Source organism: Porphyromonas sp. COT-239 OH1446 (assembly GCF_000768875.1).
GTDB lineage: Bacteria > Bacteroidota > Bacteroidia > Bacteroidales > Porphyromonadaceae > Porphyromonas.
The window spans coordinates 115,344-157,565 of the sequence record NZ_JRAO01000027.1; the positions used below are offsets into that span (position 1 = coordinate 115,344).

33 protein-coding genes, 1 rRNA gene and 1 pseudogene (1 of these 35 cut by a window edge) are annotated in these 42,222 nt (G+C 53.6%); 8 read left to right on the forward strand and 27 right to left on the reverse strand.

Annotated features, from left to right (window positions below; all coding sequences use genetic code 11):
- The 8 genes from HQ37_RS06150 to HQ37_RS06185 form a co-directional block, all read right to left on the reverse strand.
- On the reverse strand, positions 1-1,240 hold the 5' portion of the coding sequence (locus HQ37_RS06150; RefSeq protein WP_036881498.1) for a DUF4270 domain-containing protein. It extends 134 nt beyond the left edge of the window; 1,240 of the gene's 1,374 nt are visible here — the first part of the coding sequence; the start codon lies at positions 1,238-1,240; its stop codon lies beyond the left edge, outside the window.
- Entirely contained in the window at positions 1,237-2,040 is an 804-nt protein-coding gene (locus HQ37_RS06155; protein WP_036881499.1) for a glycogen/starch synthase, read from the reverse strand. The genes HQ37_RS06150 and HQ37_RS06155 overlap by 4 nt, the downstream gene beginning before the upstream one ends.
- 277 nt (positions 2,041-2,317) lie before the next feature.
- Positions 2,318-5,593 (reverse strand): S41 family peptidase, encoded by a 3,276-nt coding sequence (locus HQ37_RS06160; protein ID WP_052080814.1) that lies wholly within the window; start codon positions 5,591-5,593, stop codon positions 2,318-2,320.
- A gap of 340 nt (positions 5,594-5,933) precedes the next feature.
- Positions 5,934-8,815: ribosomal RNA gene (locus tag HQ37_RS06165) — 23S ribosomal RNA — on the reverse strand.
- 1,281 nt (positions 8,816-10,096) lie between these two features.
- On the reverse strand, positions 10,097-11,041 hold the full coding sequence (locus HQ37_RS06170) for a ribose-phosphate pyrophosphokinase (RefSeq protein WP_036881500.1): 945 nt from the start codon (positions 11,039-11,041) through the stop codon (positions 10,097-10,099).
- Positions 11,042-11,158: 117 nt separating this feature from the next.
- Positions 11,159-12,040: a beta-1,6-N-acetylglucosaminyltransferase gene (locus tag HQ37_RS06175; RefSeq protein ID WP_235264645.1), complete on the reverse strand. Its 882-nt coding sequence runs from the start codon at positions 12,038-12,040 to the stop codon at positions 11,159-11,161.
- A 124-nt stretch (positions 12,041-12,164) separates the two neighbouring features.
- A complete protein-coding gene (locus tag HQ37_RS06180; protein WP_036881502.1) occupies positions 12,165-13,415 on the reverse strand; it encodes an OmpA family protein in 1,251 nt (416 codons plus the stop codon).
- A gap of 164 nt (positions 13,416-13,579) precedes the next feature.
- A complete protein-coding gene (locus tag HQ37_RS06185) occupies positions 13,580-13,918 on the reverse strand; it encodes a zinc ribbon domain-containing protein YjdM (RefSeq protein WP_036881568.1) in 339 nt (112 codons plus the stop codon).
- Positions 13,919-14,061: 143 nt separating this feature from the next.
- Here HQ37_RS06185 and ychF point away from each other — a divergent pair, with 143 nt between their 5' ends.
- A complete protein-coding gene (gene ychF / locus HQ37_RS06190) occupies positions 14,062-15,165 on the forward strand; it encodes a redox-regulated ATPase YchF (protein ID WP_036881570.1) in 1,104 nt (367 codons plus the stop codon).
- 86 nt (positions 15,166-15,251) lie between these two features.
- Here ychF and HQ37_RS06195 read toward each other — a convergent pair whose 3' ends face one another.
- From HQ37_RS06195 to HQ37_RS06215, 5 genes are all read right to left on the reverse strand, one after another.
- On the reverse strand, positions 15,252-16,499 hold the full coding sequence (locus tag HQ37_RS06195) for a hemolysin family protein (RefSeq protein ID WP_036881504.1): 1,248 nt from the start codon (positions 16,497-16,499) through the stop codon (positions 15,252-15,254).
- Entirely contained in the window at positions 16,496-17,122 is a 627-nt protein-coding gene (lptC, locus tag HQ37_RS06200; RefSeq protein ID WP_052080815.1) for an LPS export ABC transporter periplasmic protein LptC, read from the reverse strand. Before lptC ends, HQ37_RS06195 begins: the two co-directional genes overlap by 4 nt.
- A 154-nt stretch (positions 17,123-17,276) precedes the next feature.
- A complete protein-coding gene (locus HQ37_RS06205; protein WP_036881506.1) occupies positions 17,277-18,629 on the reverse strand; it encodes a lipopolysaccharide assembly protein LapB in 1,353 nt (450 codons plus the stop codon).
- Between the two features lie 44 nt (positions 18,630-18,673).
- Complete coding sequence (locus tag HQ37_RS06210; protein WP_036881508.1) at positions 18,674-20,020, reverse strand: hypothetical protein; 1,347 nt, start codon at positions 20,018-20,020, stop codon at positions 18,674-18,676.
- Entirely contained in the window at positions 20,017-20,742 is a 726-nt protein-coding gene (locus HQ37_RS06215; protein ID WP_036881510.1) for a type III pantothenate kinase, read from the reverse strand. Before HQ37_RS06215 ends, HQ37_RS06210 begins: the two co-directional genes overlap by 4 nt.
- Positions 20,743-21,292: 550 nt before the next feature.
- On the opposite strand from HQ37_RS06215, the gene queC reads away from it, so the two are divergent.
- Positions 21,293-21,985: a 7-cyano-7-deazaguanine synthase QueC gene (queC, locus tag HQ37_RS06225; RefSeq protein ID WP_052080817.1), complete on the forward strand. Its 693-nt coding sequence runs from the start codon at positions 21,293-21,295 to the stop codon at positions 21,983-21,985.
- Positions 21,986-22,054: 69 nt separating this feature from the next.
- Positions 22,055-22,594: a dTDP-4-dehydrorhamnose 3,5-epimerase gene (gene rfbC / locus HQ37_RS06230; RefSeq protein ID WP_036881513.1), complete on the forward strand. Its 540-nt coding sequence runs from the start codon at positions 22,055-22,057 to the stop codon at positions 22,592-22,594.
- A gap of 13 nt (positions 22,595-22,607) precedes the next feature.
- Here rfbC and HQ37_RS06235 read toward each other — a convergent pair whose 3' ends face one another.
- The 7 genes and pseudogenes from HQ37_RS06235 to HQ37_RS08230 all read right to left on the reverse strand — a co-directional run.
- Positions 22,608-22,898 (reverse strand): DciA family protein, encoded by a 291-nt coding sequence (locus HQ37_RS06235; protein WP_036881516.1) that lies wholly within the window; start codon positions 22,896-22,898, stop codon positions 22,608-22,610.
- Positions 22,888-24,003: a DNA replication/repair protein RecF gene (locus HQ37_RS06240; protein ID WP_036881518.1), complete on the reverse strand. Its 1,116-nt coding sequence runs from the start codon at positions 24,001-24,003 to the stop codon at positions 22,888-22,890. The genes HQ37_RS06235 and HQ37_RS06240 overlap by 11 nt, the downstream gene beginning before the upstream one ends.
- A gap of 13 nt (positions 24,004-24,016) precedes the next feature.
- Positions 24,017-24,760 (reverse strand): 2-phosphosulfolactate phosphatase, encoded by a 744-nt coding sequence (locus tag HQ37_RS06245; RefSeq protein ID WP_036881519.1) that lies wholly within the window; start codon positions 24,758-24,760, stop codon positions 24,017-24,019.
- Positions 24,761-24,807: 47 nt separating this feature from the next.
- Positions 24,808-25,266, reverse strand: a complete 459-nt coding sequence (locus HQ37_RS06250; protein ID WP_036881520.1) for a hypothetical protein — start codon at positions 25,264-25,266, stop codon at positions 24,808-24,810.
- 28 nt (positions 25,267-25,294) lie between these two features.
- Positions 25,295-26,674 (reverse strand): exodeoxyribonuclease VII large subunit, encoded by a 1,380-nt coding sequence (xseA, locus tag HQ37_RS06255; protein ID WP_036881521.1) that lies wholly within the window; start codon positions 26,672-26,674, stop codon positions 25,295-25,297.
- 32 nt (positions 26,675-26,706) lie between these two features.
- Positions 26,707-27,216 carry an HIRAN domain-containing protein gene (locus HQ37_RS08110; protein ID WP_160215070.1) on the reverse strand — a complete coding sequence of 170 codons (510 nt, stop codon included), beginning with the start codon at positions 27,214-27,216 and terminating at the stop codon, positions 26,707-26,709.
- 163 nt (positions 27,217-27,379) lie between these two features.
- Positions 27,380-27,583: pseudogene (locus HQ37_RS08230) on the reverse strand (transposase); the annotation flags it as partial.
- 175 nt (positions 27,584-27,758) lie between these two features.
- On the opposite strand from HQ37_RS08230, the gene HQ37_RS06265 reads away from it, so the two are divergent.
- From HQ37_RS06265 to HQ37_RS06285, 5 genes are read left to right on the forward strand one after another with little or no spacing between them, the layout of a single operon-like run.
- Positions 27,759-29,006 carry an ectonucleotide pyrophosphatase/phosphodiesterase gene (locus HQ37_RS06265; RefSeq protein ID WP_036881522.1) on the forward strand — a complete coding sequence of 416 codons (1,248 nt, stop codon included), beginning with the start codon at positions 27,759-27,761 and terminating at the stop codon, positions 29,004-29,006.
- 15 nt (positions 29,007-29,021) lie between these two features.
- Entirely contained in the window at positions 29,022-29,576 is a 555-nt protein-coding gene (locus HQ37_RS06270) for a DUF4924 family protein (RefSeq protein WP_036881523.1), read from the forward strand.
- Position 29,577: 1 nt separating this feature from the next.
- Positions 29,578-30,492, forward strand: a complete 915-nt coding sequence (gene rfbD / locus HQ37_RS06275) for a dTDP-4-dehydrorhamnose reductase (protein WP_052080819.1) — start codon at positions 29,578-29,580, stop codon at positions 30,490-30,492.
- Position 30,493: 1 nt separating this feature from the next.
- Positions 30,494-32,080, forward strand: coding sequence for a peptide chain release factor 3 (locus tag HQ37_RS06280; RefSeq protein ID WP_036881524.1), 1,587 nt, complete (start codon positions 30,494-30,496; stop codon positions 32,078-32,080).
- A 57-nt stretch (positions 32,081-32,137) separates the two neighbouring features.
- Positions 32,138-33,547 carry a Gfo/Idh/MocA family protein gene (locus HQ37_RS06285; protein ID WP_036881525.1) on the forward strand — a complete coding sequence of 470 codons (1,410 nt, stop codon included), beginning with the start codon at positions 32,138-32,140 and terminating at the stop codon, positions 33,545-33,547.
- A gap of 316 nt (positions 33,548-33,863) precedes the next feature.
- On the opposite strand, the gene uvrB is transcribed toward HQ37_RS06285, so the two are convergent.
- The 7 genes from uvrB to trpS are packed head-to-tail and all read right to left on the reverse strand — an operon-like array spanning position 33,864 to position 41,145.
- On the reverse strand, positions 33,864-35,888 hold the full coding sequence (gene uvrB, locus HQ37_RS06290; RefSeq protein WP_036881526.1) for an excinuclease ABC subunit UvrB: 2,025 nt from the start codon (positions 35,886-35,888) through the stop codon (positions 33,864-33,866).
- Between the two features lie 13 nt (positions 35,889-35,901).
- Positions 35,902-36,819, reverse strand: a complete 918-nt coding sequence (locus HQ37_RS06295; RefSeq protein ID WP_052080820.1) for a mechanosensitive ion channel family protein — start codon at positions 36,817-36,819, stop codon at positions 35,902-35,904.
- 17 nt (positions 36,820-36,836) lie between these two features.
- On the reverse strand, positions 36,837-38,564 hold the full coding sequence (locus HQ37_RS06300) for a phosphoethanolamine transferase (protein ID WP_036881527.1): 1,728 nt from the start codon (positions 38,562-38,564) through the stop codon (positions 36,837-36,839).
- Positions 38,565-38,589: 25 nt separating this feature from the next.
- The gene (gene rlmH / locus HQ37_RS06305; RefSeq protein WP_036881529.1) at positions 38,590-39,063 is read right to left on the reverse strand and encodes a 23S rRNA (pseudouridine(1915)-N(3))-methyltransferase RlmH; all 474 of its coding nucleotides are present in this window, start codon (positions 39,061-39,063) and stop codon (positions 38,590-38,592) included.
- 28 nt (positions 39,064-39,091) lie between these two features.
- On the reverse strand, positions 39,092-39,541 hold the full coding sequence (locus HQ37_RS06310; protein ID WP_036881531.1) for a DUF3127 domain-containing protein: 450 nt from the start codon (positions 39,539-39,541) through the stop codon (positions 39,092-39,094).
- A 48-nt stretch (positions 39,542-39,589) separates the two neighbouring features.
- Positions 39,590-40,141, reverse strand: coding sequence for a phosphohydrolase (locus tag HQ37_RS06315; RefSeq protein ID WP_036881533.1), 552 nt, complete (start codon positions 40,139-40,141; stop codon positions 39,590-39,592).
- 11 nt (positions 40,142-40,152) lie between these two features.
- Positions 40,153-41,145 carry a tryptophan--tRNA ligase gene (gene trpS, locus HQ37_RS06320; RefSeq protein WP_036881535.1) on the reverse strand — a complete coding sequence of 331 codons (993 nt, stop codon included), beginning with the start codon at positions 41,143-41,145 and terminating at the stop codon, positions 40,153-40,155.
- Between the last annotated feature and the right edge of the window lie 1,077 nt (positions 41,146-42,222).

Consider the following 42,222-nt stretch of genomic DNA (forward strand, 5'->3'; position numbering starts at 1 on the left):
CCAGGTGCAGCACCAGTGGGCGAGCCACCGACCAGCTCTTGCTCTGAGCATCGTAGCGGGCATGTAGGCGCAGGTGCTCCATCAAGAGGCGAGAGATATTGGAGAAGCTATAGGCCGTGCTGCGGATGGAGTACCTAGACGAGAGGTAGGCCGTAGCTGCCTGCGAACGCTCGGTCTCGCCCGAGCGGAAGAAGGTGCTCACCGAGTCCTTCGGCATCAGCATCATATAGGCGGGCGGATTGAGGCGCATGTCCTCGGGGTTCTTCACGGGGAAAGAAATCGAGGCATCGGCCAAAAGCCACGAAGTGCCGATATTCAGCGGGCCACGCCCCTGGAAGACCTTCTCTAGCTCCGAGGTCGAGAGCTCAAGTTCGGTAACGACCCCAGCAGGCGACTTGATATAGGTATAGTCTGCATTGGGGGCAAGAAGCGTCTCCATCGAGCTACTGGTGAAGCCATTGGCCTGGGGCGTCTGACGGGTGTTGATGAACTGTACCATGGCCGTCGTATCCTTGCCTTTGTCCCTCTTGTAGGTGTAGTGGATGGCCATGGTCAGGCTACGGGCCTCAACGACGCATCCACTCCCTGTACTGCTCGTCAGCAGCAGCCCTCCGAGCACCCCCTCGTTGAAGGCCTCTTGACTCTCGAAAACCTGGGGCTTGCTCTTACTCAAATCATAAATACGCTGACCGATCTCTTTATTCACCTTGAGGCGAAGAAAAGAGACTGTGTCTTGCGCATAGACTGTATTCCTAGCCAGGGAGACAAAGTCCGAGGAGAGAAGCAACTCGGGCTTGCGGTACTTGTCGAGGGAGGGCTGAGAGAAGGGAAGACCCTTGAAACCTCGCTCCACCTCATAGATAGATACCTTGAGCGGAGCTGTACGGTCACCAACATAGTTATAGTAGCGCAGTAGGAGGTCGACCGAGTCTATCTTGCCCTCCTTGGGGATGTGGGGGAACTTAAAGCCTGGAGCAAAACGTAACTGAGCTATGAATTCGCCCTTAAAGTCGCCATATACAGGGTCAGAGATCTCCCCCAGCAACCCCGCTGTGCTAGTCGAATAGATGCTGTCGAGACGAACCGTCTTGGCCGTGAACTTGAGGTGGTGAAGGCGGCTCTCCACTCGGTCACTACCAGGCTGAACAATCTCACCAATACTCGAGAGCTCATCGTTGCAGCTGGTACTCACAAGGGCCAACACTAGGGCTAGTGCGAGCTGATAGATCTTTGACTTCATAGGATTTGATTATAGAACTGATCGTAGGCCGCAGCATAATCCTCCACTCCCTGATAGGGGAGGAAGGGCTTACCACTCTGCGTAATAAACTCCTGGATCTCAGGGGCAATCTCCTGGCTACCCTGTACCACACCATGAGCATGATGAATAGCTAGGCGCATCAATGCCCCCCAATGGGTCTGCCCCTCCATCATGGCCACAGAGGGCTGCTTGATGTTGTCGAACTTGAGCTTCTCGAAGAGAGTCTCGGGCATCTGTCCAGCCTCAGGCTCGTTGTAGACAGAGAAGACGATCTTACTCTTCTTCAGACAAGGGTCGTCCTGGTATACCTTCTTCAGGTAGAGCATTGCCAGGGCCGTGAACCAACCGTGGCAATGGATCACATCGGGTATCCAACGTAGCTTCTTGACAGTCTCGAGTGCACCACGTACGAAAAAGATCGAACGCTCGTCATTATCATTGAGCCCTTTGGCATCGGGCCCATAGAGCGACTTACGCTTGAAGAAATCATCATTGTCGATGAAGTATACCTGCATACGGGCCGAGGGAATGGAGGCTACCTTGATAATCAGAGGGTGATCATTGTTGTTGATGATCATATTGAGCCCAGAGAGACGGATAACCTCGTGCAGCTGATTTCTTCGTTCGTTAATAAGACCATAGCGAGGCATGAACATACGGACGTCGTTGCCCAGCTCTTGGATCGATTGGGGGAGCTTGCGAGATAGAGTCGCTATCTCGGTCTCAGGGAGATAGGGGAAAATCTCTTGGGAGATAAATAGAACTCGCTTTTGACTCATGCTAAACTGATTAGAGTGCAGGGGCTAGACCAAGGACTCGAGTCTCTAGCACCGAGGTGCATCGCCCTGCAGAGTAATAATATAAACGTCCCACAAAGGTACAAAAAACTCACCACCCTGCCTAGCAGCCCACCACCCTCAACGACGGGGGGAGAAGGTCTGACTCATTCGGCCTCCGTCACACAAACTACCTTAGCTTCATAACAAAAAGAATCCCCCCTCGTACCAAGGCTGTAGCATCGATACGAGGGGGAATAAAACCTTCTAAAGAAGCGACTTACTTCACGTCCTTGAGCAGCTCCTCGACAGCACGCTCAAGCTGAGAGTCCTTGCCCGAGAGAGCCTTCTTGAAGTCCAAAGAGACCTTAACATCGGGCTCAAGCTGGAGGTTCTCCAGGTATCCACCCTCAGCCGTGCGATACCCCACGGCAGGGATGCCGAAGTAGAGGCTGGGGTCTTGGAGGGTAACCCAGTTTACACTGGTCATCGTGCCAGGTACGGGCATCCCTACGACCTTGCCGATCTTCATCTTCTGATACACCCAGGGCGTACCATGAGCATTGCTATAGTCAGCCTCGCAGGTCAGCATGATCGAGGCATGATTCCATCGACGAGAGGGCATCTCGCAGTAGTCCTTGCCTCGGATCTCCTGCTGTAGGTACTTCTTACCCGAGAAGAAGACCTCGATGTCCTCATGCAGCCTTCCCCCGCCATTGTACCGGATGTCGATGACGATCCCCTTGCGGCCATAGTAGCGGCCCAGCACATCGGCATATACCGTGCGGAAGCTGGGGTCACCCATCGAGGGGATGTGCACATAGCCTAGCTGCCCGCCCGAGAGACGCTCTACCTCGTCGGCACGCTGACGCACCCAACGCTTATAGAGCAGGGCATTGAGAGCCCCCGAGGAGATAGGCTTGATCGTATAGCTCGTGCTCTTGCCCGTCTGGTGAGAGCGTAGACTCACGAGGATGGACTTCCCTGCCTTACCATTGAGCATCTCGAAGAAGTCCTTACCAGCTTTAATCTCTTCGCCATCAATGCTCTCGATGACGTCCCCAGCCTCGATCTTAATATAAGACTTGTCGAAGGGGCCCGAGGCCACTACTTCGTCCACCACCAAGCCATCCTTGCCCGAAAGACGATGGTAGAAGAGGCCTAGCTCTGCGGTAGCCTCCTGAGCTCTATCGCCTCTATAGCCCGAGCCCGTATGAGAAACATTGAGCTCACCCAGGAGCTCACTCAGCATCTCTGCAAAGTCGTAGCCGTTGTTGATATGGGGCAGGTAACGTCTGTAGGTCTTGGTCAGCTTAGGCCAATCTACCCCGTGCATATCAGCTCGGTAGAAGCGAAGGCTCTGCTCTCGCTCGACCTCTGCAAACATAGCTTCTCGCTCTAGGCCCTTATCGATGCGCACCTCTCCCGTGTGAGGTACAGGCTTGAGCGATCCGCTCGCAGGGTCTAGCTTCTGAGCCCCACCCGAGCCAAAGAGGAAGATCGTCTTCCCATCCTTATTCGCCTGAAACCAGCTACCACCAGCACCTTTGCGTACAAGCTGTACATTGCCCTTGCGCATATCCTTAGACCAAAGGTCAAAAGAGCCCTCAAAGGCGGCCAAATAATAGAGCTTCTTGCCATCGGCCGTTAGGATCGCATCCCCGAGGCTAGAGGAGTTAGGCGTCAGGCGTACAATGCGATCCTCGATGCCCTCCCATTCGATAACAATATCCTTGCTCTTGGCCTCTGGGCTGGCCTTCTTGTCGTCCTTCTTGCTCGACTTCTTCTTAGCCTCCTTCTGCTCCTTGGCCTTGGCTTCTGCCTCAGCCTTCTTGGTCTGCTCCTGGTAGATCTCATACTCCTCCTGGCTCATTCGATACTCCTCGTAGGCCTTACGGTTGAGGAAGGCGATCATTACGTCGTTCTGAGAGCCCCAAGAGGCATGGTTGCGCATACCATAGCGATCTGTGCTGAAAAGGATCGAGTTCCCATCTGCAGACCAACGAGGGTTGCTGCTGAAGTAGCCACTATTGGTCAAATTCATGATCTCTTGGCCTCCTGCAGCACTCACGATACCGATGTCGCTGTAGGGGGCATGTGCACGGGCTACATATGAGAGAACGAACCACTTGCCATCGGGCGACCAGCTGTAATCAATATCCCCACGCATGTCCTGCTGTGTACTGCCATCGGTAATCTCTCGAAGGCTTTTCGAGGCAATATTGTAGACCACTAGACGGCGACGCTCCAGGACAAAGGCAATCTCCTTGCCATCGGGCGAGAACTGAGGTAGAGCCTTCTCCCCCCTAAGCTTGGGCAAGAGCTTACGCTCGATGATACTCGTTGCATTGGGGAAGTTGGGGTCTTCGCTGCGGGCGATCTTAGCCTCGTAGAGATCCCAGTGTCCATCTCTGTAGCTGTCGTAGACGATCGTCCTATTGTCTCCACCGAAGCTCACAGCCCGCTCGGCAGCAGGGCTGTTGGTGATGCGCTTGGTCGTCGAATACTCGGCCGAGGTTACGAATACTTCGCCTCGAGAGACGAAAGCAATCTGCTTACCATTAGGCGAGAGCGAAGTAGACTGCATCCCTCCCATGATAGGGAGCTTAACCCGCTCTGTATCGTCGAGGTCGTGGGTGAGCGTGATGATCAGACGCTTGGGCTTCTCGCCAGGTATGAGAGTATGTAGCTCACCTGCCTGGGAAAAGCAGAGCAGCCCTTCACGAGAGCTCGTCAAGAAGCGCACGGGCTCACCCTTGAAGCTCGTCAGAGGCACGACCTTATCCTCTTCAGCGAGGATAGAGGTCTTGTAAACATTCATCGAGCCGCCACGGCGTTCGCTGAGGAAGTAGACCTCCTTGCCGTCGGGGCTATAGATGGGGTCTCTGTCTTCTCCATCGTGCTTGACAACGTAGCGGTAGGTTTTACTCTTGAGGTCATACTCAACGATATCTCGAGTAACCGAAGAGGTATGATGCTTGCGCCATTCGTTCTCGAAGCCCTTGAGATCCTGGAAGAGGATCTTATTGCCATCGGCGGAGAAGCGTACCTGCTCGGCAGCCGTAGGCAGTAGCTGCTGCACTTCGCCGCCAGAGACAGGGATCTGATACAGCTCGGTCAGAGAAGGCGTAGGGAAGAGGGCCGAAGAGGCTGGATCCTGGATATGCGCCTTGAAAACAATATACGCCCCGTCTGGAGTGAAGGTGTAGGGAATCTCAGAGGTCGAATGAGTCGTAACACGACGGGCAGAGCCCCCCATTGAGGGCATCACATAGATCTCGGAGCCGAAACCATTACGGGTACTGGTAAAGGCGATCTGCTTACCGTCGGGCGACCAAATCGGATGGCTGTCGTAGGCAGCATGGGTTGTCAGACGCACAGCCTCACCACCAGAGCTGGGGACACGATAGATGTCGCCCTTGTAGGTGAAAGCAATCTGCTTGCCATCGGGCGAGAGTGCTGGATAGCGAAGCCAAAGTGGACGCTCCACCGTCTGCCCCAGGGCTGGGATAGAGCCCAGAAGGGCGAGGCAAAGAGCTAGTTTCTTGATTTGCATAGCTATTGTTGTTTATAATGAAAGTTGTCTTGCTCTTGCGAAGATACGACATTCTGCGCCACCCTAGGCACTAGACTTGAAGGGGGATGGAGGAGGAGACAACTGAATTGAGGCTGGATTAGAGGCAAAGGCCCACAAAAAAAGCAGAGGGTGTCAGACCTTAAAGTCTAACACCCTCTCTCTACAAAAAAACGGCGGCTACCTACTCTCCCACTAGACGCAGTACCAATGGATAGAGGTGGATCCCCAACGTTATAACCACCGAAAAAATTCAGCAATCATTAACCAATAGTAAGAACAACGGAAACAATCCGTAAAACCAAACACGTATACAACAAAGAGCACAAAACTTTCGGGCTATTAGTACTACTCGGCTATGACATCACTGCCTTTACACCTGTAGCCTATCGAGGTCATAGTCTATAACCACCCTTATGAAGAAATCTAATCTTGAGGTGAGCTTCGTACTTAGATGCTTTCAGCACTTATCTCCTCCGAACGTAGCTACTCGGCAGTGCACCTGGCGGTACAACCGATAGACCAGCGGTCCGTCCAACACGGTCCTCTCGTACTAGTGTCAGCCCCTCGCAAATTTCTAACGCCCACAACAGATAGAGACCGAACTGTCTCACGACGTTCTGAACCCAGCTCGCGTGCCACTTTAATGGGCGAACAGCCCAACCCTTGGGACCTTCTCCAGCCCCAGGATGTGACGAGCCGACATCGAGGTGCCAAACCGCTCCGTCGATATGAGCTCTTGGGAGCGATCAGCCTGTTATCCCCGGAGTACCTTTTATCCTTTGAGCGATGGCCCTTCCATACGGAACCACCGGATCACTATGCTCTAGTTTCCTACCTGTGCGACTTGTTTGTCTCCCAGTCAAGCACCCTTGTGCCATTACACTCTACGACCGGTTACCAATCGGCCTGAGGGTACCTTTAGAAGCCTCCGTTACGCTTTTGGAGGCGACCACCCCAGTCAAACTACCCACCATGCAGTGTCCTCACTCTTGCGAGTTAGAACCCAAATAACAAAAGGGCCGTATTTCAACAGCGACTCCACGAATACTGGCGTACCCGCTTCTTAGTCTCCGGCCTATCCTACACATCTGTTATCCAAATTCAATGCAAAGCTATAGTAAAGGTTCACGGGGTCTTTTCGTCCCGTTGCGGGTAATCGGCATCTTCACCGATACTACAATTTCACCGAGCTCGCGGTTGAGACAGTGCCCAGATCGTTACACCATTCGTGCAGGTCGGAACTTACCCGACAAGGAATTTCGCTACCTTAGGACCGTTATAGTTACGGCCGCCGTTTACTGGGGCTTCAATTCAATGCTTCTCTTGCGATGACATCTCCTCTTAACCTTCCAGCACCGGGCAGGTGTCAGGCTGTATACTGCATATTGCTATTTCGCACAGCCATGTGTTTTTGTTAAACAGTCGCCTGGGCCTATTCTCTGCGGCTCCCATTACTGAGAGCGTCCTTTCTCCCGAAGTTACAGGACTATTTTGCCTAGTTCCTTAACCGCGAATCACTCGAGCGCCTTAGTATACTCAACCCAACCACCTGTGTCGGTTTAGAGTACGGGTAATTATACAATATGCTTAGCGGGTTTTCTAGGGAGTCTGATTACGTCCATATCTCCTCGTGCAAGCACTTAGAGTACTTTCAGGTTCGACTCTCAAGGCGGATTTGCCTACCTCGATCAACGTCTACACCCTTCAACCAGCTATTCCGTCAGCTGGCAGGACTGCCACTTCTCCGTCACCACATCGCTCGTATAATTAGTACCGGAATATTAACCGGTTCATCCATCGGGTACGCCGTTCGGCTATCCCTTAGGTCCCGACTAACCCTGATCCGATTAGCGTTGATCAGGAACCCTTAGTCTTTCGGCGAGGAGGTTTCGCACCTCCTTTATCGTTACTTATACCTACATTTGCTTTTCCAAAAACTCCAAAAAGGGTTGTCCCCTCACCTTCAACGTCGTTGGAATGCTCCCCTACCGATATATTAAATATCCCACAGCTTCGGTAAATAGCTTATGCCCGATTATTATCCACGCCAAAGCACTCGACTAGTGAGCTGTTACGCACTCTTTAAATGAATGGCTGCTTCCAAGCCAACATCCTAGCTGTCTTAGCACCTTGACTTCGTTTATTCAACTTAGCTATTATTTCGGGACCTTAGCCGATGGTCTGGATTATTCTCCTCTCGGACATGGACCTTAGCACCCATGCCCTCACTCCCGGGATATAACTTATACGCATTCGGAGTTTGTCTGGACTTGATAGCCGGTGAAAGCCTCGCATCCAATCAGTCGCTCTACCTCGTATAAGAAACTCCCGAGGCTGCACCTAAATGCATTTCGGGGAGTACGAGCTATCTCCAAGTTTGATTAGCCTTTCACCCCTACCCTCAGTTCATCCGGAAGCTTTTCAACGCTTAACGGTTCGGTCCTCCAGTTAGTTTTACCTAACCTTCAACCTGACCAAGGGTAGATCACTTGGTTTCGCGTCTACTCACCCTGACTGGCCGCCATTTAAGACTCGCTTTCGCTTCGGTTCCATGACTAATATCACTTAACCTCGCCAGAATGAGTAACTCGTAGGTTCATTATGCAAAAGGCACGCAGTCACACCATAATGATGCTCCTACCGCTTGTAGGCAGACGGGTTCAGGGTCTATTGCACTCCTCTGTTCGAGGTTCTTTTCACCTTTCCCTCACGGTACTGGTTCACTATCGGTCTCTCGGGAGTATTTAGCCTTAGCGGATGGGCCCGCCAGATTCACACAGGATTACTCGTGTCCCGCGCTACTCAGGATACTACTAGGTATAAATTCAATGTCGAGTACGGGATTATCACCCTCTATGATTGACCATTCCAAGTCATTCCTCTATCAAATATAAGTCCATATCGTAGTCCTACAACCCCAATAATGCCGAAACATTATTGGTTTGGGCTAATCCCCGTTCGCTCGCCACTACTAAGGGAATCACTTTTGTTTTCTTCTCCTATGGGTACTTAGATGTTTCAGTTCCCCACGTTCGCTCACCGCTCTGCGGTGTAGTACATCTTCAATGTACTGGGTTGCCCCATTCGGAAATCTGCGGATCAATTCGTATGTGCCGATCCCCACAGCTTATCGCAGCTTATCACGTCCTTCTTCGCCTCCGAGAGCCTAGGCATCCACCGTCTGCCCTTATCTGTTTTGCCGCTCATGCTCCCTATCAATAGAAAGCACAAGTTGTATACTTGTTCTAATTATGCTCTACAGTTGTTTTCTCGTTATTCTTACTAATGATGTCAATGATCGCTCGATCTAGCTAGGCTAGATCTCAAGCCCAATATCAAAGGTCCCCCTCCGAAATTAGTACGACTACACCCCCCCTATCGTGTCTGTAGCCCTTTATACCTAACAACACCCGCTCGGCGTCGTGCTCTCAACGTTTCCGTCGTTTGCGAGTGCAAAGATAGAGCAAAAANCGTGTCTGTAGCCCTTTATACCTAACAACACCCGCTCGGCGTCGTGCTCTCAACGTTTCCGTCGTTTGCGAGTGCAAAGATAGAGCAAAAATTCTATTCCCTCCAAATATTTCTCAGATTATTTTTTGAGCAAAAAACAAAACTAAAAACCAAAAACAAAACAACACAAACAAAATCAATAACTTATACATTATAAAGATTGTCGAGATAAAGAGGAGAAAATAGTCGAAGCCTGTCGCCAAAAGCTCCAAACACCCCGAAGAAAAGGAGCTCCCTCCCCCTAGCCAAAGAGCCAAAGAGAAGATCGAAAGAAGCATCAACTAGAAATACAGTAAAGATAAATAGGTGCGAAGGTGAATGCATACTTAGATATCCAGCGAGACACAAGTAGGATCGAAAGCGAAATCCTACTTAGATCGACTGTGAGACTCAACTAGGATCACAAGACTAGTGTAAATAGGAACGCANCGAGACACAAGTAGGATCGAAAGCGAAATCCTACTTAGATCGACTGTGAGACTCAACTAGGATCACAAGACTAGTGTAAATAGGAACGCAGATACATTTCTACTTAGATCGACAGCTCCGAAATAAGTGTTACTTTTGTGCTGTCACGAGATCCTCAATGATAGCGCGGCCAACACGGTTGGAACTTCCAAGCTGAGTGAGTGACCTGTAAGGCTAGTAGAGTTTATACTCTTGCTGGCCTTATTTGTTATAGGAGGTTGAGCTGGTACTTCTCTTCGAATAGAATGTCTTCGAGGGTAAGGTAATGAGAGAGAATTCCTCCCACAAATAACACAGCACCTAGAGATTCCTCTCTACCAGTCGAGAGGCTATCTAGAAATTCACCCAGGGACAAATAAAAACGCCCCCGAGGCAAAGAAGAGGACAGAGGCAACCTCCTCCTCCCTATCCTTCACACCTATAAAAAGAGCGGGAGCATCGTGAACGCTCACGACACTCCCACTCATCATAAGGTCTTCCCAATCGAAGAGATAAGTCTACAACCTATACAGAGTAGAGGCTACTGATAGACTCATGGTTGATCACTCGCTTGATGGCCTCGGCAAACACACCCGATACAGAGAGGATGTGCACCTTGCTGCAAGGCTTGCGCAGAGGGATCGAGTCGGTGAAGATGATCTCCTTGAGAGCAGAGGCTTCGATACGCTCCACCGCAGGATCACTCAGCACCGCATGACTAGCAATAGCCCGTACACTGCGTGCCCCATTGGCAATCATCAGGTCAGCTGCCTTCGTGATCGTGCCTGCAGTATCGACGATGTCATCGACGAGTAGAACATCCTTGCCCTCCACATCTCCGATAATGCGCATCTCGGCAACCTCGTTGGCCTTAGCCCTATGCTTATGACAGATGACCATGGGAATGCCGAGGAACTTGGCGTATGAGTTTGCTCGCTTCGTCCCCCCAACGTCTGGGGTGGCCATCACGGCATTATCCATATCGACCTCGGACTTGAGGTAATCGACAAAGACCGTTGAGGCATAGAGATGATCCACAGGGACATTGAAGAAACCCTGGATCTGATCGGCATGCAAATCCATCGTGATCATACGAGTAATGCCTGCGGCACTCAGAAGATCGGCAATGAGCTTAGCTCCGATAGATACACGTGGCTTGTCCTTACGATCCTGTCGAGCCCAGCCAAAGTAAGGGATCACAGCCGTGATGTAGTGTGCCGATGCACGACGGGCAGCATCAATCATCAGGAGAAGCTCCATGAGATTGTCTGAAGAAGGATAAGTAGACTGCACAAGGAATACATCCTTGCCACGAATGCTATCCTTATAGTAGACAGAGAATTCGCCATCGGCGAAGTGCTCCACCTCCATGTCGCCTAGGCTACAGCCAAGGCCTTGGGCAATCTGCTCTGCCAGATCTCTAGAGGCAGAGCCTGCGAAAATGGCAAAGTTGTTTGAGTTTGTAGTCATGTTTGCTGAAAGTAGATATTGTGCTATCCTTGAGTGCAAAGTTAGCACTTTACACTGTCATCCCCCAACGTTCTGAAGCAAAAGATTGCCACACACAAGCCCCTCCTCAGCACAGCTCTACTTCGGCAGCACCTTGAGCTCATCCATCAGCTCGAGCAAGAAGTCCATGTCTTGCGAATTGAACTTTCTTGCCCATAATCCATTGGAGCTGAGCAGCATCGGGCGATCGGCTCGGGTGTAGTCGGCCAGCACATTGTCCCGCCAACCGATCTCTCGCATGCAGCCCCTACCCTCGAGTACAACATCGAAGATGCGCTCCCGCATCGGAGAATGCCAAAGAAGGGTCTGGACGAAGATCTCGTCGGAACAAAAACTCTGACGATAGAGCCTGAGTAGCTCCTCCCTTCGCTCCAGCATATATCCGACAAACTCATGAGTAAGGCTTACCCACTGCGTCCCCTTCTTAAACTCAATATCTTGATACCTCCTCAGACCTGTGGCGATCTGCGTCCTCAGCCACAAGAAGCGCAAGAGCCTCTTGAGCTGAAAGACAAAGCCCGAACCCTTGAAGTCCCTAGCAAAGAGATGCCGCCTGCGCACCTTGCGATCAATAGAGACCTCAAGATCTCGACCCCAGTAATAGCCAACAAACTCCGCCCCCGCATGGGTAGCGAAAAACTCATGGATGTAGTCCTGGCTCTTGAGCGGTAAATCAACCCCACTGAGCAAGTGATAGTAACTATAGCCGCTAGCCTGCCTATAGGCTTCAGCAAAGAGCTCTAGCTCTGTATCGACCATGCTTACATCGCCCCAGCGAACATCTATTCGTCGAGGCAAAATGAAGAGACCGGCATGGCGGGTAGACAACTTCGGGAGCTCCTGTACCTTGCGGTCAAAATGGATGTAAATATCGTTGCGCACATCGTCTAGGCATCGCACGAGCAGCTCCAGCACAGCAAATTCGCCGTGAGCAATGATCAGATAGGCATGACGCATCATAGTGGGAGGGGATTAGGAGGGTAATCAAAAGGAGCTAGTGAACAAGGCTAAAAAGCTAGGGGCTATCCCATGGCTCATGCCACTAGGATAGCCCCGATATTTTGATAATGACCTACTGAGAGTCTTATTCAGCGATCTTCGTCAGCACAGCACGGCTGAGACGTGGGTCGTTGTAGTACATGTTAGCTACACCACCCTTGAAGTCCTTCTTGAGCTGAGCTTCAGACACACCGAACTCCTGTACGAGGCAATTGTAAACAACCTCTGCACGCTTGCGGCTCAGGAAGATGTTGCGCTTGCTGCTGCCAGTACCCTGGTCTGCGTAGCCCACCACGGTGTAAACCATCTTAGGATTAGCCTTGATAGCAGCTGCCAGGTAACCGAGGTTCACACGATCCTTCTTGGTCAGAGTCCAGCGATTGATAGTAAAGGTTACGAGCAGAGGCTGAGCAGATACATTGTCAGAGGTAACCTCACGGTTGAGAGCGTTGTGCAGCTGACGACGAAGATCCTCATTAGCATCCTGCAGCTCAGCGATACGATCACGCAGAGAAGCAACAGTTCCTTCTCCTACACGGATAGTCGTCGTAGTAGCACGATCCCAACCTCTCTTGGGGAAGTTATAAGAAACGCCCACAGAAGCAGAGAGAACACCCTCGCCCCAACGAGCACCGATCTGCTGGTCAAAGCGGTCATTCACGAAAGCACCACGAACATCAAGATTGATGTCCAAAGCACGGCTTACACGGAAACGGTTCAGAAGACCTATGCTAGCAGATACCTCGTGCGTATAGCCATCGTTGTTAGAGATGCCAGGAGCAGGTACAGAAGCCTTCTCAAGAGACTGCATCCAACCAAGGCCAGCGTAAGGGATGAAAGAGTAGAAGCGATCTTCGTTATAGCCACCGATCATCTGAGAGAGGTTCAGCATAATGTCCAGGTGAGCATTCAGATACTTCATCTCGGTCTCGAAGAGGAGGTCTCCCTTACCGTTATCATACTTCACACGAGGCTGCTTGATATAACCCTGATGACCTGTAAGCGAAGGGCCAGAGACTCCGTTAACTTGGATGCCACTTACACCGAGGCGAAGACCAAGACCAGGAGTAAACCACTTACCTACATACAGGTCAAAGTTGGGAGTAAGCTTGTCGAAGAACTTCATCTGTCTCGTAGAATGGTCAGCGAAGAGCATCTGAGCTCCGACACCAACACCTACAAACCAGTTGCTGCCGAACTTATTAGTAACTACAGCGTGCTTGCCGCCGTGAAACTCAGTCGTAACAACTGAGTCGAGAGTGGAAGTAGCCTGCGCTGAAGCTACCTGAGTAGTGGCAAGAAGAAGACCTGCCAGCACCAAACTTTTTCTTAACATAATATTCAACAATTTATTATTTACTTCTAACTTGACCACTTTGCCAACCACGCTCACAAACCGTCAAAACCTTGCTTTGAAAGCATGTTTGGGAAAGTGTGGCGCAAAGATAATACTTTTTTCTTATATAACGTTTATTTTCATTTTAAGGTTATATCCAAAGGCTAACCTTTACGAAGAAAACATGTTTTCAGCACAATGGCCGAGCCATCAATGCGACAATCGACCTCCTCAGGGTTGTCGGTCAAACGAATGCCTTTGACCTTGGTCCCTTGCTTGATGACAAGGGATGAGCCTCGGACCTTGAGATCCTTGATCACGGTTACGACGTCGCCATCGGCAAGCTCCGCACCATTGCAGTCTTTGGCTCGGGGCTCTTCGTCCTGTATAGGATCGCTTTCGTCTAAATGAAACTCGTGGAAGCAATCTGGGCAAATGTAAGCACTCCCATCAAAATAAGTATTGTTCCCCAGACATTGTGGGCACTTAGGATAGTCAGTCATGATGGGCAAAGATAATATATTCTCAACGAATCTGCAAGAGATCTGCTCAGGGGAAATGAGTACCTTTGCATCGCAAATGCGGAGCAATGCTCCTGGAGGAATATCTATTTATCGAATTTCAGCAAGATAACATAAAGCAATATATGGCATTACAATGCGGTATCGTGGGCCTACCTAACGTTGGGAAGTCCACTCTATTCAACTGCCTCTCCAATGCGAAGGCACAGTCTGCTAATTTCCCCTTCTGCACGATCGAGCCCAACGTAGGGGTCATCACAGTACCTGATGAGCGGCTCAACCAACTGGCCGAGATCATCAACCCTCAGCGTATCGTCCCCACGACGGTCGAGATCGTAGACATCGCAGGGCTAGTCAAAGGAGCAAGCAAAGGGGAGGGGCTAGGGAATAAGTTCCTGGCCAACATCCGAGAGACGGATGCTATCCTGCATGTGCTGCGCTGCTTCGACGATGATAATATCACCCATGTCGATGGCACGGTAGACCCTGTTCGAGACAAGGAGATCATCGACACCGAGCTACAGCTCAAGGATTTAGAGACAGTCGAAGCGCGCATTCAGAAAGTCGCCAAGCAGGCTCAGACGGGAGGGGATAAGGCAGCCAAACAGACCTACGAAGTACTGCTTCGCTACAAGGAAGCTTTGGAGAAGGGGCTCAACGCCCGCACAGTGAGCTTCGAGACAAAGGACGAGCAGAAGATCGCTCGGGAGCTATACCTACTCACCAGCAAGCCCGTCCTCTATGTCTGCAATGTAGATGAGGGCAGTGCTCTCTCGGGCAATCAGCATGTCGAGGCTGTACGCAAGGCCATCGAGGGCGAGGATGCCGATATCCTCGTCGTAGCAGCCAAGATCGAGAGCGAGATCGCTGAGCTGGAGACCTATGAGGAGCGTCAAATGTTCCTCGCCGAGATCGGCCTCGAGGAGAGTGGTGTAGCTCGCCTCATCAAGGCTGCCTATAGCCTGCTAGGGCTAGAGACTTACTTCACTGCCGGGGTGCAAGAGGTGCGTGCCTGGACTTACCCCAAAGGCAGCAAGGCCCCTCAGTGTGCGGGGGTGATCCATACAGACTTCGAGAAGGGCTTCATCCGTGCCGAAGTAATCAAGTTCGCCGACTTCATCCACTATCGAGGTGAGGCGGCCGTAAGAGAAGCGGGCAAGATGGCTGTCGAGGGCAAGGAGTATGTCGTCCAAGATGGCGACATCATGCACTTCCGATTCAATGTCTAGCTCTTCTCGGGCAGAAAGTCTCTAGAAATGTCTATGGGGCAGCAGAGCCGACGCTCTGCTGCCCCATATCTTTATCTCGCCCAAAGCTAAAGGATGCTTAGGCGAACGAGTACGATCTTAGTAGCACTCGAGCGAAGGATCTCGAAGCGCAAGCCCTCGATCTCAATGACCTCACCCTGAGCAGGAATGCTCTGATGGTGGTGGAGAATCAGGCCTGCAATGGTCATGAAGTCATCATGCTCGGGCAGGCTAAGACCGAAGCGTTCGTTTACGTCGTCGATCTCTAGACGTGCACTCAGGATATAGGTGTGCTCATCGACCTGCTTGGCGGTGAGCTTCTGATGGTCATGCTCATCTTCAATATCGCCGAAGATCTCCTCAACCACGTCCTCTAGGGTGATCATCCCTGCCGTACCGCCCAGCTCATCAATAACGATGGCAATGCTCTTCTTACGCTGCATGAGCTGGGTCATGAGCTTATTGACATACATACTCTCGGGGACGAAGACAGCTGGGACGATACGATCCTGCCAATTCTCCCCTCGAAACATCTCGCTCGAGTGAATATATCCCACCACATCGTCGATACTGCCTCGATAGACAATAATCTTCGAGAGACCTGTGCGAACAAACTTCTCCTCAAGCTCCTGTATATCCGCCCCGAGCTCCACACCCACGATCTCATTGCGAGGGATGAGGCAGTCTCGCACCTGTAGACTAGGGAAGTAGAGGGCTTTCTGAATAAGGCTTACCTCGGTATCCAACTCTCCCTCCTCTCCTTCGCTGGGCTGATTGCTCTCGAGATAATGCTCCAGGTCTGCCACCGAGAGGCTCGGGGTGATACCAGTCTGAGAGGAGCGTTGGCCTAAGAGCAAGAGTAGTCCTCGGGTAATCCAGCCGATGATGTAGACGAAAGGATAGAGCAAGAGATATATGAGCAGGACAACGGGACTAAAGAAGCGCATCGTCTCGTTGGGGTTCGTACGGAAGGTAACCTTGGGGATGAATTCACCCATGAAGAGGATGAGCAGCGTACCCAGGAGCGACTGAACGAGCAGGACGAGCACATCGCTCTGCAGGAAGCTCTCGAGCCAGGGCTCAAGCAGTCGAGCTACCAGTAGTCCGTAGATAACCAGGACAACATTGTTGCCCAAAAGCATCGTCGTAATGAAGTGATCTGGACGTCCGTAGAAGAGGTTCAGAGCCCGAGCCGTCAGCCCACCTCGAGAGCGGTCAAGCTCGAGGCGCAGCTTGTCCGAGGAGACAAAGGCGATCTCCATGCCCGAGAAAAAAGCAGAGAGTAAGAGAGAGATGAGGAGGTATAGGTAAATCATCTAGACAGATCGCTGGGAGGTAAACCCTCAAGACTATCTCGAGGAGCAAGAGAGTCTGCCCCAGAGAGGGGCTTATCCTTGTAGTCGAAGTCGCCTCGAGAGCGATAGATCGAGTAGCTGCTCAGATCGTCTCGAGCGGAGAAATGATCGCCCCGAAGCTCACGCCCCTGGGTGAAAAAATAGGTCGTATCATTGGAGTAAAAGCGACGCTCTCGCTTGAGCCAATGCAACTGGGGGGTGTAGAGCCTACGCCCCTCTGTGCCATGCATGCGGACATTGCCATAGAGCACCCACTCCTCCTGCTCCACTCGGTGCACAGCCGAGTCGGCCTCGATGAAGATCTCCGAGCTCTGAATCGAGTCGAAACCCTCGAGGCGTAACCCATCGGGGAAGAGCCAATACTTCGGATCGCTCTCATCATAGATCAGCCACAGAGGACTGATGAGGCGATACTTGACCTGCCCAGAGTCGGAGATGAGGACATCTACCTGCTCGGTACGGATGGTGTACATCGAAGTGGTGTCGATCTCCAAGTTGCGGATCTCGACCTTCTTCTGCCCACAAGCCCCCAAGCCCGCAAGGCTCAGGACAATGGCCAAGAGGAGCGATAGATACTTACCCATGCGTCTAACAAAGCGAAGAGACCTCCGCAGCCTGCCCTAAGCGGCCCAGCCGTCTCAGGGCAGACCCCGAAGGTCTATCCTCCAATCAACTACGATACCGTACGTCTCGGATGCTCATCCATGACCTGGTATGCAATCTGTGTAAGCCCTACGATTAGCGAATAGTCGTAGTCCCGTAGCCTGGTACGGTAAAGCTCTGCCCAGCCTTGAGGTCAGGATGCATGAAGATATCTGAGGGCGAGGGTAGGCTACGGCGATAATTGGCAATCAGGCTATTGGCACGAGAGGCCACAGAGGGGTCTAGGCTAGCGGCCTGCTGTAGCTTGTCGATCACGAGATAGTAGACACAGCGCTGCTTCACCTTGTCGTCTGGGAAGATGCGGTCGGCATCGTTACCGATCATCTGAGCCAGGAGGATGAGCGAGGGACCTGAGCGAGGGTTCTCTGCCAGGGCCTTATTGCTGTAGCTGCGGGCATCGGAGAATTTATTCTGCTTGAGGGCAATCTGCGCCAAACCTTCGTAGCACTTGGCCCTATCGGTAGCCTCCTGAGAGTGCTCGATGGCCTTGAGCAAATACTCCGTAGCCTCCTCGTAGCGACCACTCGAGAGGGCATCGCTGGCGATACCTACGGCTGCACGGGCAGAGGGTTCGAAGGCGAAAAGATAGCGACTAGCCTTACTGTAGGCTGGCGACTCACAGCCAGCGAACTGGAAGAGGGAGCAGGCAAAGCTGAGGAAGTCTTTGTTGTCCTTGTTCTCCTCTACCTTCTCTACGGTGTAGATCTTGTTGATGAGCTCACAGTTTGCGAAGCCACTCTGAACGAACTCTGTATCCATCTGTGTCTTGACAGTGAGGATCTTATTGACCGTAGTGCTATCCTCGGCGGCGGCGGCAACCTGCTTGTCGAGGTAGTCGCTCATGAGCATATACTCCTTGACGTAGGCCTCCTCCTGGCTCTTGTCCTTGAGGGCTATAGCACGAGAGGCATTGGCATGGAAATAGAGTAGCTGTGGAGATGCCTCATGCTTGCTGGCCTCAATCACAGGGCGTGTCCAGCTGAGGATCTGATTGTAGTCTACATCGGCCTGCATCAGGGTGATATAGTCCGTGATTTTGCTGCTCATGATCACATCGACACCGTGGCGAGGGTCGTTGCCAAAGTACTTCGCACGATCATCATGGAGCTTGAGCAGACGATTGATCAGCTCCATTCTCTTCGTAGCATCCTTCTCCTGTCCGATGCGCCACTTGAGGATGCGAGAGCCGTGGATGTAGATGTTCTTGCTCGAGGCAGGACAGTCTCTGTAAGCCTTCTCCCAGGGTGCGATAGCCTCCTGCATAGAGCCGCTACGCACGAAGCCTCCGAATAAGGAGAGATTTTGGCGACAATCGATGCTGTCCTTACCTGAACCGAAGGGAGTGCCCGTGGCAGCTCCTGTCTGAGCATAAGCAGAGGTGGCAACGAATGTGAGGGCTGCACCTAAGATAAACTTCTTTAGCTTCATTACTTATAGAGTCTTAAAGTGTTACAATCATTGATTTTGAGTGCCTAGTGCACACGAGCCTTGCGAAACCAAGCCTCGTTGAAGGTCAACCCCAGCGTAATGCCAAGGTAGTGCTCTCGGATCATAGATGGCCGCTGAGGCGAGAGATACTTGTAATTGACTGCAAGGTTGAGGAAGGAGCGCATATCCACCAGAGGGAGGGCCATCCCCAGAGAGGCTCCGAGCTCCTGATAGCCAGCAAAGTCCGATGAGGCAGGCAGGGCGATCTTCATGTGCCCCTGACCGAAGCTCAAGCCGAAGCGATAACGAGCGCGCTTGAAGATGCTTCGGCTGCGTGCCGAAGGCAAGATCTCTGCTCCGAGAGCAAGGCTATAGGTATCGGCTAGCTGACCAATCTGTACCCCCTCCTGGTCGATGAGCTTACCCACCTGATTGCGGTACTTAGCACTAGACCACTGGCTATAACGCAAGTCTGCCCCAACGAGCATCTTGTCCTGGATGCGATACGAAGCCCCGAAGCCCAATGATAGGGGTAGGGTGTAGTGCCCGTTGGTAGTGATTGTATCACGCTTGAGAACAATGCTGTTACCTGTCGCAGAGTTGATCGCCAGGCGGTTCTCCTGCTCCTCCACAGAGAGCGATGTAGGCAGGCTAGCCGTTACACCAAGGGTTAGGGATCTCTGTCCCTTGTCGCCGAAGGCGATCTCGTACTGAGTGCCAAGGTCGAACTTGACCCCCCTCAGATCCATCCGATCTGTGAAGACAGGGTTGATCGCCCCTGGTGTCGAGTAGATCACCCTGCGCTCGTGAGCGTTCACCCCAAAGAGGAAGGAGGCATTCGCTCCAATGCTCAGTCCCTTGAGTGGGGTAAGGGCCGAGAAACCAAGATAGAGATTGTTGTACGTCCCCTCGCCCGAGTAAGTGCGTACCGAGGTCTTGCCGTCCTCGCCTGTCGAGAGGGTCTCAGGGCTGCCGAAGCGGTAACCTGTCGTCGCCCAAGGCATGATGCCTGCGCTCATAGCTAGCGAACGGCCGAGCGGCATGAGGATAGTCATGTACTCGAGGTTACCTAGCGTGCGGGCATCGGACCGCTTCCCCTCAGCAATCCATCCGTTACGCAGCGATACGGCTACGTCCATGATAAAGGTCAGCGAGTCTACTGCACTGTAAGAGGCTGGATTGCCAGGGTTGATGATATAGGCATCTCTCAGACCAACCGAAAGGCCTCCCATAGCACGGCTGCCCGCAGTGGTATTGGGCGAGAGCATCCCATAGCCATAGCGGCTATAGGGCGAACGCTCATTGTTCTGTGCCGTAGACACGCTAGGCACTAGGGGCAGGATGGCCAGGGCCATGAGGCCGATACATCTAGTTATTTTGCGGATCATCATTTGTTATACTCCAATATTACATTCAGGCCGCTGAGCACGAGGTTACGCACGGCCATCGTTTTGTTTCTAAGATGAGGGGCGAGCTTGGGGGCATCGCCGCCAGAGACGAAGACAAGAGCATCCGAATGCTCTGCTCGTAAGGCATCTATGTAGGCATCCATCTCATAGAGCAACCCCTGCATCACTCCTAACGCTAGAGCTTGCTGAGTATTGTGTCCGTAGGGTGCGCCGTCGAGGGCTGGCTCGACCCAGGGCAGACGAGAGGTGAAGTGCTGTAGTGCCTTGGCACGCAGCGAGAGACCTGCCGAGATGTTGCCTCCGACATATACCCCTGCCGAGGAGATACGTTCGTAGGTAACAGCCGTACCGGCATCGATCACGAGACACTCACGTCCGAGCGTTCCGAGAGCAACAGCCCCGACGACAGCGGCCACTCGGTCTGTTCCCAGAGTGGTACGGTCGTAGGCGATCTCTACGGGCACGGGCGTGTGGGCATCCATGTTGATGACCAGGGGCAAGCGATCCTGCAATAGGCGAAGCGGCTCATGATCCACATCAGCTACAGAGCTATAGATGGCGGCCGAGATCTCGGGATGGCGATCAAGAAGGCTATTGACCTCGGGCCAATAGAGCCGAGGAAGCACATAATTCTTGAGCACACGCCGAGCATCGCACACAGCGATCTTGCATACAGTATTGCCTTGATCTATTACTAAGTTCACGAAGGCTTGTCCTTGAATTAGAGTACAAAGAAACGCTTTTTTTGTGGAATAAGCCCCCTTGCCGAGAGGGCAAACCTACAAACTAACTTCCCCCCAGCCCCCAACAGGGCCTCGATCTCCCTCCTCGAACTCCAAGGATAAAGTATAGCGGCTATCCGATCCTTCGGAAGTGTAGGAGCGCAGGTGAGGTATAAGTAGAGCCTCGATCAAGGTGATAGATAGGGCCTCCTCAGAGACATAAGTAGGAGTGCCATCGAGATATAGATAGGGCTTCAATCGAAGTATAAGTAGGAGCTCGATGGAGATATAAGTAGGAGCGCAATCGAGGCGATAGATAGGATCTCCATCGGGCAGATAATAGGCTTACAAGCAGGGTCTCGAGACGACACTTCAGTTGCAAAGAAGAGAAGATAGCCACAAAATACTAGCAGATAAGCAAATAGATATCCTTATGCTGCTCATGCCGTAGGGCTCTAGGCGTTCGAGGCACGGGGGAGAGAGTTGGAGCTTGAGAGATAATGCCTATCTTTACCTGCAAGTGATTAGAGACATGATACAGGAGCACATCCAAGATCCTCAGCACCTCGGCCTCATCGTCCTCTCGGGCGGTATGGACAGCGTAACCCTACTCTACGAGTATAGGGAGCGGATTGGCCTTGCCCTATCCTTCGACTACGGAGCCAAGCACAATGCTCGAGAGCTGCCCTGCGCTCGCTACCACTGTGAGCGTCTCGGCATCCCCCACATCATCATCCCCCTGGGCTTCATGGGTGAGTACTTCCGCAGCTCACTGCTGCTCTCAGGTGGCGACATCCCCCTGGGCCAGTATGACGAGCACAATATTCAGAGTACCGTCGTCCCCTTCCGCAACGGGATCATGCTCTCCATCGCCGCAGGCCTGGCCGAGAGCCATGCACTCGGGAGCATTTACATTGCTAATCACTTCGGCGACCATGCCCTCTACCCCGACTGCCGAGCCAGCTTCATCGAGCCCATGACCAGGGCCGTTAGGGAGGGAACGACCAATGCCGTCGAGCTCATAGCCCCCTACACCCACCTCGACAAGGGCCAAATAGCCAGCATCGGGGCACGCCTAGGCATCGACTACAGCCATACCTGGAGCTGCTATCAGGGGCGAGAGCTGCACTGCGGAGAGTGCTCCACCTGCCTGGAGCGACGTGAGGCTATGGCCCAAGCCGGACTAGAGGACCCCACTGCCTACGAGAGCAAACCAATACAATAGCAAACAAAGAGGAGGCCTACAGCACGGGATCTACCCGACTGTAAGCCTCCTGGTGTAATATACAAGACTATGACTTATCACGAGACTTCCATCCCTGGCCTATGGCTCATCGAGCCGGCCATACACACGGATGAGCGTGGCTACTTCTTCGAGAGCTACAATGCTGACGATTTCGCTCGCCGCATCGGCAGCCTAACCTTCGTACAGGATAACCAATCTCGCTCCAAGCGTGGAGTGCTACGTGGACTGCACATGCAGTACGCCCCCTACGAGCAGGCCAAGCTCGTGCGCTGCCTCGAGGGTTCGATCATGGACGTTGCCGTCGATCTGCGCCCAGGTTCTAGGCACTATGGCAAGCACTTCGCCGTCGAACTATCTGCAGAGAACTATCTGCAGCTCTTCGTTCCCCGAGGCTTCGCTCATGGCTTCATCACCCTGTCAGATTTTGCCACGGTACACTACAAGGTAGACTCTCTCTACACTCCACACGCCGAACGAGTGATCCGCTTCGACGACCCTAAGCTAGGTATCGACTGGCAGGCCCTGAGTGGCATACCCACTGAACAATTCGTTCTCTCGGAGAAGGATCAACGAGCCGAACGCCTCTAACACCCCTACCTTGCTAGATCAAGATCAACTGGCGCAATAGCTCAGCCTGTATGCGCTCGTTGATCTGTCGTACTAACGTCTCCCGCTGTAGCGAGAGGTGATGACGTATGACCGAGGAGGTTGTCTGCACCACGAGCTTACCCTCGTGTATATCTATATGTGAGATAAAGGGAAGTTCTCGCTCGAGCAGCTCCCTTACCACGATGATGGCCTGCCGCTCGAGCAGGCCTTCGTGTATATTGGGCTCTTCCTCGAGGAAGTCCTTGAGAATATCGCCGATGAGGCGAGAGTCCTTACGCTTCATGATAATCAATAGGCGTGATGACACCATGCGAGACCTCGAAGAGGCGATAGTCATCACCCAGCGAGGCGACAATCTCATCCAGGTGCTTGCGATTGGTGTCGGTAACGAAGATCTGCCCAAAAGCTTCGCCTCCAACCAGCTCGATGATGCGCTCTACCCGCTCGGCATCGAGCTTGTCGAAGACATCATCCAAGAGCAGCATGGGCCGCTCCTGGGCCGAGAGGCTGAGCAGGATGTACTGGGCTAGCTTGAGACTGATGACAAAGGTTTTGTTCTGCCCCTGGGAGCCAACCTTGCGGATGAGCTCGCCCTCTAGGAGCATCAGGAGCTCATCCTTGTGAATACCCTCTGTTGTGAAGCCTACAGCCCGGTCTCGAGCTCGACTGAAGGTGAGCAGCCCGAGCAGGCGACCCTCAGTCTCATGCAGACCGCTTAGGTACTCTAGGCTTACTCGATCCGCCCCCGAAGAGATGGCTGTATAGAACCGCTGGAAGTGGGGGATGAACTCCTCAATAAACCTCTTCCTACGCTCATAGACCACCCTACCCCATCGATCTAGCTGCATATCCAGCACATCGAGGAGGGCATCCGAGACTGAGGTCTCCTTCAGCAGGCTATTGCGCTGCTGTAGAGTCTTGTGGTATTGGCTTAGGGCATTCAGATAGACGGCATCCTGCTGCGATAGCTGCTGATCAACGAAGCGTCGCCGCTCCTCACTCCCCCCGAGGATTAACTGATAATCTTCAGGCGAGACGATCACCAGCGGGAAGCGACCGATGTGTTCGGAGAAACGCTGATACTCCTTCTTATTACGCTTGAGGATCTTGCCCTTACCAGGGCGGATCTGTAGGAGCAGACTCTGCACATCCTCACTGTCCGAGAGATAAGAGGCGTCAAGCACCGCTGCCTCCTCCCCACGACGCACCGCCAGGGCGTCCGTGATCCCGAGGTGGCTCTTAGTGAAGGAGAGATAGTGGAGAGCATCCAGTACATTGGTCTTGCCCATGCCGTTGAGACCGATGAAGCAGTTGAGCTTGTCAGAGAAATGACAGCTCGCCGAGGCAATGCTCTTGAAATTGATAATATGAAGCTCTCTCAGACGCATACTAGTCTATCCATTAGTCGAGGATACGCAGCCACTCATCTCCATTGGGTTCTAGTCCCACAACGATCGGGTGGCTATCAAGCTGCATACAGTAGGGCACAGCCCCCTCGTGCCCAGCCGAGCATAGACGCTCGTAATGCTCACAGGAGCGGATGTAGTCAATACGCTCCTCAAGCGTGAGGCAATGGGCTGCCCAGAGGTCAGTCATCATACGGGCAGCATCGCCCATAGCCTTGCCTCGGCCACTCAGCTCGAGCTCATAGCCCAATGCCCCTGCATAGAGGCAGTCTTCGCTCGAGACATGCCCCTGCCATCCTGCCGCCACGACAACGACCTCGCCGATGCCACGACGCTCTAACAGGTCAAGCGTAGCCGATACATTGAGCATACTACCGATGAGCACATAGCCAGCACCAGCCTCTCGGGCAATGCGTAGCGACCGAGTGCCATTGGTCGTCGTTAGGACAATACGCCTACCCCCCACCCGCTCGGGGGTGTACTCCTTAGGGTCATTGCCCAGGTCGGCGAAGTCGCAGCGGCGAACATTCCGCTCGGCAGCGATAAGGCAGCCAAGCTCTCGACCTCTCTTCTGGGCCTCCTCCGTCGTGGCTACAGGCAGGATCGCCTCGGCACCATGGGCCATGGCCGTAATCATCGTCGTCGAAGCTCGAAATATATCTGTGATCAGCACCGCAGCACCATCTCGGTGGTAGAGCCCATAGAGCTCGGGGCTAGGGCAGAGGAAGAGTTGGATCATAAAGTCATTGATTAGTCTGTAAATAAAATAGCCGAAGCTCCTCACCCCTAGCAGGGGGACGTCCCCAGCACTCTCTGGGCAGAGGCCACGAAAGGCTCGGCATCCTCGAGCGAGAGCTTTCGCTCGCTGCCATCCTTGAGCTTAATGAGCACCGTATGCCTAGATCCCTCAACGAGGCTAATGCTATACACCTGTGTCAGCGGCAGATGTTGCTTGCGAGAGAGCGACCCATAGCCCGAGAGGACGATATGCCCCAGCTCCTCATCCAGGATCAGCGAGACAGGGCGGATGGCAAAGTAAATCCCGACAAAGATGAGACTCAGGACGAGGTACACCGTATAGCGGGCAACGAGCGAGGCCTCGACCAAGGGCTGCTGCATGGCCTTGATGAGGACATAGTCTAGCATGAGAACAAAGCCCAGGAGCATGTAGTCCAACAGTCTGCGTAGCCCCTTGGGCGAGAAGCCGAGGAGGTAAAATCTGGTTTTGAGGTCTTTGTGCGACATAGTGCCTGAGTATATCGAAGTGAATGTATTACTGGATAGTCTCGACCGATGCCTCTATACTCTGCCTGGAGAGGCGAATACGCAGCCGATCGCCCCTATTAAGGGTAGAGGCCTCGGTGATGATCTTCCCCTCGTGCTCGACGATGGCGAAACCTCGGCTAAGGATGTGCTCAGGGTGCGACAGACGAATGGCTGTCTCTAGCTGGTCAAGGCGAGCCCTCCAGCGGGCTTCATGCCCCCGAACCAGCACCCCGAGGGGCAGCACAAGACGCTCGAGCCTGGATGCTCGCTGCTCCATCACCCTGCGGCCCAGGTGGGGTAAGCTCTCAGCAAGGCTTCCTACACGCCTAAGCTCAAGGGCAAGGCGTTGGGAGAGCGAATGGCTTAGGCGACGGTGTAGCTGGCTCTGACGCAGTCCCTCGAGCTCGAGCCTGCGAGCCCCTAGGCGAGGCAGCAACGCAAGCATTTGCTCAAGCCTACGCTCTCGGTAGGCCATGAGCTCCAGGACAGCTAGGCGAAGCCTTTGGCCTCCTGCCTCGAGGAGGCGAAGCTCACCGTAGAGGTTCTGTACGAGATAGTCAGCAACAGCAGTAGGTGTCTTGAAGCTCGTATGGGCCACCATATCTAGGACACTAAGGTCTCGCTCGTGTCCAATGCCACTGAAGAGGGGAAGAGGAAACTGTGCACAGTACTCGCAGAGCTCATAGCTATCGAAGGCACGCAATTCACTCACTGCCCCTCCACCTCGAATGATCACCACAGCATCGAAATGGCTGCGAACAGCAAAGATACGCCTTAGGGCAGCAATGACCGAAGACGTTGTTTGCTCTCCCTGCATTTGGGCAGAAAAGAGAGCAGTATAGAAGTGTAATCCATAGTGATTGTCCCTAAGATGTCGCACGAAGTCGCCATAGCCTGCAGCCCCCTGTGCCGACACGATGGCGATACGCTGTAGGGGGCGAGGCAGCTCGAGCGACTTGTTGACCTCGAGGATGCCATGACGCTTGAGACGCTCGATGGTCTCTAGCTTCAGCCGAGCAAGTTCGCCCAAGGAATAGCTCGGATCAATCTCATGAATCTGTAGGCTCAGACCATACTGCTCGTGGTAACTGATCGAGACCCGAGCGAGGATGTTCATCCCCGAGGTCAATGGTCCTGCACCCGAGGCAATGAGGCTCTGGCGGATCTCGGCATAGGTAGAAGCCCAAATCGTCGCCCGTACTCGAGCCACGACATTGCCCGTACTCCCCTTCTCGAGTAGCTCCATGTAGCAGTGCCCCGAAGCCCCTGCATGTCTGAGGTCGCTCGTCTCGGCACGTACCCAGTAGGTCGAAGAGAATGAGGCCTCGAGACAGCGGCGCACCGAGCCTGTAAGCTCGAGCAGACTATAGCTTCGTGGTCTGGACATCTATGGCTGTGAAGAGTAAGAAGTAAAAGCCTTTATTCGGACCGAACCTCCTCGACAGCCTCTACTGTGGGCTGAGCCTTGGGCTGAGGGGTACGGCGAGTGTACTTGCGCTTGGGCTTGGGCTCTGCCGTCTTGGCGGAGTCTACCTTGGGTTTGCGGGTAGAGGCATTCATCGAGGGGATCTGATCCCGAGAGATGATCTTGAGCGTGCAGTGGATCTGCCCATCGGTATGCTTATCGGGACAGACACGGTTGATCCTTAGAGAGAAGATCTCCTTGTAGCCAGCACGCAGGAGCTTGGCCACGAGCTCATTCTTCTCGCTGGGGATGTAGCCTAAATGTTTATCGCCCAAGAGGATCTTAATCGCATTCGGATCGTAGTAGTTATGCTCTTCGAGCTCTAGATCTAGCTCCACACCGATCGAGAGCTGGTCGAATACTTCAAGGCCATCATAGTACTTGAAGCCTGCGATGCAAAAGTCTGAGAGGAAGTTGTTTGGGTGCATGGGCTGTACAGCCTCGGGGGATGTTTGCGGTCTCATTACTGTTTCGTTTATATCGTTTATCTCTAGGAGGATTATCATCGACGCTATGCAAAGCAAAGTTAAAGAAAATCTAAGCATTTGCCCCCCACCTCTTGTATTCTCACAGGGCAACCGCATCAAATCTTTAGGAGCTTCTTGAGAACGTGAGTTCGGTATAAGCTCACGCAACTAATTCTTGAGAGTCAATGTGTTCTAGGTTTAGAGAAGGCTTCTTCTCAAGTGTTTGATAGGCAATAAGCCCTGCTAGCAGGTTAGAAATGAAGTTGTGAAGGGAACGATGCCTGGTGTGCTCTACTTGGCAAATGTTCTTCAATTCATCATTGACACACTCCACCAAGGCTCTTTGACGCAGTAAGACCTTATCACAGTCGTCCCTTAAAAAGCAATGCTAAGCGAGAGGTCATCCATGAATGACTCCTCGCTTAGCAAGGCTTTTTAAGGGATGACTATTTAGTATTATCTTTGCTGAGACGAACAGAATTGGATTCGCTCCACAGAGATCAGGATAGACAAAAGACTTATATTGAGATACAACGAAAATGAAAACAAAACAAACCTACGCCCTCCTGCCAAGGCAGAGCCATCTATTCGGCCTCATCCTCCTCATCAGTCTCCTACTGCCTAGCTGTGTGAGCCAATCCTCAGCTCCGGAGCGTTATGTCGTAGTCCTCTCGCTTGATGGTTTCCGATGGGACTATCAAAACAGGACCGAGACTCCAGCTTTCGACGAGATAGATCGTGAAGGACTCTCTGGACGCTTCCGCCCCTGTTACCCTTCGCTCACCTTCCCCAACCACTATGCTATGGCAACGGGATTACACCCCAACAACCACGGCATCGTGGGCAATGAGTTTTGGGACGAAGAGGGACGACACTACCGCATCGGCAAGCGTGAGGCCGTTGAGGATCCGACCTTCTACCTCGGCGAACCCCTATGGAATACTGCCCGTCGTGCAGGTTTGCGCTCGGCAAGCTTCTTCTGGGTGGGCTCCGAAAGCCCCATCGGAGGGCATCATCCTGACCTGTGGAAGAAGTATGACAGCTCCGTCCCCTACACCCAACGAGCGGACTCCGTCATCAGTTGGCTCTCCCTGCCCAAGGAAGAACGCCCTCAACTGATCATGTGGTACCTTGAAGAGCCAGACCATACTGGACATGAGTACGGCACAGAGGCCGAGGAGACTCGACAGATGATCTCACAGATGGATAGCCTCGTGGGTTACTTCCGCAGTCGCCTAGCCGAGCTTCCCATTGCCTCTCAGGTGGACTTTATCATCGTCTCCGACCATGGGATGATGACCTACGACATGAGTCGCTTAGTTAATCTAGCTCATTACCTCAATCTCGACAGCATTGAGCACGTCTCCACTGGGCCTTTCTCACACATCTATCCCAAGGAAGGCTATGCCGAGACCGCCTACCAAAGACTACAGAATGTCCTTGGGATCAAGGTCTACCGCAAGGGGGAGATGCCCGAGCGGCTACACTTCGGCACAAGCCCCCGCATCGGAGAGCTCGTTGTCATGGCAGAGCTAGGCGTACCCGTAACCTGCACCCCAGAGGGCAAGCCTATTAAGCTGCTCGCCGCAGGGCACGGCAACGACAATGCGCACCCAGAGATGCACGCCCTCTTCAAGGCCGTAGGCCCAAGTTTCGAGGCCGGTAGACGCCTCGAGGAGCCTATCCCCAACATCACCCTCTACCCTCTCGTGTGCAAGATCCTAGGCATGAAGCCCGCTCCACACGATGCCGACGAGGCCCTTGCCGAAAGCCTCATCAAACGATAAGCCTCCCCCTCGCCTATGATCGTAGCACAAGCCAAGCGCAAGGAGAATATCTGCGAGTATCTGCTCTATATGTGGCAGGTGGAGGACATGATCCGAGCCGTCGGCTGTAGCGTCGAGGGCATTAGGCAGCACATCCTCCCTCGATACGAGGTGAGCGAGGCCGAGCGAGCGGAGATCCTCCGCTGGTACACCGAGCTCTGCGACATGATGCTCAGCGAGGGCAAGCGAGAGCGAGGCCACCTCGACGTCCACCGCATCGTCCTCATGCAGCTTGAGGATCTGCACCGCAGACTGCTCTCCGACGAGCGAGAGGTCATCTATGCTGGCCTGCACTTTCAGGTGCTGCCAGCCATCATTCAGCTTCGGACTAAAAGTGGTGAGGCCGAGGTGGGCGATCTAGAGACCTGCTTCAACGCCCTCTACGGCTACCTCACCCTCAGCCTCAAGGGGGAGGCCATCAGTCAGGAGACCCGCAAGTCCATCCAACAAATGAGCTCGCTGCTGGCCATGCTTGCCCACCGCTACAAGATGGAGCAAGAGGGACAATCAATAGAGCAAAACGGAGAGTAGTATGGGCATAGGACATAGGAAGATACGCCTGATATCCATAGGTTCAAAGGGGCAGCTTGGTCGCTCAATCGAAGCCGTCTGTCGTACCCATCCCTCGATCGAGTACTTAGGTCTCGACAGAGCTCAGCTCGACATTCGAGAGCAGGGAGCTCTGGAGAGCTACCTACGTACTCGTCCAAGTAGTCTCCCCTCGGTCGTGGTCAATTGCGCCGCATACACCTCGGTCGATGCTGCCGAGAGCCATGAGGGCGAGGCCTACGCTGTCAATGCCTACGGAGCTGGATACCTAGCCTACAGTGCCCTCATGAGCGACCTCATGATGATCCAGATCAGTACCGACTACGTCTTTGACGGCTCGGCCACGAGTCCCATTGCAGAGGATGCAGAGCCCTCCCCCCTCTCCGTCTATGGAGAGACTAAGTACATGGGTGAGTATAATGTGCGCCACCTCTTGGGCCTCAGAGGCCTTGTGCTCAGGACCTCGTGGCTCTACAGCCCGTATGGAGTAAACTTTGTCCATCGGATGAGAGAGCTCGCCCAAGGGCACAAGCAGCTGCGCATCGTTCGGGATCAGATTGGCTCGCCAACCTATGCGCCGCACCTGGCTGAGGCGATTGTCCGCCTCGCTCTCGTTGCAGTGCAGGAGGGATGCTTCCGAGCTCAAACCCTTCATTACGCGGGGGCGGGGGCGTGCTCCTGGTACGACCTAGCCCGAGCAACGATCGAGCTCGGGGGCTACGACACGGAGGTTGTGCCTATCACTACGGCCGAATACCCCACTGCTGCCCGAAGGCCTGCCTACAGCGTCCTCTCGTCGGAGCGCATCGGCAGCCTCTACGGCATAGAGCCTCAGCCCTGGATAGAGGGGCTGAGGGAGTATTATCGCCACATCGGGCGAGATCAGCATACCCAATAATATGAGTACCTATAAAGAAGAAATAGACCTTAGGCGAACCTTCGCCATCATCAGCCACCCTGATGCAGGGAAGACCACCCTGACGGAGAAGCTTCTCCTCTTCGGTGGAGCAATCCATGTGGCAGGAGCTGTCAAGAGCAATAAGATCAAGAAGACCGCCACCAGCGACTGGATGGAGATCGAGAAGCAACGCGGTATCTCGGTCGCCACCTCGGTCATGGGCTTCGAGTACAATGGCCACAAGATCAATATCCTCGACACCCCTGGACACCAGGACTTCGCCGAGGATACCTTCCGCACCCTGACAGCGGTCGATAGTGTAATCATCGTCATCGACTCGGCCAAGGGCGTAGAGGCACAAACCCGTAAGCTGATGGAGGTATGCCGCATGCGCAAGACTCCAGTAATTGTCTTCATCAACAAGCTCGACCGTGAGGGGCGAGACCCCTTTGATCTACTGGATGAGGTCGAGGAGGAGCTTCAGATCTCAGTACGTCCGCTCTCCTGGCCAATAGACATGGGGGTGCGCTTTAGGGGCGTATATAATATCTACGAACAGGGACTTAATCTCTTCACCCCCGACAAGCAGCGCATCACCGAGAGTGTCGCCTTTGCGGACATCAATGCCCCAGGTCTAGAGCAGTACATCTCAGCCGAGCAGGCGGACAAGCTGCGTGCAGATCTAGAATTGGTCGATGGGGTGTACCCCGAGTTCGACCGAGAGGCCTACCTCAAGGGCGATCTAGCCCCAGTCTTCTTCGGCTCTGCGCTGAACAACTTCGGCGTGCAGGAGCTGCTCAACTGCTTTGTAGACATTGCCCCCTCGCCTCAACCCGTACGGGCTGAGGAGCGAGAGGTGAGTCCCTACGAAGAGGGCTTCACGGGCTTTGTCTTCAAAATCCATGCCAATATGGATCCGAACCACCGCAGCTGTATTGCCTTCGTGAAGATCTGCTCTGGCCGCTTCGAGCGCAATGCTGCCTACAAGCACATCCGCCTGGGAAAGACAATGAAGTTCAGCAGCCCCACAGCCTTCATGGCCCAGCGCAAGGAGACGGTGGAGGAGGCTTTCGCTGGGGACATCATCGGTCTGCCGGACACGGGTAACTTCCGGATCGGCGACACGCTCACCTCGGGCGAGGAGCTGCACTTTAGAGGTCTGCCGAGCTTCTCTCCTGAGCAGTTCAAATACATCGAGAACCAAGATCCGCTCAAAACAAAACAGCTAGCTAAGGGGATCGATCAGCTCATGGGCGAGGGTGTGGCACAGCTCTTCACCAATCAATTCAATGGGCGCAAGATCATCGGCACAGTGGGTCAGCTACAGTTTGAGGTGATCCAGTACCGCCTCCTGCACGAGTACGGGGCAGCCTGCCGCTGGGAGCCTGTGAACCTCTATAAGGCCTGCTGGATAGAGAGCGACAATGCTGAGGCTCTAGACAACTTCAAACGTCGTAAGGCCCAATACATGGCCAAAGACCTTGCTGGTCGAGATGTTTACCTAGCCGACTCGGGCTACGTGCTCACGATGGCTCAGCAGGACTTCCCCGATATTCGCTTCCACTTCACGAGCGAATTTGGGCACTAACATGGGTTTATAGAACAAATCAATAGATAATCACAATTCAATCCAAACACTATTCTCATGAAGAAGATCAAGCAAATGGCAAGCCTCGTGCTTGCTGGGCTTTTGCTCACGAGCTCTCTAGCCTCCTGTCAGGAGACTAAGACTCAGTGCACAAGCCACATCATCCCCGTGGAAACACCCGCTCGCCCCGCTGGGCAGAAGGACGTGCTCGGCCTCAGACACGACCCGATCCCCGTGGTGCGTGTGGGCTTCATCGGCCTGGGAATGCGCGGCCCTGGTGCGGTACAACGCTTCACCCACCTCGAGGGGGTAGAGATCAAGGCTCTATGCGACCTGCATCCTGAACGGGTGGCTAAGAGTCAGAATATCCTAACTCAAGCGGGGAAGCCTGCAGCTGCTGAATATAGCGGTAGCGAAGAGGCCTGGAAGCAACTCTGCGAACGTGAAGACATCGACCTCGTCTACATCGCCACTGACTGGAAGCATCATGCCGAGATGATGATCTACGCAATGGAGCAGGGCAAGCACGTGGCCTGCGAAGTGCCTGCGATCATGAACCTCAAGGAGGCTTGGGACGTAGTCAATACGGCTGAGAGAACTCAACGCCACTGCATGATGTTGGAGAACTGCGTCTACGACTTCTTTGAGCTCACCACGCTCAACATGGCTCAGCAGGGCCTCTTCGGCGAGGTGCTCAGCGGTAAGGGTGCCTATATCCACAACCTCGAGCCCTTCTGGCTGGACTACGAAAACGACTGGAGATTTAAGTACAACAAGGAGCACCGTGGCGATGTGTATGCCACACACGGCCTAGGCCCTGTTTGCTTCGCCTTAGATATTCACCGTGGAGACAAGATGGACTACCTCGTAGCCATGGATGTGCCTGCCGTTACGATTCCCAAGTACATCGAGCAGCAGAGAGGCGAACCTGTAGGCGAGTTCAAGAATGGTGAGATGACCCATACCCTCATCAAGACAAACAAGGGTAAGACCATCTACCTAGAGCACAACGTAGCCTCCTATCGCCCCTACGACCGTATGTATCAGCTCATCGGTACGGACGGCTTCGCCAACAAGTACCCCACTACGGGGATCTGCCTGCGTCCTACGGAGGAGAATAAGAGTGCTGTACCCGATCATGAGGATCTGACCAAACACAGCTTCGTAAGCAAGGAGACTGAGAAGATGCTCATGGAGAAGTACCAGCACCCCATAGCCAAGGACATCGTCGAGAAGGCAAAGAAGGTAGGCGGACACGGCGGCATGGACTTCATCATGGACTACCGTCTGATCTACTGTCTGCAGAAGGGTCTGCCTCTCGACATGGACGTATATGACCTGGCCGAATGGTCAGTGATCGGAGACCTAACCCGCATCTCTCTCGAGAACAACTCTGCCCCTGTAGAGGTACCTGACTTCACTCGTGGCGAGTGGAAGCGCATCAAGGGCGTTCGCTTCGCTCAGTAATCACCGAGGGTAATGCCCTCCTAGTGCTACGGCCTAAGATCCTTTGTGGATCTTAGGCCGTATTCTTTAATCCCTACAGCTCCTCGAGTGCGTGCCTATCGGATAAGCGGCGAAGAAGCTATATGGCCCCGCCTCTGAGCTCCTACTTATATCTCGACAGAGGTCTAGATAGGAGTTCACTCGAGCTCCTATCTGAGTCTCGGTGGCGATCCTACTTAGACCTCTATCGCCTCTCAAAAGTGCGATGCCCTGTAGCCCACTCGGAGGGGTTGCAGGGCATCTCGCTCTTGGGCTATAGCGATGGGCCTCAGGGGAGCTATCCTCGTGCGGCAGCCTCCTGCTCGAGGCGTTGGAGCTCATTGCGCAGTCTCGCAGCTTCGATGAAATCGAGCTCCTTGGCAGCCTCGAGCATCTGAGCTCGAGTGAGTTCAATAAGGCTAGTAAGCCCCTCAGGCGAGAGGAGCTCCTCGATAGGGTCAGCAGCTCTACGGCCAGCCAAAGGATCGACAGACGAGGGATCAGAGCTAGCAGTCGAAGCCGTAGCCTGCCAAACGGAAGGACTATTCTTGACAATCTGCTGGGGTGTAATGCCATGAGTCTCATTATAGGCGATCTGCTTTTCTCGGCGGCGATTCGTCTCATCGATAGTCTGCTGCATGCTCTGGGTGATCTTGTCTGCGTAGAAGATCACTCGCCCTCGGACATTGCGAGCAGCACGCCCTGCTGTCTGGGTTAAGGAGCGGTGCGAGCGCAGGAAGCCCTCCTTGTCTGCATCAAGCACAGCCACCAGGGCAACCTCGGGCAGGTCTAGCCCCTCACGCAGCAGATTGACCCCAACGAGCACGCTGTAGGTGCCTCGGCGCAACTCCTCCATGATACGAATGCGATCAAGCGTATCCACATCGCTGTGGATATAGCTACAGGCGATCCGATGACGGATGAGGTACTCCGAGAGCTCCTCGGCCATACGCTTAGTCAGCGTCGTAACGAGCACACGTTCGTCGGCCTCGATACAGCGACGGATCTCTTCCTCCAAATCATCCACCTGATGCTCCGTAGGGCGCACCTCAATCACCGGATCAAGCAACCCCGTGGGACGTATGAGCTGCTCGACAATGATCCCCTGGCTACGCTCGAGCTCATACTCGGCTGGCGTAGCACTGATGTAGAGGGTTGTAGGGCTGAGAGCCTCAAACTCATCAAAGGTCAAGGGCCTATTATCTAGTGCAGCAGGCAGACGAAATCCATACTCCACGAGACTCTGCTTGCGAGAGCGGTCGCCGCCATACATGGCTCGGATCTGAGGGATCGTAACGTGGCTCTCGTCGATGACGAGCAGATAATCCTCGGGGAAGTAATCGAAGAGACAAAAGGGTCGCTCGCCCTCTGCCCGTCCGTCGAAGTAGCGAGAGTAGTTCTCGATCCCCGAGCAGTAGCCCAGCTCTCGGATCATCTCCATGTCGTAGGTTACACGCTCGTAGAGGCGTTTGGCCTCGTAGGTCTTGCCCAGGGCCTCGAGATCACTGACCCTTGTACCAAGATCTACGGCCATGAGATCAAGAGCTCTATTAACCTGCTCTTGCGTGGTAACGAAGAGGTTCGCTGGATAGATCGCTAGACTTGACATCGGGCCATAGCTCCTGCCCGTCTTGGGATCAAAGCTCGAGATCGCCTCTATCTCATCGTCCCAGAAGCTGATGCGGTAGGCTACCCCATTGAACCCTTCTACGGCGGGGAAGACATCGATGCTATCCCCCTTGACCCGAAAGTAACCACTCTCGAAGGTTACTCGGTCATTGACATAGTAGTTGGCCACGAGATCACGCTTAAACTGCTCGACATCATACCGTTTACCCACGGACAGATGAATGATCTTCTCCGAAAAAGCCTTAGGATCGGCCATACCATAGAGGCAGGAGACCGACGAGACGACGATCACATCGCTTCGACCCGAGAGCAGCGAGGCTGTAGTCCTAAGGCGAAGCTTCTCGATCTCGGCATTGATCGCCATATCCTTCTCGATATAGGTATCGCTAGAGGCGATGTAGGCCTCGGGTTGATAGTAATCATAGTAGGAGACGAAGTATTCGACAGCATTGTCGGGGAAGAAGGCCTTGAGCTCAGCATAGAGCTGAGCCGCTAGGGTCTTGTTATGGCTCAGCACGAGGGTAGGCCGTCCGAGCTGGGCAATGACATTGGCCGCCGTGAAGGTCTTACCCGAGCCCGTTACCCCCAATAGAGTCTGTGCTTGAGCTCCTGAGGAGAAACCTGAGACAAGCGATGCTATAGCCTCGGGCTGATCCCCCGTGGGGCTAAATCGAGAGCATAGTCTATACTGCATCCTACTCCCCCTGCTAACGGGCCTTGGCCTGATGTAGAGTTAACTGAGGGAAGGGGAAGCCTATGCCGGCCTGGTTAAACTCTGTATAGATCCTCCGATTAATCTCCCAGTAAACAGGCCAGAGGTTCTCCGTCTGCGTCCAGGCTCTAATAATCACATCCACAGAGCTGGTGTTGAGTTTGTAGAGCTCTACCATAGGAGCTGGATCTGTGAGAATGCGCTCCTCCTCGGAGATGATCTGCATAACGAGGCTGCGTACCCGCTCGAAATCTTCATTGTATTCGACCCCTACAATCCACTCTGCTCGCCTACGATCAGCCTGAGAATAGTTGATTACCACACCACTACTAAGCGCACCATTGGGGATGTAGATAACCTTATTCTCCACCGTCGTGATGCGGGTGTGGAAGAAGGTTACGGCCTTCACCTCTCCAGTTACATTCTGAGCCTCGATGAAGTCCCCGATCTTGAAGGGCTTGGTCAACATAATGATCACCCCGCCAGCCAGGTTCTGTAGTTGTCCACTCAGAGCCATACCTACAGCCAAGCCCATCGAAGCCAGTACTGCAGCAAAGGAGACAGACTTCACTCCCAGGGTCGAAACAATGATAATCCCCAGCACAAGGTACAGGACAGCCACCATGATCGAGTTTAATAGGGTCGCAGCAACTCCCTCTACGTCCCGACGCAGAAGGATACGATGCAGAAGCTTGGTCAAGCGGGCAATGATGAACTTACCCACGAAGAAGATCAAGATTGCCAGCAGGACACGCACTCCGAAGTTAATCAACCCATCGCCCCACTCATGGAGCTTATCCATCCAGTTAATATCCTTGAAGCGTACAGGTTCAGTGGCAGATTTCAAAACGGAGCCGACTCCCTCGGGGGCAGGGGGCAGGACTTGTAGGAAAAATAGAATAATATTGTTCATTATTTCATATAGGGGATTTATCGTAATACAGGGCGACGAGGGCTCAGGCCATACCTCGACCAAGCCTCATCGTCCAGGGGCGATAGTTTGAGCTCCTGCAGCGGCACGCGCTCGTAACGATCGTTGAGGTAAGCTCGCTCGCCAGCCTCTAGGTGGGGCGAGAGCAGCGAGAGACTGTCCCTGAGGTAGGGGGTCTCGACCGATGCCATCTGCAGCATCGTGTGGAATACACTATTGGTCATCACAGGCCGAGTAGCATTGGCCTGAGCCGCCTCGACCCGAGAGGCAAAGGCCTCCCGATAGGACTCTGAAAACCATAGAAGGGCTGGGATGTGCAGCTGGTAGTAGGAGAGCGTAGGCGAAGAGTGTAAGATACGCTCGCGCTCATCGTCGAAGAGATCCTCCCCATGATCACTCACATAGAGCATCCCAGCGACAGAGCCACTGCGCTCCAGGCGAGCAATGACCTCATCCAGGAAGTAATCCGTATAACGAATAGCATTGTCGTAGCCATTGAGGAGCTCCTCCCGGTAGCGGGGAGATGCCGACCAAGCTTGATCCTCGACGAAGTGTGCCCATTCCTTAGGATAGCGATCACTGTAGTTGAAGTGAGAGCCGTAGCCATGCAGGACGACCACGAGCTTGCGATGCCCAGCCTCCAGGAGACGATCCAGGTAGGGAAGCATATCAGTGTCGTAAATAGGCGACTTACCCTCTAGCTCCTGACGCAGGGCATGGTGCTCCTGGGCCTGGTGGGCAAAGAAGTCAAGGAAGCTCCTATTCTCCGTCTGATTGGAGATATAGGCCGTATAATAGCCTGCCTGCTGCATGGCCACGAGGAGGCCCTTGACCCGATGCAGCTCATCGGCATGGTCTGCGTCGGCAGGGGAGAGGAGAATGGGGACGCTGCGATAGGTCGTATTCGACTGCGTAAGCATATCCCTCATGACAACGATCTCACTAGATCGTTGTGCCAGTCTCGGATTTGTCTCTCGCTCGTAGCCATAGAGAGACCAGTTGCAGGCTCGGGAGGTCTCACCGATCACGAGGACGTAGACCTCGCTCGTCGCCTCATCTACAGGGCTTAGCCTCTTGGCTTGGTAGTCAAAGTCCCGAGAGGTATCCTCGTAGGAGGCAACCTGAAGGAGCTTTTGGGCGGCTAGATACATGTTGTACCCCACACTGATGGGGTAGACCTCTCGCTTGATACTGTATGAGCTATCCTCTCGCCCAGCCCACCACACTGAGAGCAGCGAGAGGGAAAGGATGACTACACCCAGCTTGAGCGAGCGTCTACGCTCTGCCAGTGGGAGGATGGCACTCTTGAGCGAGCGAATAGAAGTCCCCAGCAGTGGGGCATAGACCAGGAGCACCAGGGAGATGGGTAGCAGGAGATTAGAGAGCAATTCGCCGGCCTCCTCGCTATCGCTAGCGAAGAGATTCAGCAGCATATCCACCGCAATCACTGACCCAGGGAAGAGGGTCAGCTGCACCAACTGGAAAGCATTCACCAGCACTAGGGGCAAGAGCCACAGGTAGCCCTTGCCAGGATGGCGAAAATATGAGAAGAAGATGAGGTATAGCCCTAGGGGGAAGAGGAGGCTTGCTATCGACGACCAGAGAGCTGTATGCTCGGCCGTGAGCAGCAGCCCCACATTGGGCAGCAGCAGAGAGAGCAGGAAGAGCAGATGGCGTAGACGCTGCATAGCCTCAGCCTCGGGCCATCTGAAGCGAAATATATTCATAGAGTGCTACAAAGTCAAGAGATGGCTATTCGTGATGATAGGGCTCACCACGGATGATGGTCATCGCCCGATAGATCTGCTCGACAGCGAAGAGGCGAACCATCTGGTGGGAGAAGGTCATACGACTGAGAGAGAGGCGATCGTTAGCACGCTGATAGACCTCGTCGGAGAAGCCGTAAGGCCCTCCGATCACGAAGGTCATCCGACGCTCGCCCGAGACCATCCGACGCTCGAGGTAGCGGGCAAACTCGATGCTCGAGTGCATCCCACCCCGCTCGTCGAAGAGGATCAGCATATCTGAGGGATCGACCTGACGCAGGATCTCCCTGCCCTCCTGCTCACGCTGTAGGGCAGGGGTCAGCTTGCTCGAGCGTTTCAGGTCAGGGATGACCCTCATCTCGAAGGGCAAATAATGACCGATGCGCCCTATGTAGGTGCTGATGAGCTCCTCCATAGGGCGACTATCTGTCTTGCCGACGACCAGCAGACGGATCTGCATAGGCTATCTCAGTGATGACCTCAACACCCTAGAAGGGTAGGTCATCTGCACTCGAGAGACCTCCACCCGAGAGGGGTTCGGACGCTGGAGCAGTAGGAGCGGAGAAGGGGTGCGAGGCAGGAGCCTGCTGATAGCCTCCTGGGGCTGGAGCTTGGGGCATACCGGGAGCAGCACCCATACCTGCCTGGGGCATAGCCATAGACTGTAGGCCACGATCCACACGCCAGGCACGAACATCCGTGTACCAGCGGCCGTTGAACTCACGGCTCTCCAAATCGACCTGTACGGTAACCTCCTCACCTAGCTGGAGGTTAAACTTAGCGATATTGTCTCCCCAGAGGTTGAAGCAGATCTTCTTCGGATACTGCATGTCGAGCGTCTCGAGGATATATTCCTGCTTCTTCCATTCCTTGCCAGAGGCCTGGCCTACTCCCGACTGTAGGGGGAGTAATTGTACGATCTTTCCCTGTATTTCCATAATCTTACTGTGCCCTTGCGGGGGCTATTGTCTTGTGGTGAATAGTCTTTAGTGAGCTTCGAGACGAGCATGCAGCTCGGTGTAGAGCTCCTTGAACTCCTGCTCCACCTCGGCGAAGGGCCGCACCTCGAAGCGAGGCTGAGTCAGGATCTCGGCCTTGTAGGGCGTGAGCTCTTGCTTCATGTAGTGAAGGAACTCGTGGTAGAGCATCGCATTGTCGATCGCATCGACCTGTGCGAACTCGGCCTCAGATAGCTCCGAGCCGAGGAAGAACTCATAGATCATCCGCTGTAGGCGATCCTCTACCTCGAGGTAGAAGTCGAGCTGCCTCTTCACCGGACGGGTAATGTCTGAGATATAGGCCTCACTCGAGTCGTGCACCAGAGCGGCCAGGGCCACTCGAGGCGAATGCCCTCGGGCAATGGCCTCTCGGGCGCAGGCGATGCAGTGCTGCCCTACGGAGTAGAACTCGGGCATATGTCCATTGGCCCGTGTCATGAGCGAGAGGGCATGGGCAATATCGTCCAAACAAATATCCTCCCGCTTGGGATCTAGAGGTGCGATCCGTCTCCCAGTATAGGTCGTGATATACTCTGTCATAGGCTTGCGGCTCATTGTCTAGCCCTAAAGCCAATGATGTGGCGCACCTCGTCAATGGTCTGACGAGCTCGCTCTCGAGCCCGCTCTGCCCCCTCTCGAGCCACACGAGAGAGGAAGTCGGTGTCGGCACTGAGCTCGGCAATGCGCTCACGGATCGGGGCGCAGTAGGCGTTGATGTCCTGGGCCAGCTGCTTCTTCAGATCGCCATAGCGGATCGAGCAGTCGGCATAACGCTCGTTGAAGTAGTCGTAGGTCTCCTGCGTAGAGACGAGCTCCATGAAGGTGAAGAGGTTCTCGATCACCTCGGGCTTGGGGCTATTGGGCTCTGTGGGGCCCGAGTCCGTTACGGCCTTCATGACCTTCTTGCTAATGGTCTTCTCGTCGTCCTTGAGGTAGATGCAGTTGCCCTCGCTCTTGCCCATCTTACCCGAGCCGTCAAGCCCTGGCACTTTGAGAGCCTTCTCCCCAAGAGAGTAGGACTGTGGCTCGACAAAGTAGTCGACACCGTAGATGGTGTTGAAGCGACGGGCGAACTTGCGGGCCATCTCCATATTCTGCTCTTGATCCTTGCCCACAGGCACCTTGACGCCTCGGTGGATGAGAATGTCTGCGGCCATGAGGCTAGGGTAGGTCAAGAGGCCAGCATTCACATTATCGGGCTGCTGCCGAGCCTTCTCCTTGAAGGAGGTGGTACGCTCTAGCTCGCCCAGATAGGCGTTCATATTGAGGTAGAGATAGAGCTCGAGCACCTCGGGCACATCACTCTGAATATAGATTGTAGCCCTCTCGGGGTCTATGCCACAGGCCAGGTACTCGGCCAATATCGTGTAGGTATTGCGTACAATATCCTCGGGGCGTGGGTGCGTGGTCAGCGAATGCCAGTCGGCTATAAAAAACGAGCAGTCATACTCGTGCTGCATCTGTGTAAAGGCGCGTACCGCTCCGAAGTAATTGCCCAGGTGCAGATTACCGGTGGGGCGGATGCCACTTACTACTCTTTCCATTCTAATACTCTTTGTACTCGTATAATATACATCTGTGTAGCAGGCAAAGATAGTCATAATTGGCTCGTCGCCCAAGAGGCATCCATGGGCATCCGAGGCATAGAGGTCGAACTAAATATCCCCATAGCATAATCTCAGAGGCAATGCGATCCACTCTTTAGCGAAGGGTTTCTCCCTATTCTCTGCTCATCAATCTGCTCATCGGCCTCGACCCCGATAGGCTCTCCGATGAGGGCCCGTCGGCCGCGCTGCGACGAGCCCGTAACCCTCTCGCTGGAGATCTAGATAGGATCTCACCCTCGATCCTACTTGAGCCTCGATCGAGCTCCTACTTATACCTCCACCTCGATCCTATCTAGATCTCTCGCATAGGGCCTATCTGCCTCCTCAGCCGAGATCTAGGTAGGAGCTCCGCCACGGGCCTAGCGAATGCAGCCCCATGGCGAGCGAGCCCTCTAGAGCACCGATCGCTTGTAAGCAAAAAACAATAAATATTCTCTTCTAGCAAGAAGGCTATACTTATCATATTATTTGCTATGTTTGTATCGAAAAATCACGAAGTTAAACCCTCGACATTGCACCCACAGGAGTGCAGCTAGAGAACTATTAAAAACTCTATAATTAGGCTGGTATGAAGCATTCTATCCACATTGTCTCCATACTCCTTCTGCTCGTCCTACTCTCCTCTTGCGCTGCATTCCTGGGTAGACGACCTCTCAGAAGGAGGAACAAAAGGGCATACTCAAGCGAGGTTTCAAGGGCTTCCAACTCCCCACAGACTCAGTGGCAATCTCAGAATACACAAATACCCCCAGTGATCCCAAACTTCCACCAAAGCTCTATTACATCGTAGAGCTCTACAACAAAAAGGCAGTCGAAGCATTACGCTATGAGTGGCTATACAGCATCAAGGTTACATTCTCTGACGAAACGGGAGCTACATGTGTGATTGTTTTGGGAAGCGGAATAGGGTACTACCCCGAGGGGAAGCCTCGATACAAACCCAAAACTAAAAAGTAGATATGAAGCATTCTATCCACATTGTCTCCATACTCCTTCTACTCGTCCTACTCTCCT

Bases quoted from the DNA above. Each gene is read 5' to 3' on its own strand.
- HQ37_RS06155 (WP_036881499.1), bottom strand. From the start codon at position 2,040: ATGAGTCAAAAGCGAGTTCTATTTATCTCCCAAGAGATTTTCCCCTAT.
- HQ37_RS06160 (WP_052080814.1), bottom strand. From the start codon at position 5,593: ATGCAAATCAAGAAACTAGCTCTTTGCCTCGCCCTTCTGGGCTCTATC.
- HQ37_RS06170 (WP_036881500.1), bottom strand. From the start codon at position 11,041: ATGACTACAAACTCAAACAACTTTGCCATTTTCGCAGGCTCTGCCTCT.
- HQ37_RS06175 (WP_235264645.1), bottom strand. From the start codon at position 12,040: ATGATGCGTCATGCCTATCTGATCATTGCTCACGGCGAATTTGCTGTG.
- HQ37_RS06180 (WP_036881502.1), bottom strand. From the start codon at position 13,415: ATGTTAAGAAAAAGTTTGGTGCTGGCAGGTCTTCTTCTTGCCACTACT.
- HQ37_RS06185 (WP_036881568.1), bottom strand. From the start codon at position 13,918: ATGACTGACTATCCTAAGTGCCCACAATGTCTGGGGAACAATACTTAT.
- ychF (WP_036881570.1), top strand. From the start codon at position 14,062: ATGGCATTACAATGCGGTATCGTGGGCCTACCTAACGTTGGGAAGTCC.
- HQ37_RS06195 (WP_036881504.1), bottom strand. From the start codon at position 16,499: ATGATTTACCTATACCTCCTCATCTCTCTCTTACTCTCTGCTTTTTTC.
- lptC (WP_052080815.1), bottom strand. From the start codon at position 17,122: ATGGGTAAGTATCTATCGCTCCTCTTGGCCATTGTCCTGAGCCTTGCG.
- HQ37_RS06205 (WP_036881506.1), bottom strand. From the start codon at position 18,629: ATGAAGCTAAAGAAGTTTATCTTAGGTGCAGCCCTCACATTCGTTGCC.
- HQ37_RS06210 (WP_036881508.1), bottom strand. From the start codon at position 20,020: ATGATGATCCGCAAAATAACTAGATGTATCGGCCTCATGGCCCTGGCC.
- queC (WP_052080817.1), top strand. From the start codon at position 21,293: ATGATACAGGAGCACATCCAAGATCCTCAGCACCTCGGCCTCATCGTC.
- rfbC (WP_036881513.1), top strand. From the start codon at position 22,055: ATGACTTATCACGAGACTTCCATCCCTGGCCTATGGCTCATCGAGCCG.
- HQ37_RS06235 (WP_036881516.1), bottom strand. From the start codon at position 22,898: ATGAAGCGTAAGGACTCTCGCCTCATCGGCGATATTCTCAAGGACTTC.
- HQ37_RS06240 (WP_036881518.1), bottom strand. From the start codon at position 24,003: ATGCGTCTGAGAGAGCTTCATATTATCAATTTCAAGAGCATTGCCTCG.
- HQ37_RS06245 (WP_036881519.1), bottom strand. From the start codon at position 24,760: ATGATCCAACTCTTCCTCTGCCCTAGCCCCGAGCTCTATGGGCTCTAC.
- HQ37_RS06250 (WP_036881520.1), bottom strand. From the start codon at position 25,266: ATGTCGCACAAAGACCTCAAAACCAGATTTTACCTCCTCGGCTTCTCG.
- xseA (WP_036881521.1), bottom strand. From the start codon at position 26,674: ATGTCCAGACCACGAAGCTATAGTCTGCTCGAGCTTACAGGCTCGGTG.
- HQ37_RS08110 (WP_160215070.1), bottom strand. From the start codon at position 27,216: ATGAGACCGCAAACATCCCCCGAGGCTGTACAGCCCATGCACCCAAAC.
- HQ37_RS06265 (WP_036881522.1), top strand. From the start codon at position 27,759: ATGAAAACAAAACAAACCTACGCCCTCCTGCCAAGGCAGAGCCATCTA.
- HQ37_RS06270 (WP_036881523.1), top strand. From the start codon at position 29,022: ATGATCGTAGCACAAGCCAAGCGCAAGGAGAATATCTGCGAGTATCTG.
- rfbD (WP_052080819.1), top strand. From the start codon at position 29,578: ATGGGCATAGGACATAGGAAGATACGCCTGATATCCATAGGTTCAAAG.
- HQ37_RS06280 (WP_036881524.1), top strand. From the start codon at position 30,494: ATGAGTACCTATAAAGAAGAAATAGACCTTAGGCGAACCTTCGCCATC.
- HQ37_RS06285 (WP_036881525.1), top strand. From the start codon at position 32,138: ATGAAGAAGATCAAGCAAATGGCAAGCCTCGTGCTTGCTGGGCTTTTG.
- uvrB (WP_036881526.1), bottom strand. From the start codon at position 35,888: ATGCAGTATAGACTATGCTCTCGATTTAGCCCCACGGGGGATCAGCCC.
- HQ37_RS06295 (WP_052080820.1), bottom strand. From the start codon at position 36,819: ATGAACAATATTATTCTATTTTTCCTACAAGTCCTGCCCCCTGCCCCC.
- HQ37_RS06300 (WP_036881527.1), bottom strand. From the start codon at position 38,564: ATGAATATATTTCGCTTCAGATGGCCCGAGGCTGAGGCTATGCAGCGT.
- rlmH (WP_036881529.1), bottom strand. From the start codon at position 39,063: ATGCAGATCCGTCTGCTGGTCGTCGGCAAGACAGATAGTCGCCCTATG.
- HQ37_RS06310 (WP_036881531.1), bottom strand. From the start codon at position 39,541: ATGGAAATACAGGGAAAGATCGTACAATTACTCCCCCTACAGTCGGGA.
- HQ37_RS06315 (WP_036881533.1), bottom strand. From the start codon at position 40,141: ATGACAGAGTATATCACGACCTATACTGGGAGACGGATCGCACCTCTA.
- trpS (WP_036881535.1), bottom strand. From the start codon at position 41,145: ATGGAAAGAGTAGTAAGTGGCATCCGCCCCACCGGTAATCTGCACCTG.